General features: G+C 74.3%; 54 protein-coding genes and 2 pseudogenes (2 of these 56 only partly in view). 28 read left to right on the forward strand and 28 right to left on the reverse strand.

What is annotated here, in order from left to right; genetic code table 11:
• Window positions 1–155 carry the 5' portion of a cytochrome P450 gene (locus ABZ576_RS09455; RefSeq protein ID WP_360737955.1) on the reverse strand. It extends 1,066 nt beyond the left edge of the window, so the window shows 155 of its 1,221 coding nt (coding positions 1–155); it begins with the start codon at window positions 153–155; its stop codon lies off the left edge, out of view.
• 260 nt (window positions 156–415) lie between these two features.
• On the opposite strand from ABZ576_RS09455, the gene ABZ576_RS09460 reads away from it, so the two are divergent.
• The gene (locus ABZ576_RS09460; protein WP_360737957.1) at window positions 416–865 is read left to right on the forward strand and encodes a nitroreductase family deazaflavin-dependent oxidoreductase; all 450 of its coding nucleotides are present in this window, start codon (window positions 416–418) and stop codon (window positions 863–865) included.
• A gap of 141 nt (window positions 866–1,006) precedes the next feature.
• Here ABZ576_RS09460 and ABZ576_RS09465 read toward each other — a convergent pair whose 3' ends face one another.
• On the reverse strand, window positions 1,007–2,002 hold the full coding sequence (locus tag ABZ576_RS09465) for a cation diffusion facilitator family transporter (RefSeq protein WP_360738402.1): 996 nt from the start codon (window positions 2,000–2,002) through the stop codon (window positions 1,007–1,009).
• A gap of 351 nt (window positions 2,003–2,353) precedes the next feature.
• Here ABZ576_RS09465 and ABZ576_RS09470 point away from each other — a divergent pair, with 351 nt between their 5' ends.
• Complete coding sequence (locus tag ABZ576_RS09470; RefSeq protein ID WP_360737959.1) at window positions 2,354–3,370, forward strand: glutathione S-transferase C-terminal domain-containing protein; 1,017 nt, start codon at window positions 2,354–2,356, stop codon at window positions 3,368–3,370.
• Window positions 3,371–3,398: 28 nt separating this feature from the next.
• Window positions 3,399–3,701 (forward strand): DUF4235 domain-containing protein, encoded by a 303-nt coding sequence (locus ABZ576_RS09475; protein ID WP_360737961.1) that lies wholly within the window; start codon window positions 3,399–3,401, stop codon window positions 3,699–3,701.
• Between the two features lie 248 nt (window positions 3,702–3,949).
• On the opposite strand, the gene ABZ576_RS09480 is transcribed toward ABZ576_RS09475, so the two are convergent.
• The gene (locus tag ABZ576_RS09480) at window positions 3,950–4,342 is read right to left on the reverse strand and encodes a VOC family protein (protein WP_360737963.1); all 393 of its coding nucleotides are present in this window, start codon (window positions 4,340–4,342) and stop codon (window positions 3,950–3,952) included.
• A 51-nt stretch (window positions 4,343–4,393) separates the two neighbouring features.
• A complete protein-coding gene (locus tag ABZ576_RS09485) occupies window positions 4,394–4,858 on the reverse strand; it encodes a pyridoxamine 5'-phosphate oxidase family protein (RefSeq protein ID WP_360737965.1) in 465 nt (154 codons plus the stop codon).
• Window positions 4,859–5,122: 264 nt separating this feature from the next.
• Between ABZ576_RS09485 and ABZ576_RS09490 the strand changes: the two genes are divergently transcribed.
• On the forward strand, window positions 5,123–6,748 hold the full coding sequence (locus ABZ576_RS09490; RefSeq protein ID WP_360737967.1) for an amidohydrolase: 1,626 nt from the start codon (window positions 5,123–5,125) through the stop codon (window positions 6,746–6,748).
• A 185-nt stretch (window positions 6,749–6,933) separates the two neighbouring features.
• Here the strand turns inward: ABZ576_RS09490 and ABZ576_RS09495 are convergent, their stop codons facing one another.
• Complete coding sequence (locus ABZ576_RS09495) at window positions 6,934–7,902, reverse strand: helix-turn-helix domain-containing protein (protein WP_360737969.1); 969 nt, start codon at window positions 7,900–7,902, stop codon at window positions 6,934–6,936.
• 71 nt (window positions 7,903–7,973) lie between these two features.
• On the opposite strand from ABZ576_RS09495, the gene ABZ576_RS09500 reads away from it, so the two are divergent.
• From ABZ576_RS09500 to ABZ576_RS09510, 3 genes are all read left to right on the forward strand, one after another.
• On the forward strand, window positions 7,974–8,924 hold the full coding sequence (locus tag ABZ576_RS09500; RefSeq protein ID WP_360737973.1) for an NADP-dependent oxidoreductase: 951 nt from the start codon (window positions 7,974–7,976) through the stop codon (window positions 8,922–8,924).
• A gap of 168 nt (window positions 8,925–9,092) precedes the next feature.
• Window positions 9,093–9,473 (forward strand): anti-sigma factor antagonist, encoded by a 381-nt coding sequence (locus ABZ576_RS09505; RefSeq protein ID WP_360737976.1) that lies wholly within the window; start codon window positions 9,093–9,095, stop codon window positions 9,471–9,473.
• Window positions 9,474–9,595: 122 nt separating this feature from the next.
• The gene (locus ABZ576_RS09510) at window positions 9,596–10,246 is read left to right on the forward strand and encodes a DUF4230 domain-containing protein (RefSeq protein WP_360737978.1); all 651 of its coding nucleotides are present in this window, start codon (window positions 9,596–9,598) and stop codon (window positions 10,244–10,246) included.
• Here the strand turns inward: ABZ576_RS09510 and ABZ576_RS09515 are convergent, their stop codons facing one another.
• The 6 genes and pseudogenes from ABZ576_RS09515 to ABZ576_RS09540 form a co-directional block, all read right to left on the reverse strand.
• Window positions 10,247–12,013: a complex I subunit 5 family protein gene (locus ABZ576_RS09515; RefSeq protein ID WP_360737980.1), complete on the reverse strand. Its 1,767-nt coding sequence runs from the start codon at window positions 12,011–12,013 to the stop codon at window positions 10,247–10,249. It lies immediately after the preceding gene.
• A complete protein-coding gene (locus tag ABZ576_RS09520; protein ID WP_360738404.1) occupies window positions 12,013–12,360 on the reverse strand; it encodes a sodium:proton antiporter in 348 nt (115 codons plus the stop codon). Before ABZ576_RS09520 ends, ABZ576_RS09515 begins: the two co-directional genes overlap by 1 nt.
• 55 nt (window positions 12,361–12,415) lie before the next feature.
• A complete protein-coding gene (locus ABZ576_RS09525) occupies window positions 12,416–13,153 on the reverse strand; it encodes an MnhB domain-containing protein (protein WP_360737983.1) in 738 nt (245 codons plus the stop codon).
• Window positions 13,150–13,410 carry a hydrogenase subunit MbhD domain-containing protein gene (locus ABZ576_RS09530; RefSeq protein WP_360737985.1) on the reverse strand — a complete coding sequence of 87 codons (261 nt, stop codon included), beginning with the start codon at window positions 13,408–13,410 and terminating at the stop codon, window positions 13,150–13,152. Before ABZ576_RS09530 ends, ABZ576_RS09525 begins: the two co-directional genes overlap by 4 nt.
• Window positions 13,411–13,476: 66 nt before the next feature.
• Window positions 13,477–13,930 (reverse strand): annotated as a pseudogene (locus ABZ576_RS09535) (MrpF/PhaF family protein).
• A complete protein-coding gene (locus ABZ576_RS09540) occupies window positions 13,927–14,121 on the reverse strand; it encodes a hypothetical protein (protein WP_360737989.1) in 195 nt (64 codons plus the stop codon). The pseudogene ABZ576_RS09535 and the gene ABZ576_RS09540 overlap by 4 nt, the downstream one beginning before the upstream one ends.
• A 245-nt stretch (window positions 14,122–14,366) precedes the next feature.
• On the opposite strand from ABZ576_RS09540, the gene ABZ576_RS09545 reads away from it, so the two are divergent.
• Window positions 14,367–14,924: a VanZ family protein gene (locus tag ABZ576_RS09545; RefSeq protein WP_360737992.1), complete on the forward strand. Its 558-nt coding sequence runs from the start codon at window positions 14,367–14,369 to the stop codon at window positions 14,922–14,924.
• Window positions 14,925–15,017: 93 nt separating this feature from the next.
• Window positions 15,018–16,259 carry an RICIN domain-containing protein gene (locus ABZ576_RS09550; protein WP_360737995.1) on the forward strand — a complete coding sequence of 414 codons (1,242 nt, stop codon included), beginning with the start codon at window positions 15,018–15,020 and terminating at the stop codon, window positions 16,257–16,259.
• Window positions 16,260–16,268: 9 nt separating this feature from the next.
• Here ABZ576_RS09550 and ABZ576_RS09555 read toward each other — a convergent pair whose 3' ends face one another.
• Genes ABZ576_RS09555 through ABZ576_RS09565 form a run of 3 tightly spaced genes read right to left on the reverse strand, consistent with a single transcriptional unit; the run spans window position 16,269 to window position 18,389 of the window.
• On the reverse strand, window positions 16,269–16,520 hold the full coding sequence (locus tag ABZ576_RS09555) for a hypothetical protein (RefSeq protein WP_360737998.1): 252 nt from the start codon (window positions 16,518–16,520) through the stop codon (window positions 16,269–16,271).
• A 35-nt stretch (window positions 16,521–16,555) separates the two neighbouring features.
• On the reverse strand, window positions 16,556–17,581 hold the full coding sequence (locus ABZ576_RS09560) for a DNA topoisomerase IB (RefSeq protein ID WP_360738407.1): 1,026 nt from the start codon (window positions 17,579–17,581) through the stop codon (window positions 16,556–16,558).
• A gap of 4 nt (window positions 17,582–17,585) precedes the next feature.
• Window positions 17,586–18,389 carry an SDR family oxidoreductase gene (locus ABZ576_RS09565; RefSeq protein ID WP_360738000.1) on the reverse strand — a complete coding sequence of 268 codons (804 nt, stop codon included), beginning with the start codon at window positions 18,387–18,389 and terminating at the stop codon, window positions 17,586–17,588.
• A 207-nt stretch (window positions 18,390–18,596) separates the two neighbouring features.
• On the opposite strand from ABZ576_RS09565, the gene ABZ576_RS09570 reads away from it, so the two are divergent.
• The 4 genes from ABZ576_RS09570 (at window position 18,597) to ABZ576_RS09585 (ending at window position 22,075) form a co-directional block, all read left to right on the forward strand.
• Complete coding sequence (locus ABZ576_RS09570) at window positions 18,597–19,664, forward strand: PHP domain-containing protein (RefSeq protein ID WP_360738002.1); 1,068 nt, start codon at window positions 18,597–18,599, stop codon at window positions 19,662–19,664.
• An 85-nt stretch (window positions 19,665–19,749) separates the two neighbouring features.
• Window positions 19,750–20,406 (forward strand): HAD family hydrolase, encoded by a 657-nt coding sequence (locus ABZ576_RS09575; protein WP_360738005.1) that lies wholly within the window; start codon window positions 19,750–19,752, stop codon window positions 20,404–20,406.
• 327 nt (window positions 20,407–20,733) lie between these two features.
• Window positions 20,734–21,765 (forward strand): SDR family oxidoreductase, encoded by a 1,032-nt coding sequence (locus ABZ576_RS09580; RefSeq protein ID WP_360738007.1) that lies wholly within the window; start codon window positions 20,734–20,736, stop codon window positions 21,763–21,765.
• A gap of 67 nt (window positions 21,766–21,832) precedes the next feature.
• Complete coding sequence (locus ABZ576_RS09585) at window positions 21,833–22,075, forward strand: hypothetical protein (protein WP_360738409.1); 243 nt, start codon at window positions 21,833–21,835, stop codon at window positions 22,073–22,075.
• 55 nt (window positions 22,076–22,130) lie between these two features.
• Here the strand turns inward: ABZ576_RS09585 and ABZ576_RS09590 are convergent, their stop codons facing one another.
• Window positions 22,131–23,420 (reverse strand): ROK family transcriptional regulator, encoded by a 1,290-nt coding sequence (locus ABZ576_RS09590; RefSeq protein ID WP_360738010.1) that lies wholly within the window; start codon window positions 23,418–23,420, stop codon window positions 22,131–22,133.
• A 174-nt stretch (window positions 23,421–23,594) separates the two neighbouring features.
• Complete coding sequence (locus tag ABZ576_RS09595; RefSeq protein WP_360738012.1) at window positions 23,595–26,798, reverse strand: cytochrome P450; 3,204 nt, start codon at window positions 26,796–26,798, stop codon at window positions 23,595–23,597.
• Between the two features lie 217 nt (window positions 26,799–27,015).
• Between ABZ576_RS09595 and ABZ576_RS09600 the strand changes: the two genes are divergently transcribed.
• The 5 genes from ABZ576_RS09600 (at window position 27,016) to ABZ576_RS09620 (ending at window position 32,181) form a co-directional block, all read left to right on the forward strand.
• Window positions 27,016–27,666: a PAS domain-containing protein gene (locus tag ABZ576_RS09600; protein ID WP_360738015.1), complete on the forward strand. Its 651-nt coding sequence runs from the start codon at window positions 27,016–27,018 to the stop codon at window positions 27,664–27,666.
• Between the two features lie 163 nt (window positions 27,667–27,829).
• Window positions 27,830–28,324 (forward strand): FBP domain-containing protein, encoded by a 495-nt coding sequence (locus ABZ576_RS09605; RefSeq protein ID WP_360738017.1) that lies wholly within the window; start codon window positions 27,830–27,832, stop codon window positions 28,322–28,324.
• A 76-nt stretch (window positions 28,325–28,400) separates the two neighbouring features.
• Window positions 28,401–29,654 carry an aromatic acid exporter family protein gene (locus tag ABZ576_RS09610; RefSeq protein ID WP_360738018.1) on the forward strand — a complete coding sequence of 418 codons (1,254 nt, stop codon included), beginning with the start codon at window positions 28,401–28,403 and terminating at the stop codon, window positions 29,652–29,654.
• A gap of 45 nt (window positions 29,655–29,699) precedes the next feature.
• On the forward strand, window positions 29,700–30,785 hold the full coding sequence (locus tag ABZ576_RS09615; protein WP_360738022.1) for a hypothetical protein: 1,086 nt from the start codon (window positions 29,700–29,702) through the stop codon (window positions 30,783–30,785).
• A 163-nt stretch (window positions 30,786–30,948) separates the two neighbouring features.
• A complete protein-coding gene (locus ABZ576_RS09620) occupies window positions 30,949–32,181 on the forward strand; it encodes a lactonase family protein (RefSeq protein ID WP_360738412.1) in 1,233 nt (410 codons plus the stop codon).
• Here ABZ576_RS09620 and ABZ576_RS09625 read toward each other — a convergent pair.
• Both ABZ576_RS09625 and ABZ576_RS09630 read right to left on the reverse strand, forming a co-directional pair.
• A complete protein-coding gene (locus ABZ576_RS09625) occupies window positions 32,149–32,874 on the reverse strand; it encodes a DUF2470 domain-containing protein (RefSeq protein WP_360738025.1) in 726 nt (241 codons plus the stop codon). The genes ABZ576_RS09620 and ABZ576_RS09625 overlap by 33 nt on opposite strands.
• 81 nt (window positions 32,875–32,955) lie before the next feature.
• On the reverse strand, window positions 32,956–33,564 hold the full coding sequence (locus ABZ576_RS09630; protein ID WP_360738027.1) for a TetR/AcrR family transcriptional regulator: 609 nt from the start codon (window positions 33,562–33,564) through the stop codon (window positions 32,956–32,958).
• A 121-nt stretch (window positions 33,565–33,685) separates the two neighbouring features.
• Here ABZ576_RS09630 and ABZ576_RS09635 point away from each other — a divergent pair, with 121 nt between their 5' ends.
• On the forward strand, window positions 33,686–35,212 hold the full coding sequence (locus tag ABZ576_RS09635; RefSeq protein WP_360738029.1) for a cytochrome P450: 1,527 nt from the start codon (window positions 33,686–33,688) through the stop codon (window positions 35,210–35,212).
• On the opposite strand, the gene ABZ576_RS09640 is transcribed toward ABZ576_RS09635, so the two are convergent.
• The 6 genes and pseudogenes from ABZ576_RS09640 to ABZ576_RS09665 form a co-directional block, all read right to left on the reverse strand.
• Window positions 35,183–36,094 carry a pentapeptide repeat-containing protein gene (locus ABZ576_RS09640; protein ID WP_360738032.1) on the reverse strand — a complete coding sequence of 304 codons (912 nt, stop codon included), beginning with the start codon at window positions 36,092–36,094 and terminating at the stop codon, window positions 35,183–35,185. The genes ABZ576_RS09635 and ABZ576_RS09640 overlap by 30 nt on opposite strands.
• Window positions 36,095–36,157: 63 nt before the next feature.
• Window positions 36,158–37,459: an alpha/beta fold hydrolase gene (locus ABZ576_RS09645; protein ID WP_360738034.1), complete on the reverse strand. Its 1,302-nt coding sequence runs from the start codon at window positions 37,457–37,459 to the stop codon at window positions 36,158–36,160.
• Between the two features lie 97 nt (window positions 37,460–37,556).
• Window positions 37,557–38,582, reverse strand: coding sequence for a LacI family DNA-binding transcriptional regulator (locus ABZ576_RS09650; protein ID WP_360738037.1), 1,026 nt, complete (start codon window positions 38,580–38,582; stop codon window positions 37,557–37,559).
• 55 nt (window positions 38,583–38,637) lie between these two features.
• Window positions 38,638–40,032 carry a BNR repeat-containing protein gene (locus ABZ576_RS09655; RefSeq protein ID WP_360738039.1) on the reverse strand — a complete coding sequence of 465 codons (1,395 nt, stop codon included), beginning with the start codon at window positions 40,030–40,032 and terminating at the stop codon, window positions 38,638–38,640.
• A 16-nt stretch (window positions 40,033–40,048) separates the two neighbouring features.
• Window positions 40,049–40,369 (reverse strand): L-rhamnose mutarotase, encoded by a 321-nt coding sequence (locus tag ABZ576_RS09660; protein WP_360738041.1) that lies wholly within the window; start codon window positions 40,367–40,369, stop codon window positions 40,049–40,051.
• Window positions 40,345–40,909, reverse strand: a pseudogene (locus tag ABZ576_RS09665) (substrate-binding domain-containing protein); the annotation flags it as partial. The pseudogene ABZ576_RS09665 and the gene ABZ576_RS09660, both read right to left, overlap by 25 nt.
• A 281-nt stretch (window positions 40,910–41,190) precedes the next feature.
• Here ABZ576_RS09665 and rhaI point away from each other — a divergent pair.
• From rhaI to ABZ576_RS09700, 7 genes are all read left to right on the forward strand, one after another.
• Complete coding sequence (gene rhaI, locus ABZ576_RS09670; protein WP_360738043.1) at window positions 41,191–42,351, forward strand: L-rhamnose isomerase; 1,161 nt, start codon at window positions 41,191–41,193, stop codon at window positions 42,349–42,351.
• Between the two features lie 142 nt (window positions 42,352–42,493).
• Window positions 42,494–44,533, forward strand: coding sequence for a bifunctional aldolase/short-chain dehydrogenase (locus ABZ576_RS09675; RefSeq protein WP_360738045.1), 2,040 nt, complete (start codon window positions 42,494–42,496; stop codon window positions 44,531–44,533).
• Window positions 44,530–45,978, forward strand: a complete 1,449-nt coding sequence (locus ABZ576_RS09680) for a rhamnulokinase family protein (protein WP_360738047.1) — start codon at window positions 44,530–44,532, stop codon at window positions 45,976–45,978. The genes ABZ576_RS09675 and ABZ576_RS09680 overlap by 4 nt, the downstream gene beginning before the upstream one ends.
• A 72-nt stretch (window positions 45,979–46,050) precedes the next feature.
• The gene (locus ABZ576_RS09685) at window positions 46,051–46,803 is read left to right on the forward strand and encodes a (Fe-S)-binding protein (protein ID WP_360738049.1); all 753 of its coding nucleotides are present in this window, start codon (window positions 46,051–46,053) and stop codon (window positions 46,801–46,803) included.
• Window positions 46,800–48,278 carry a LutB/LldF family L-lactate oxidation iron-sulfur protein gene (locus ABZ576_RS09690; RefSeq protein WP_360738051.1) on the forward strand — a complete coding sequence of 493 codons (1,479 nt, stop codon included), beginning with the start codon at window positions 46,800–46,802 and terminating at the stop codon, window positions 48,276–48,278. The genes ABZ576_RS09685 and ABZ576_RS09690 overlap by 4 nt, the downstream gene beginning before the upstream one ends.
• Window positions 48,275–48,916, forward strand: coding sequence for a lactate utilization protein C (locus ABZ576_RS09695; RefSeq protein ID WP_360738054.1), 642 nt, complete (start codon window positions 48,275–48,277; stop codon window positions 48,914–48,916). The genes ABZ576_RS09690 and ABZ576_RS09695 overlap by 4 nt, the downstream gene beginning before the upstream one ends.
• Before the next feature lie 114 nt (window positions 48,917–49,030).
• Window positions 49,031–50,185 (forward strand): betaine/proline/choline family ABC transporter ATP-binding protein, encoded by a 1,155-nt coding sequence (locus ABZ576_RS09700; RefSeq protein ID WP_360738056.1) that lies wholly within the window; start codon window positions 49,031–49,033, stop codon window positions 50,183–50,185.
• 6 nt (window positions 50,186–50,191) lie between these two features.
• Here the strand turns inward: ABZ576_RS09700 and ABZ576_RS09705 are convergent, their stop codons facing one another.
• The 4 genes from ABZ576_RS09705 to ABZ576_RS09720 all read right to left on the reverse strand — a co-directional run bounded on the left by ABZ576_RS09705 (window position 50,192) and on the right by ABZ576_RS09720 (window position 53,219).
• Window positions 50,192–51,133: an ABC transporter substrate-binding protein gene (locus tag ABZ576_RS09705; RefSeq protein WP_360738059.1), complete on the reverse strand. Its 942-nt coding sequence runs from the start codon at window positions 51,131–51,133 to the stop codon at window positions 50,192–50,194.
• On the reverse strand, window positions 51,130–51,801 hold the full coding sequence (locus ABZ576_RS09710; protein WP_360738061.1) for an ABC transporter permease subunit: 672 nt from the start codon (window positions 51,799–51,801) through the stop codon (window positions 51,130–51,132). Before ABZ576_RS09710 ends, ABZ576_RS09705 begins: the two co-directional genes overlap by 4 nt.
• Window positions 51,798–52,478 carry an ABC transporter permease gene (locus ABZ576_RS09715; RefSeq protein WP_360738063.1) on the reverse strand — a complete coding sequence of 227 codons (681 nt, stop codon included), beginning with the start codon at window positions 52,476–52,478 and terminating at the stop codon, window positions 51,798–51,800. Before ABZ576_RS09715 ends, ABZ576_RS09710 begins: the two co-directional genes overlap by 4 nt.
• Window positions 52,479–52,646: 168 nt before the next feature.
• Window positions 52,647–53,219, reverse strand: a complete 573-nt coding sequence (locus tag ABZ576_RS09720) for a TetR/AcrR family transcriptional regulator (protein ID WP_360738065.1) — start codon at window positions 53,217–53,219, stop codon at window positions 52,647–52,649.
• A gap of 119 nt (window positions 53,220–53,338) precedes the next feature.
• On the opposite strand from ABZ576_RS09720, the gene ABZ576_RS09725 reads away from it, so the two are divergent.
• The gene (locus tag ABZ576_RS09725) at window positions 53,339–54,196 is read left to right on the forward strand and encodes a MoxR family ATPase (protein WP_360738067.1); all 858 of its coding nucleotides are present in this window, start codon (window positions 53,339–53,341) and stop codon (window positions 54,194–54,196) included.
• Window positions 54,193–55,064: the 5' portion of a VWA domain-containing protein gene (locus ABZ576_RS09730; protein WP_360738070.1), read on the forward strand. Its footprint extends 481 nt past the window's final position; 872 of the gene's 1,353 nt are visible here — the first part of the coding sequence; it begins with the start codon at window positions 54,193–54,195; its stop codon lies off the right edge, out of view. The genes ABZ576_RS09725 and ABZ576_RS09730 overlap by 4 nt, the downstream gene beginning before the upstream one ends.

A 55,064-nucleotide genomic window follows, 5' to 3' on the forward strand; every position in this document is an offset into this window, starting at 1 on the left:
GTCCAGACCTCGCGGCCGTCGAAGAGGGTGACCCGGGACAGGGGGCGCCCGTCGCGCAGCGGCTCGTATCCGGTGGGCGGGTGGTAGGGGCAGGTGCGGTCCTGGGGGAAGGCCACGGGGACGGCCGGGCCGGTGACGTCCGTCAGTTCCGTCATGGAAAGACCTCGCAGACGAAGGAAGTGCGTGGTGCCGATCTTCATTAGATGCCCCAGGCACCTATGGGTCGACGTCAAGTTCGGCCACTTCAGTGTCATCTCGTGATGTGGCCGAGGCATCTCGGGTCGGAGGGGCGGGAACCGGCCGCCGGCCGTCACCGCGTCGGCAGGGGCCGCGCGCGGTAGGGATGAAGGAGACGGCCACCGGTGTTCCACAGGTGACGGAGAGCAGTCGGACCGACGAAGGGGACGGAGAGAACATGCCTCTGGAGGGTGAGTACGAGCCCAGCCCGACGCAGTGGGTGCGCGAGCAGGTCGAGCTGTACGAGAGCTCCGGCGGGACCGAGGGGACGACGCTGCGCGACACCGGCCTGCCGGTGATCGTGCTGACCACCCTGGGCGCGAAGAGCGGGAAGATCCGCAAGACGCCGTTGATGCGTGTGGAGCACGAGGGGCGGTACGCGGCGGTGGCCTCCGTCGGCGGTGCGCCCAAGCACCCGGTCTGGTACTTCAACGTGAAGTCCGAACCGCGGGTCGAGCTCCAGGACGGCCCGGTGAAGCGGGAGATGCGGGCCCGTGAGGTCACCGGGGCGGAGAAGGCCGAGTGGTGGGAGCGGGCGGTGGCCGCGTACCCGCCGTACGCCGACTACCAGCGCAAGACCACCCGGGAGATCCCGGTCTTCGTGCTGGAGCCGCTGGACGGGAGCTGATCCTGTGGGATCGACCCGGCGGGGGCCGGACCCGCGGGGAAGCGGGTCCGGCGGGAGCTGATTCAGGCCGGGAACCGGTCGCTTTTCAGAAAAATCTGTTTCGAGGGCGTGTGAACCGTCTTCGGGGCGGGCACTCGTGCGTCAGGCCCCGCCGCGTTCCCCCGTCGCGGCGGGGCCCTTTTGTGCCTCGCCGGCCCGCCGGTCGGTGACGTCGAGGAAGACCTGGTCGGTGTCGGGGAACATCCGGGCGATGGACCGCTTGATGCGTACGGCGACCTCCTCCACCCGTTCACTGTCCAGGCCCGGCACCAGGTCGACGCGGGCCGCGACCAGGGTGGAGTCGAGGCCCATCTTCATGGTGTACAGCGCCTCCACGCTGTCGATCTCGGGCTGGGCCCCGAGCACCGCCCGGATCCTGCCGCTCAGCTCCGGGTCCACGGCCTCCCCGATCAGCTGGTCACGGGCGTCCCGGCCGAGGCGGTAGGCGACGTAGACGAGCAGCACGCCGATCGCCAGCGAGGCCGAGGCCTCCCAGACCACCTGCCCGGTCGCCATGTGCAGGGCCATCCCGATCAGCGCGAGGGTCACGCCGAGCACCGCCGTGCCGTCCTCGGCGACCACCGTGCGCAGCGCGGGGTCGCGCAGCCCGCCGAGGCCGCCGCCCTGCCGGCGCACCTGGTGCAGGGCGCGCAGCAGCGACAGGCCCTCGGCGACCAGGGCCACGCCCAGCACGATCAGGCCCGCCACATAGCCGCTGAACTTCTCCTCGGCGCCGCCGCGCAGGGCCTCGAAGCCCTGGAAGAAGGAGAAGCAGCCGCCCATGACGAAGATGCCCACGGCGGCGAGCAGCGACCAGAAGAAGCGCTCCTTGCCGTAGCCGAAGGGGTGCCGGGAGTCCGCCGGGCGGCGGCTGCGGCGCAGCGCGGCCAGCAGGAAGACCTCGTTGAGGCTGTCGGCGACCGAGTGCGCGGCCTCGGACAGGAGTGCGGGCGAGCCCGCGAGGACACCGCCGACCGCCTTCGCCACGGCGATCACCAGGTTGGCGACGAGCGCCACGAGGACGGTGACCCTGGTCTGCCGGTCGGCCTTGGCGTCGGCGCGGGTGCCGGCCCCGCCACCGGAGCGCCCGCCGTCCACGGCGCGGTCCGGTGCCGTCCGCGGCTCCGCGGGGGGTGCCGGCGGTGTGCCCTCGGCCGTGGCGCCCGCCAGGGACACCTGGGGGTCCGCGGGGGGTGCCGGCGGTGTGCCGTCGGGCGCGGGGCCCGCCGGTGAGGCTTCCGGCCCCCTGGCGCGTGCGGGCGGCCCTCCGTCCCGCGCCAGGCGCCCCTGTGGTGTCTGCCTGCCCTCGGCCGTGCGTGCGGCCGTCTCCCGTTCCGAGGATGTCCCACTCATCTCTCGCCGGTTGCCCGCGCGCGGACGGCTCACACCGTGCGGTCCGCCCGAAACGGGGAACGCGTCGGCCAGGAGAAGCGGCGGCGAGGAGGAGACATGGGCGGCGACGGCAACAGTTCCTACGGCCACCGGGCGTTCACCCGGTCCCGTAGCCACTTCCGCGACCGGATCACCGCCGACGGCCGGGACGGCTGGCCGGTGGAGGCGGGCCGCTACCGGCTGGCGGTCTCCCGGGCCTGTCCCTGGGCGAGCCGGGCGGTGATCTCGCGCCGGCTGCTGGGCCTGGAGGACGCGCTGTCGATGGCGGTCGCGGACCCGGTCCAGGACGACCGCAGCTGGCGCTTCACGCTGGACCCGGACGGCCGGGACCCGGTGCTCGGGATCCGCTTCCTGAGCGAGGCGTACGAGCGGCGGGAACCCGGCCACCCGGGCGGCGTGAGCGTGCCGGCCGTGGTGGACGTCCCCAGCGGACGCCTGGTCACCAACGACTACCAGCAGCTCACCCTGGACCTGGCCACCGAGTGGACGGCCCTGCACCGCCCCGGCGCGCCGGACCTGTACCCGGCCGGGCGCCGGGAGGAGATCGACGAGGTGATGGCCGAGGTCTACCGGGACGTCAACAACGGTGTGTACCGGGCCGGGTTCGCCACCCGCCAGGAGGAGTACGAGGAGGCGTGCGCCGGGGTGTTCCGGCGGCTGGAACTGCTCGGCGAGCGGCTGTCCGGACAGCGGTATCTGGTCGGCGACACCCTGACGGAGGCCGACATCCGGCTGTTCACCACGCTCGTCCGGTTCGACGCCGTCTACCACGGCCACTTCAAGTGCAACCGGTGGAAGCTCGCGGAGCATCCGGTGCTGTGGGCGTACGCCCGGGACCTGTTCCAGACGCCGGGCTTCGGTGACACGGTCGACTTCGACCACATCAAGCGGCACTACTACCAGGTGCACACCGGCATCAATCCCACCGGGATCGTGCCGCTCGGTCCGGATCTCGCGGGCTGGCTGGGTCCGCACCACCGCGAGGAGCTGGGCGGACGGCCCTTCGGGGACGGGACGCCGCCGGGGCCGGTGCCCCCGGGCGAACGGGTGGCCCCCGAAGGACGGCCTGCATGAGGCCCTCCTGACGAGGAAGTAGTCACACATGGCCAAGAACAAGAAGAAGAAGCTCCCTCTCGTCTACCAGCCGGTCGGATTCGTGCTCAGCTGGGCGGGCGGCGCGCTGGCCGGTATGGCCTTCCGCAAGGCATGGATGGCCATCCGGCACGAGGAGGACGCACCCGACGCCCTGGACCCGGACCGTGGCTGGGGCGAGATCCTGCTGGCCGCGGCCGTGCAGGGCGCGATCTTCGCGGTGGTCCGCAGCGCCGTGGACCGCGGCGGGGCGAAGGTCATCGCCCGGTCGACGGGTGTGTGGCCGGCGACCGACAAGGGCGGTCGCGACTGAGCGGGCCGGACCGTTCCAGGAGCCGGGCCGGGCGGGCACCCCTCACGCCCACCGGCCCGGCTCCACCACCGGCGCCCATGCTCCCGGCACCGGGGCCGGACCCCGGTGCCGATCACCACGGCAGCTCCGGTCTTCACGGCCGACGACAGCCGCGATCACCACGGCCGGCGCCGGCCCGGGTGTCCTCCGTTCCTTCGGTGCCCTCCATGCCGGCCCTCCGTGCCGTGCCCTCCGTGCCGTGCCCGCCGTCAGCCCTGCTTCGGGGCCGTGGCCGGCAGGAGTCGCAGGGTGAAGGAATGGCCGGCGGGGTCGGCGTAGCCGCGTTCCTCGTACGGTCCCGCCGCGTCCTTCGTCTCCAGCGGGCGGCCGCCCAGGGCCACCACCCGCCGCTCGGCCTCGTCCAGGTCCTCGACCAGGAAGTCGAGGTGGGCCTGGAGGGAGTTCTCGGGGCGCGGCCAGCTGGGCGGGGTGGCGTTGACGTCCCGCCGGCAGGCCAGCCGGACCCCGTCGGCGCCCCGGACCTCCACGATGTTCGCGGAGGCGTGGGTTCGCTCCCCTTCCAGCAACTCCCTGTAGAACTCGGCGAGTTTTTCGGGTTCGGCGCAGTCGAGCACCACCACGCCCGCCTTCACCAGTGCCATGGATCCTCCCGGGATGTGTCCTCCTGCAGCGGATATCCCGGGCCGCCGGATTCAGTCGGCGAGCAGCCACCGCCCGTCGCGCATCAGTTCCCGCCCGCTCAGCTCGTTCGCCTCGCGCCAGGCCTGGATCCGCTGCGGCAGGACGATGAAGTACAGGTGGCGGGTGGCCAGCCGGCGGGGGTCGAAGCCGGTCTTGCCGGCGAATACCTCGGCGTCCTCCTCGGGCAGGTCCTCGGGTGTCACCGCCCGGACGGTGCCCTCGACGAGGACGACGTCACGCGTGGGCCCGATCCCCAGACGCGCCCTGCCGGTGGCCACGAGGTTGCGGCCGGTGGGGCTGTCGGCCGGGGTGGCGAGCAGCAGCGAGGTGCCGTCCCACACGAACGACAGCGGTACCAGGTACGGGGCGCCGCCGTCGGGCGCGGCGGTGGCGACCCACGCGTCGACGTCGTTCTCCAGCCGGTGGAGGGTGTCCTGCTTGCGCTGCTCCGCGGTGCGGGCGGGGGGCGGGGTCATGTCGTACGGCCTCCTCTGGTGATCACTGCGCTCAGTGTGGCCGGGCCTGCCCGGTCCGCGCACGGAGTCGCCGCGGGTGTGTCCGGGCGGCGCGCGGAAAGGGGCGGGGCGGCCGGAGAGGGCCGGCACGCGGGGGAGCCGGGGTGCGCGGGGCGGGCGCCGCGGCACGGGGAACCGGGGCTTATGACAACACCGTTGACCCGTCGGGCGTCCGGGGCGTTTCATGTCCGGTCACTGCCGATCGAACCGACCAGGAAAGGCACCATGCGCGCTGATCTGCTGTTCACCGGCGGCCCCGTCCTGACCCCCGGGGGCCGTACCGCGACCGCCGTCGCCGTCGCCGCGGGCCGTGTCCTCGCGGTCGGCGGCGAGGAGCTGCGCGACCTGGCCGGGCCGGGCACGGACGTGGTGGACCTGGACGGGCGGCTGCTGCTGCCCGGCTTCCAGGACGCGCACGTCCATCCGGTGCCGGCCGGGCTGGAGATGACCCGGTGCGATCTGACCGGCACGGCGACGGCCGAGGAGACCGTGGCCGCCGTACGGGCGTACGCCGACGCGCACCCGGAGCAGGAGTGGATCCTCGGCGGCGGCTGGTCGATGGAGGCGTTCGCGGGCGGAACGCCGGCCAGGGAGCTGCTGGACGCGGTCGTCCCGGACCGGCCGGTGTACCTGCCCAACCGCGACCACCACGGCGCGTGGGTCAACAGCCGGGCGCTGGAGCTGGCCGGGATCGGCCGGGACACGCCCGACCCGGCCGACGGCCGGATCGAGCGGGACGCCTCCGGTGCGCCGGGCGGCACGCTGCAGGAGGGTGCGATGCAGCTGGTCGGCCGGCTCACCCCGCCCGCCACCCCCGCCGAGCGGCTGGCGGCGCTGCTGCACGCCCAGCGGCACCTGCACGCCCTCGGCATCACCGCCTGGCAGGACGCCCTGGTCGGCGACTTCCTCGGGATGGACGACCCGGCCCAGGCGTACCTCACCGCGGCGCGGGACGGTTCGCTCACCGCGCGGGTCACGGGTGCGCTGTGGTGGGACCGGGAGCGCGGGGCCGAGCAGATCCCCGAACTCGTCGAGAAGCGGGCCGCGTCGGGCGTGGGGCGGTTCCGGGCGGGCACGGTGAAGCTGATGCTGGACGGTGTCGCCGAGAACCACACGGCCGCGCTGCTCGAACCGTACCTGGACCGGTGCGGCTGCGTGACGGCCAACCGCGGCACGAGCTTCATCGACCCCCGTCGGCTGCCCGCGTACGTCACCGAGCTGGACGCGCTCGGCTTCCAGTGCCACTTCCACGCGCTGGGCGACCGGGCCGTACGGGACGCGCTGGACGCGGTCGAGGCGGCCCGGGCGGCCAACGGGCCGGGCGACACCCGCCCGCACCTCGCCCACCTGCAGGTCGTGCACCCGGACGACGTGCCCCGGTTCGCCCGGCTCGGTGCCACTGCGAACATCCAGCCGCTGTGGGCCGCGCACGAGCCGCAGATGGACGAGCTGACGATCCCGTTCCTCGGACCCGACCGGGCCGCGCGGCAGTATCCGTTCGGCGCGCTGCTGCGCTCCGGGGCCCGGCTCGCGGCGGGCAGTGACTGGCCGGTGAGCAGCCCCGACCCGCTCCAGGGCGTGCACGTCGCGGTGAACCGGGTGGAGCCGGGCGGCACCGGGCCGGTGTTCCTGCCGGAGGAACGGCTGGACCTCGCCGACGCGCTGACGGCGTACACGGCCGGGTCGGCGTACGTGAACCACCTGGACGACACCGGCCGGATCGCGGCCGGCGCGCTCGCCGACCTGGTGGTGCTGGACCGTGACCCGTTCGCCGGTCCGCCTCAGGCGATCTCGGACACCCGGGTGGCGCTCACCTACGTGGGGGGTGAGCTGGTGTACGCCGCCGGCTGAACCGCCGGCCCGGTGCTCCGCGCCGGGCGAGCCGCCGAGCCGGCTCGCCGGGACCCTCCTGCCCCGGCGGTCCGTCCGGATCTCCCGGTGCGTGCCGGCCGTGCGGCTCTCGGGCGGCTCGGCCGGGTCGCGGGAGGCGGTGGTCTCCGTTACCGGCCGCCCTCCCGTCCCGGCCGCCACGACGTTCAGCGGGTCTGCTGGAAGGTGCGCCGGTAGGCCTGGGGGGAGACGCCGATCGCCGCGTGCAGGTGCTGGCGCAGGGAGGCGCCGGTGGCGAAGCCGACCTCGGCGGCGATCCGGTCCACCGGCAGGTCGCTGGCCTCCAGCAGGTGCCGGGCGCGGACCACCCGCTGCTGGATCAGCCAGCGGCCGGGACTGAGGCCGACCTCCTCGTTGAAGCGGCGGGCGAAGGTGCGCAGGCTCATCCGCGCGTGCCCGGCGAGGTCCGCGAGCGTGAGCGGCTCGCCGAGGCGCTCCAGGGCCCAGGCCCGGGTGGCCGCCGTGCCGGCGGCGCCGCTCTCGGGGACCGGCTGCTCGATGTACTGGGCCTGGCCGCCGTCCCGGAACGGGGGTACGACACAGCGGCGGGCGACGGCGTTCGCCAGTTCGCTGCCGTGGTCGGTGCGGACGATGTGCAGGCAGATGTCGACACCGGAAGCCGCTCCGGCGGAGGTGAGCACGCGGCCGTCGGCGACGAAGAGGACGTCCGGGTCGAGGTCCACCCGGGGGTAGCGGCGGCGGAACGCGTCGGCCACCTGCCAGTGGGTGGTCGCCCGGCGGCCGTCGAGCAGTCCGGCCTCGGCCAGGACGAACGCGGCCGTGCAGATGGAGACGATCCGGGCGTCCGGGCGGATCCGGCCGAGCGCGGCGGACAGCTCGTCGGACAGTCCGGCGGGGATGTGGGCGGGTGCCATGGAGGCGACGACCACCGTGTCGGCCGTCGCGAGGATCTCGGGGCCGTGGGCGACCGAGACGCCGAAGTCGGCGTTGGTGCGCACCGGCAGGCCGTCGACCGAGCAGGTGAGGACCTCGTAGTGGCCGTCGGCCGCGCCGAAGATGCGGCTGGGGATGCCCAGCTCGAAGGGGTAGACACCGTCGAGTGCCAGGACGACGACCCGTTCGGGGCGGCGGGGGCTCAGCTGGAGGCCGGTCATGGCACGATCCTATCGAAGGTTGGCAATCGTGCCATTTTCCGGCCGGGCGGACTCCGGCAGGCTGGTGGACCATGAACGATGTGAACACGATGCGAGCCATCAGCCAGGACGTCCTCGGCGGTCCCGAGGTCCTGAGGGAAGTACGGGTCGAGCGGCCGAAGCCGGGGCCCAACCAGGTGCTGGTCCGGGTGCGGGCCGCCGGGGTGAACCCCACCGACTGGAAGCACCGGGCCACCGGCGGGTTCCTGGGCGAGCCGCCGTTCGTCCTGGGCTGGGACGTCTCCGGCGAGGTCGTCGAGACCGGGATCGGCGCGGCCGCGTTCCGGCCCGGCGACGAGGTCTTCGGCATGCTGCCCTACCCCTACGGCCACGGCTCGCACGCGGAGTACGTGATCGCCCCCGTGCGCGCCCTGGTGCGCAAGCCCGCCGCCTTGGACCACGTCCAGGCCGGAGCGCTGCCGCTGGTGTCGCTGACCGCCTGGCAGGCGCTGACCGAGCACGCGGACGTCCGGCCGGGACAGCGGGTGCTGATCCACGCGGCGGCCGGCGGCGTCGGCCATGTGGCCGTGCAGATCGCCAAGGCGCGCGGGGCGTACGTGATCGGAACGGCGAGCGCCGGCAAGCACGACTTCCTGCGGGAGATCGGCGTGGACGAGCCGGTCGACTACCACTCCACCGACGTCACGGAGGCCGTGCGGGACGTCGACGTCGTCCTGGACACGCTCGGCGGGGAGACGTCCGTGCGCTCCCTGCGCGTGCTGCGGCCGGGCGGTGTCGTGGTGTCGATCCTGCCGGTGGGCTCCGAGGAGTTCTACGCGGAGGCCGAGCGGCTCGGCGTGCGGGCGGTGCGCATGCTGGTGGACGCCGACCGGTCCGGGATGCAGACCGTCGCGGAGCTGGCGGAGTCCGGGAAGCTGAAGGCGACGATCGCCGGGACGTTCCCGTTGGCCGACGCCGCGAAGGCGCACGAGCTGGGCGACACCGGCCGGACGACCGGCAAGCTGGTGCTGCTGGCGGACTGACGACCGTCCGGAGCCGGGCGGGCGGCGCGGGCCGGATCACCGGCCCGCGCCGCACTGTGCTCTCAACTCGAAGACATATGTCAATCGAACATGCTCAAATTCCTTCCATCGGGGGTAACTTGACGATCGGGAAGCGACGTCCGGGCGCGGGTGGGAGGTGGTGCCGAGGTGCGACGCGAGCCCTTACCCTCCACCCGGCAGCTGGGCGTGTACGCGTTCCGGGGGCACACGGTGCTGGAGTTCCGGGGTGAGATCGACATCGTCGCGGCGACCGAGATCGGCCCCCTCCTGGACCGGGTCACCGGCCGGCCCGGCGCGAGCGTGGTCATCGACCTGCGGCCGGTGGAGTTCTTCGACTGCTCGGGGCTGCGGCTGCTGTACCGGGCACGCGTCCGGGTGCTGGAGCGCGGGGGCCGGCTGGGCCTGGTGTGCACCCACCCGCTGACCCTGCGCGTCCTGCGCGTCACCGGACTGGCCCGGTTGCTGCCCCCGCACCCGGACCTGGACGCGGCACTGGCCGGCTCCGCGGCCGCGTCCGGCCCGCTGTGAGGCCGGCCGCCGGTCCGCGGTGCAGGACGGCCGCCGGTCCGCGGTGCGGCCCGCTCCCCTGACGCACCGGCCTGTTCCGGCCGCCCGGGGGCACCCGGTGGGCAGGAAGGAGGACCGTCGCGATGACGACTTCCGTCAGACGCCTGCCGGGCTGGGCCAAGGCCCTGGCGGCACTCGTAGTGGTGCTCGCCGTACTGTTCGCCGGCATCCGGCTGGCCGTACTGCCGGGCATCAAGGACCTGTTCGGCACCGAGACCCACGACCGTTCCGGGCCCGTCCTGCTCAAGTCCATCCAGGACATCAGCCGTTACGACGCGGCCTCGGGCAACTTCCAGGTCGTCGTGGACCTGGACAAGGACGCGAAGTTCCTGCCCGACACCATCCGCGGCACCCGCACCCTGTACGTCGGCGCGGGCACCGTGGACGCCTACGTCGACCTGGGCCGGGTCGGCGGGAAGGACGTGCGGGTCAACGGCGACCGGACGTCCGCCACCATCCGCCTGCCGCACGCGCGGCTCGGCAAGCCGGCCCTGGACCCCGACCACTCCTACGCCGTCTCCAAGCAGCGCGGGCTGCTGGACCGGTTCGGCGACCTCTTCTCGGACAACCCCAACAGCGAGCAGGCCGTGCAGCGGCTCGCCGTCCGGCACATCGGTGAGGCGGCGCGGCGCAGCGGGCTGACCGCGAAGGCCGAGAGCAACACCACCGACATGCTCCAGGGCCTGCTGCGCTCCCTCGGATTCCGGGAGGTGAAGGTCGAGTACGGTCCCTGATCAGCCTCCCAGCACAGCCGGCAGGGCCAGCGCCCCGAGGACGGTCGCGCCCACCAGCAGCCAGGCCACGTAGTCGCCGACGTGCCCGGACTGCAGGCGCCTCAGGGGCGCGGCCCGGTCCGGGGCGGCCGCCCAGCGCGGCCGGGTGACGGCGAGGCCGGCGAGCGCCACGGCCAGTACGGTGGAGACCACGCCCAGCAGGGCGCCGTGCGCGGTCCAGTGCACGGAGGCGTGCGCACCGCCCGAACCGGCCTCGTTGACGGAGCGGGCCACCAGGGCGCCGAAGCCGGGGACCACCCCGACGGCGAGGGCGGCGGCGAGCAGCACGGCGGGCACGCTCGTCATGGTGTCCGGGACGCGGCGCAGCAGACCGGACGTCTCGGGTTCCTCGTCGGAGCCGCTGGTCTCGTACCCGGTGTCCCGCGGGCGCGGCCCGAGCCCGAGGAAGACGCGGGCGGTGACCCGCAGCACGGCTCCGGCGGTGATCGCGGAGGCGCCCACGAACACCACGGTCAGCGGGCCGCCGACGGCCTCCTCGGTGACCGCCTTGCCCAGCGCCGTGCCGAACGGCGGCAGGCCGGCGAGGGCGAGGGCCCCGACGGCGAACATGACCGCGGTGGCGCGCAGCCGCCGCGCCCGGCCGTGCAGCGCGTGCTCGTCGACGCTGCCGAACCGGTCCAGGAGGGCGCCCGCGCAGGCGAACAGCGCGGCCTTCACCCCGGCGTGCCCGAGGAGGTACAGGGCGACCCCGTCGTCGCCCTCGGGGGTGAGCACGCCGAGCCCGACGAGGAACAGTCCGGTGTGGGCGACGGTGGAGTAGGCGAGGAGCCGTTTGATGTGCCGCTGGTACCAGCACATGACGGCGCCGGTCGCGGCCGTGAGGGCGCCGAGCGTCACCAGGGCCCGGGTCAGGTCGGCGGCGGGGATGCCGCCGGGACCGGAGAAGACCGTGCCGTACACCCGCCAGACGCCGTAGGCGCCCAGTTCCACCATGGCCCCGGACAGGAGCATGCAGACCGGGGTCGGGGCGACGGCGTGCGCGTCCGGGAGCCAGAAGTGGAAGGGTACGGCGGCCGACTTCACCAGCAGTCCGGTGAGGACCAGCACGAAGGAGGCGAGGACGAGGGCGTCCGGTCCGCCGGGCCCGGCCGCCGTGTCGAGCCCGCGGCCGATCTCCGTCATGGCCAGCTCGCCGGTACGGGCGTACAGCAGGGCGATGCCCATCAGCATGGCGTAGGCGCCCAGGGAGGTGACGACGCCGAAGGTCAGGGCGCCCTGCACCGCCTTGGCGTCGTCGATGCGGTAGCCGGTGAGCGCGTAGGCCGTGACGCTCATCAGCTCGAAGAACACGAAGGCGTTGAACAGGTCGCCGGCCAGGGCGAATCCGCACATGGCGCCCTGGAAGACCAGCACCAGCGCGGTGAACGCGCCGGTGTGGCCGTGCGCGGGCGCCGCGAAGTAGCGCCAGGAGTAGGCCAGCGCCGCCAGGGTCAGCAGGGAGGCCAGTGCGGCGAAGCCCAGCGCCGGGCCGTCCCCGACGACCAGGATGCCGACGCTCTCGCCGCCGGCCGGCAGCCAGCCGCCGACCCATTCGGTCAGCGGCGGCGTGGAGTGGAGCAGCAGCACGACGGCGAGGGCGCCGGTACCACCGGAGACCACGCATCCGGTGACCTCGGTGGCGATCCGGGGCAGACGGCGGCCCGCGGCCACCAGCAGGGCGGCGCCGAGCAGCGGGACGGCGACGAGCAGCGGGAGCAGGTGGTGCATCAGCCGCGCAGCTCCCGGAGTTCGTCGGGGTCGACCGTGCCGTGCCGCTTGGCGATCTGGAGGACGAGGGCGAGCAGCAGCGCGGTGACGGTGGCGCCGACCACGACGTCGGTGAGGGTGAGGGCCTGCACCACCGGGTCGACGACGGGCCGGGAGCCGGGTTCGACGTCGGAGAAGACGGGCGCGGTGGCGCCGTCGCGGTAGCCGACCGCCAGCAGCAGCACGTAGGTCGCGGACTGGCAGACCGCGAGGCAGCCGACGGCGTGGATGAGGTTCCGGCTGGTGGCCAGGCCGTAGCAGCCGGTCAGGAACACGTAGGCGGCGACCAGGTACGGCAGGACGTGCATCGCGGTGTTCACCTCCCCCGCCCCCTCCGTGCTCGGTTGTGGTGCGCGACGGTGTTCACGTCGGGCCGGCCTCCTCGATCTCGACGGCCTGGTCGAGGAAGTGGGCGAGCAGGACGACGACCGCGCTCGCCACCTCCATGCCGATGGCCGCGTTCAGCAGCGGGACGGTGCCACCGGAGGACAGGGTGTTGAAGGTGCCGTACGGCAGCAGGGTGTTGGCGAGGAACGCGGTGCCGGCCAGGATGCCGGCGAGGCCCAGCACGAGGTAGGCGCAGACGGCGACCGCGTCGGCGGTCTCGTGGACGCCGAGCGGGCGGACACGTTCCAGCGCGCGGTAGTCGGCGCCGAGGTAGAGCAGGTGAACGGCGGTCGCGGCGACGACCCCGCCCTGGAAGCCGCCGCCCGGGCTGAGCTGGCCGTGGGCGACCACGTACAGGCCGGTGACCAGGGCGACGGGCAGCACGAGCAGGGCGTAGCGGCGGACCGGCCGGGCCACCTCGGCGGGTTCGGGCGGGGCCCGGCGCTCGTCGCGGGCCTGGCGCAGCAGCACCACGCAGCCGAGGACGGCGGCGAACAGGATGCTCATCTCGCCGAGGGTGTCGTAGGCGCGTTGGTCGAAGTTGACGGAGGCCACGGTGTTGGCGGTGTGCCGGCCGAGCGAGGCGTGCACGGCCCGGTCGCCGTAGGGGTGCCGTCGTCCGCCGAAGGAGGGCAGGCCGAGGCAGGCGGCGACCAGCAGGGCGGCCAGGCCCGCGCCGCCGGTGGCCAGCAGCCACAGCCGCAGCCGGTTCACCGGGTGCCGTCCCTCGTCCGGCCGCGGCGGCGGACCTTGCGCACGCAGAGCATGATCAGCAGCGGGGTGAGGGCGGAGCCGACGGCCAGCTGCGACAGGCCCACGTCCGGGGCCTGCACCGCGGTGAACAGCGCGGCGAGGACGACCCCGAGCACGGACAGCACCAGCGCCTGGCGGGCGGGGTCGCGCTGGGCGACGGCCGAGGTGGCGCAGGCGGCCACCAGCAGCAGGGCGACGGCGATCACCGCGTCGTCCACGGCCCACCCGCCCTCCGGCACCCCGCGGCGGCGGCGCACCGGGCACCGGCCCGGCCCGGCATCCCCTCAGCCACCCCGCACCCCCCGGAAGCCGCCCGCCAGCGCCCGTGCGGCGATCACGTTGCCGCCGATCAGCAGGGCACCGGTCACCAGCAGTTTCACCATCGCCCGGCCGGGCCCGGCGGCCACGCAGAGGGCGAGCACGACCACCGCCGCGAGCCCGGCCGCCGTCCAGGTCAGCCCCCAGGCGCCGGGCCGGTCGCCGGCCAGGTCGTCGGAGAGCAGCCGGGCGAAGACGAGGGTGCCGACCGGGCCGAGCAGGGCGAGCAGCAGGGCGACATCGACGTAGGAGGGGCGGCCGTAGCCGTGGGCGAGGAGCAGCAGGACCGGGCAGACGGCGGTCGTGGCCAGGTTCTGGGCGATCAGCCGGCGGGCCGGCGGCCCGGTTGCTCACGCCCCACAGCGCGGCCGCCCCTGCGCCGCCCAGTCCGACCGTCGCCGCGAGGAGCCAGCCGTTCACCGCCAGGTCACCGCCCGCCGGCCGGCCCGGGCCAGAACCGCGCCCGCGGCGGCGCAGGCCCCGCCGACGATCCGTTCCAGGGTGTCGACCGTCGTGACGAACACCAGCCAGAGCAGTGCCAGCGCGGCCCACCAGGCCAGGAGTTCACCGACGGCGAGGAGGACGGCACGCGGGGCCGTACGGCGGGTCATCCAGCACCTCCTCGGTCCGCTCCGCACGGGTGTGCGGCGAGATGTCCGCCAGTGCCGCCGGGGGTCATCCAAGCACCGCCCGGCCCGCGCGGCGGTGGCGGCACGCGGGTCCGCCGCGGGAGTGCCCCGGGAGCGTGAACGGAACCCGCCGGTGTGCGCCCGGCCGCGCCGCCTCGGTGGCATCCCGGACCGCGATGCGGGTAACCGGCGGGGAACGGTGGGAAGTTGACGACCCGGAGGACCGCATGGCCCGTACCGCACCACGCCTGCCCGAGGTGCTGCGTGCCGCCCGCAAGCGGCGGCCGGCCGAGCAGGGCCCGCCCCGCGCGGCGCGGCACGCCCTGCCGCTCCCCGTCCGGCTGCTGGCGATCGCGCTGGCCTTCGGGTGCATGGTGGCGTTCGCCGTCGTCCTGGCCCGGATCACGCTCCAGCCGTCGCCCGCCTCGGCGCCCCTGACGCACAGCAACCTGCATCCGGGCCGCTCGCTGCGGGCCTATGTCGAACAGGCGTCGGCGCGGGACGCGCTCCGGCAGATCGGTGGGAACCTGCTGCTCGGTGTGCCGTTCGGGGTGCTGGTGCCGGTCCTGGCGCCGCGCGCCCGGGGGCTGCTCCAGGTGGCGGCGCTCACCGCCCTGGTGATGCTGATGGTGGAACTGGTGCAGGGGGCGCTGGTCACCGGGCGCGCCTTCGACATCGACGACGTCATCCTCAACACGGCCGGGGCGCTGGTGGGTTGGCTGCTGCTGGGGCGGCGGCTCGGGCGGGGTGTGCACCGCCGGGTGCGCGAGCCGTCCGCCGAGTGATCGTCGGCAGCAGGTCCGTACCAAGCTCTTGACGCCCTCTTATCTCACGCCTTGAATCAAGAGCTGTCATACCCCCCACCGGAACGGAGAGCCATGTCCCCCCGACGCCTGCTCCGCAGATGTCTCCTCGCCGCCCTGTCCGCGGCCCTGGTCGGCTCCGCCGCCGTCGGACCGGCGCGGGCCGAGACCGCGCCCCCGGCGGCAGCGGCCGTCGCCACCTTCTCCGACACCTTCGACGGACCCGCGGGCGCCGCGGTCGACGGCTCGAAGTGGACCCTGGAGACCGGCGACAACGTCAACAACCACGAGCGGCAGTACTACACCTCGGGCACCAGGAACGCGGCCCTGGACGGCCAGGGCCACCTGGTGATCACGGCCCGCAAGGAGAACCCGGCCGGCTACCAGTGCTGGTACGGCGGCTGCCAGTACACCTCCGCCCGGCTGAACACGGCCGGGAAGTTCAACGCCCAGTACGGGCACGTCGAGGCGCGTATGAAGATTCCGCGCGGGCAGGGCATGTGGCCCGCGTTCTGGATGCTCGGCAGCGACCTCGGCCAGGTCGGCTGGCCGAACTCGGGCGAGATCGACGTGATGGAGAACGTCGGCTTCGAGCCCTCGGCCGTGCACGGCACCATCCACGGCCCCGGCTACTCCGGCTCGGGCGGGATAGGCGCCGGCTACACCCTGCCGAACGGGCAGGTCTTCGCCGACGCCTTCCACACCTTCGCCGTCGACTGGGCGCCCGACTCGATCACCTGGTCGGTGGACGGGAACGTCTACCAGCGCCGGACCCCGGCCGACCTGGGCGGCAAGAGCTGGGTGTTCAACAAGCCGTTCTTCCTGATCCTCAACCTCGCGGTCGGCGGCTACTGGCCCGGCGACCCCGACGGCTCCACCCAGTTCCCGCAGACCCTGCTGGTGGACTCGGTCTCGGTGACGACGAGCGGCGGCGCGGCCGGTGTCCCGATCCGGGGGCTCGCGGGCAAGTGCGTGGACGTGGCCGGCGCGAACTCCGCGAACGGCACCCCGGTCCAGCTCTACGACTGCAACGGCACGGGCGCGCAGGCGTGGACCGTCGGCTCGGACGGCACCCTGCGGGCGCTCGGCAAGTGCCTGGACGTCACCGGCAACGGCACGGCCGACGGCACGACCGTCCAGCTGTGGGACTGCACCGGCGGACCCAACCAGAAGTGGACGGTGACCGGGGCGCACGACATCGTCAACCCGCAGGCGGACAAGTGCCTCGACGTCACCGGCAACAGCTCGGCCAACGGGACCAGGCTCCAGATCTGGACCTGCACGGGCGGCGCCAACCAGAAGTGGACGGTCGGCTGAGCCGTCGGCTCAGTGCGGGCGCGGCGTCCAGGTGTACTTGTCCCCGCCCACGAAGCGGACCACGTCCGGGTCGTCCAGGTCGTGGATGGTGATGCCGAAGGCGGCGGCCGCCTCCAGCACGTCGGTGACGGTCCTGGCCTCACCGACCACCTGACCGTCGATCTCCATGATCCGGAACGGCGGCTCGCCCGGCTTGCCCGGGCACACGCCGTGGACCAGGACCCGCGGATGGGAGATGTGCGGAGCTGCTTGTTCGGTCATGCCATCGAGGGTAGAACGCGAGCCGCCCCGACGGGTCATCCACCGGAGCCGTCCAGGAGATCGAGAACGGCCGCCTCGACGGCTCCTTGCGTCGCGGGACGGCCGAAGTCCCCGTGTTCGCCCAGCCGGGTGAGCACGGGGGCGACGGTCACCCCCTGCTCGAACAGCTCGAACACCTTCGGGTCGATGTAGGACGACCGGCACACCGCGGGCGTGTTGCCCAGGTAGTGGCTCACCTCGCGGACGGCCCGGGCGATCTGCCGGCGCCGGGCGGCCTCGGTGTCCCGGGCGCCCCCGGTGGCCACCGAGAGCGCCACGGCGGCCAGTACGGTGGCGTGCCAGGTGCGGAAGTCCTTGGCGGTGACATCGGTGCCGGACAGCCGGCGCAGCGCCTCGTTCAGGTCGTCGCCGTGCAGGTCGTGCCAGGCGCGGCGGTCCCAGTAGGCGAGGAAGCGGTCCCCGCCGCGCGGGCGGCTCAGCAGGGCGCGGGCCACCGCGTGGGCCTGCTCGTCGACCAGCGCCCGGACCATCTCGGTGCCGCCCTTGGCCGGGTAGCTGAACATGATCTCGCCGCGCCCGCACACGACGTGCTCGCGGAGCATGGTCGTCAGGCCGTACGTCTCGCTGGTGCGGGTGTGCCGGTCGCTGCCGATGCGGAAGAAGCCGAGGTCGAGCAGGCGGACCGCGCAGGCGGTGACCCGCGGCCGGCTCAGCCCGCGCCCGTCCAGGTCGGCGGCCACTTTCGCGCGCAGCTCCGGCAGCGTCCGGGCGACCTGCCGCACGTGCTGGTGCTTGGCCAGCTCCTGCTGGGCCCGGAACCGCTCGTGGTACAGGTACTGGCGGCGTCCGGCGTCGTCGGTGCCGACGGCCTGGAGATGGCCGTTGGGCCAGGGGCAGATCCACACGTCCCGCCAGGCGGGCGGGATGGTCAGGGCGCGGATCCGGGCGAGCTGCTCGGCGTCGGTGAGGGGCTCGCCGCCGACGTCGACGTAGCGGAAGCCCCGGCCGGACCGGATGCGCCGGAAGCCGGGGCGGTCGCAGGAACTGGTCCGCAGCCGCACGGACTCAGGGCCGGCGCCAGTCATCGCTGGTCAGGTGGGAGCCGGCCTGCGGGCCCATGCGGAGCATGCCGCCGTCGACGGTCCAGGAGGCACCGGTGACGTACGAGGCGTCCGGGCTCGCCAGGAAGGCGATCACGGCGGCCACCTCGCGGGCGTCGCCGGGCCGCCCGAGCGGCACGCCGGGCCGGTGCTCGGTGTGCACGTCGGTGTCCTCCTGGCCGGTCATCGGGGTGGCGATCTCGCCCGGCGCGACCGCGTTCACCGTGATGCCGTGCTCGGCCAGCTCCAGGGCCATCACCTGGGTGAGCAGCCCCAGCCCGCCCTTGGCCGCGCAGTAGGGGGCCGCACCGACCCGGGGCTGGTGCTCGTGCACGGAGGTGACGTTGACGATCCGGCCGCCGTCGCCCTGCGCGATCATGCGCCGCGCGGCCCGCTGCCCGCACAGGAAGGGACCGACGAGGTCGACGTCCAGGACCCGGCGCACGTCCGCCAGGGTCAGGTCGAGGTAGGGGGTCATGGTGCCCGTACCGGCGTTGTTCACGAACACGTCGATCCGGCCCAGTGCGGCGCAGAGCTTGTCCACGGTGTCGGCGGCCTCGGGCAGCCGGGTCAGGTCCAGCCGCGCCACCTCGGCCCGGCGGCCGTGGGCGCGGACCTCCGCCGCCGTCTTTTCCGCGCCCTTCTCGTCGGAGTGCCAGGTGATGCCGACGTCGAGGCCCGCCTCGGCCAGCCGTACGGCTGTGGCGCGGCCGATGCCGGAGTCCGCGCCGGTGACCAACGCCGTTCGTCGCGCTGCTGGGTCGGGCATCGCGTACCTCCTCACGCTGCGTACGTGGACGATGCACCGCAGTACCCGTGGGTGGTGGCGGCAAACCGGGTGGCGCCGTCCCGCGGGCCGCGGGGCGGGGGCCGTCGCGCGGTTCCCCGCGCCTGCGGGGGCCCGTGCGGGCGGGGCGGGAGCCGGGCGCGTGGTTCCCCGCGCCTTTCCGGGGCGCCCGGTGTGAACCTTGAGTGCATGGAACCCGTCGCCGCCCTGGAGCGGATCGCCTTTCTGCTGGAGCGGGCGCTCGCGCCCACCTACCGGGTACGGGCCTTCCGGACCGCCGCCCGGGTGCTCGGCTCGCTGCCCGAGGGGGAGATCGCCGAGCGTGCCGCCGCCGGGACGCTGGAGTCGCTCAAGGGGGTCGGACCCCGCACCGCCCAGGTCGTGTGCGAGGCCCTCGCCGGTGAGGAGCCCGGGTACCTGCGCAAGCTGGAGGCGGAGGCCGACGCGTCCGGCGGCCCCGAGGGGCCCGGCGCCGGGCTGCGGGCACTGATCCGCGGGGACTGCCACACGCACTCGGACTGGTCCGACGGGGGCAGCCCGATCGAGGAGATGGGGCGGGCGGCGGCCGAGCTGGGCCACGAGTGGACGGTGCTCACCGACCACTCCCCGCGGCTGACCGTGGCCCGCGGGCTGTCCCCCGCGCGGCTGCGCGAGCAGCTCGCGGTGGTGGCGGACCTGAACGCGCGGTGGGCGCCGTTCCGGCTGCTCACCGGCATCGAGTGCGACATCCTGGAGGACGGCTCGCTGGACCAGGAACCGGAGCTGCTGGAGCAGCTCGACGTGGTCGTGGTGTCGGTCCACTCCAAGCTGCGGATGGACGCGCGGTCCATGACCCGCCGGATGGTGGCCGCGGTGCGCGATCCGCACGCCGACGTCCTCGGGCACTGCACCGGGCGCCTGGTGACGGGCCGGGGGCGCCCGGAATCGCTGTTCGACGCGGACGAGGTGTTCGCCGCGTGCGCCGAGTCGGGCACGGCGGTGGAGATCAACAGCCGGCCCGAGCGGCTGGACCCGCCCCGGCGGCTGCTGCGGGCGGCCGTGGCGGCCGGGGTGCTGTTCTCGATCGACACCGACGCGCACGCTCCGGGCCAGCTGGACTGGCAGATCCTCGGCTGTGCCCGCGCGGAGGAGTGCGGGGTGCCCGCCGAGCGGGTGGTGACCACGTGGTCGGCCGACGAGCTGCTGGCGTGGACGCGGGAGGGGCGTGTGCCGGCACGCGTGGCGGGAACGGGGCGTGGTACCCGGCCCGGGCGGTGAGGCGGGAGAGGCCGGGGCATGGCGTGAGCAGGGCGCGGACCCGGGTGGTGCCGGGGGCCCTCGGATACGGGAGAAGGGATCGCGGATGGACCGTGCCGCCGTCTTCGACGTCGACGGAACGCTCGTCGACACCAATCACCTGCACGTCGTGACCTGGTGGGAGGCGTTCCGCCAGGCGGGTCACGACGTGCCCATGCACGCCGTCCACCGGGCCGTCGGCCTCGGCTCCACGGACCTGATCGCGCACCTGCTGGGCGAGGACCGCGACCCGGAGCAGGACGCCGGGCTGAGCGACGCGCACACGACGCTGTACGGCCAGTACTTCGACCGGCTGCCCGCCCTGCCGGGCGCCGGGGAACTGCTGCGCCGGCTGCGCCGGGACGGCTGGACCGTGGTGCTGGCCACCTCGGCGAGCGGCGCCGAGCTGGGCGCGCTGCGCCGGGCCATCGACGCGGACGACGCGATCACGGACACGGCCAGCGCCGACGACGTGCGGGAGGGCAAGCCCGCCCCGGAGCCCGTGCAGCACGCCCTGGAGCTGGCCGGGGTCCCGGCGTCGCGTGCCGTGTTCGTCGGGGACACCGTGTGGGACATGCAGGCGGGCAGCAAGGCCGGGGTGCGCTGTGTCGGCCTGCTGTGCGGCGGGATACCGCGGGCCGATCTGGCGGAGGCCGGGGCGGAAGCGGTCTACGCCGACCCCGCCGACCTGCTGGAACGGCTCTCCGGGAGCCCGCTGGCCTGAGCGTCACCGAGGTGTCGCAGGTCACAGGGCACACCGGAACACCCCTGAGTGGTTGCCAGTTGAACTAACCGTGGGTGCGGACGGGACAGTGTCCCCGGGCCTCACATCCAGCCCTCAGGGACGATCGTTCGGCTGAAGCCCTGTGGAGCCTTTCGCCGCGAGGCGGCCGCCGTCCGCGCCCACCATCCGACCGCCCCGGCCGTGAGTCCCCCGTCACGGCCGGGGCTTTCCCGTGCCGCGGGCGGCGGTGCCGGCGCGTGTGCCGGCTCGGGCCCCGGGTACCCGGCCGGTCGCAGCCTCCGCGGCGAGGACCGGAAGGAGCCGAAGGTGAGCAGCTCAGCGGGCAGCAGGGTCGTCGTGACAGGCGCCACCGGCAATGTCGGGACGAGCGTGGTGCGTCTGCTCTCGGAGGACCCCGGGATCAAGTCGGTACGGGGACTGGCCCGGCGGACGCCCGAGTGGGCGCCGCCGAAGACCGAGTGGTCCGCGGTCGACCTGGCCTCGGACCAGGCGAACCTCGCCGAGCGGTTCGAGGGAGCCGACGCCGTGATCCATCTGGCCTGGGCGTTCCAGCCGACGCACGATCCGGCCACCACCTGGCGGACCAACGTGCTCGGCTCCATCCGGGTCTTCGAGGCGGTCGCCGCGGCACGGGTACCGGTGCTGGTGCACGCCTCCTCCGTCGGGGCGTACTCGCCGGGACCCAAGGACCGCCCGGTCGACGAGTCCTGGCCGACGCACGGCTGGCCCGACGCCGCCTACTGCCGGGAGAAGGCCTACCTGGAGCGCACGCTGGACGTGTTCGAGCGCGACCACCCCGAGGTGCGGGTCGTCCGCATGCGGCCGGCGTTCCTGTTCAAGTGGGAGTCGGCGAGCGAGCAGCGGCGGATCTTCGGCGGGCGCTTCCTGCCCGGTCCGCTGGCCCGGCCGGAGCTGCTGCCGTTCCTGCCGGACATCCCGGGACTGCGGGTGCAGGCGCTGCACACCGACGACGCCGCCGAGGCCTACCGGCTCGCCCTGTACGCGGATTCCACCCGGGGTGCCTTCAACCTGACCGCCGATCCCCCGCTCGACGCCGGTGTGCTCGCCGAACTGCTCGGCGCCCGGCCGGTGAGGCTGCCGCGGGCGGCGGCCCGGTCGGCGATCGCCGCCGCCTGGGGGCTGCACCTGCTGCCCGCCTCCCCGCACCTGTTCGACGCCGTGCTGCGGCTGCCGCTGATGGACAGCGGGCGGGCCCGTGCCGAGCTGGGCTGGCAGCCCCGGCGCACGGCGACCGAGGTCTTCAAGGAGTTCCTGGACGGCATGCAGAAGGGCGGCGGGATGGAGACCGAGCCCATGCGGGGCCGCAAGGTCGGCTGATCGGCCGAGTGGTCCGGCGGCCGGCCGAGCGGGCCGGCCGGGAACATACGAGGAGCGGAGAAGCATGATGGCCGAGCGCCACCAGGACGAACCCGGCCCCGAGGAGCGGCCGGTACCGAGGGACCTGCCCGACCAGCAGGCCGGTGCCGGGGACGACCGCTGGGACGTCACGCCCGGTTCCGCGCCCGACGACGAGGCGGACGAGGACACCACCCCGGACACCGACGAGTCCGGCACCGGCCCCCGCGGCGCCCCGCGCTCCGGCACGGTCCACCCCGGACACCCGGCCCCGGACGAGCCGTCGGCCTGATACCGGGCCCCGGGGGGCGACGCCGACGGCACGGCCCAAGCCGGCCCGGTGACGTCTAGTGCGGGGTCCGTTCCTCGAGGGCCGTCCGCCAGGCCGGCAGGGGGTCCTGGGCGGCCGGTTCGGGGCGGCGGCCGCCGCTGGCGAAGAAGTCGGCCAGCGGCAGGATGGCGGCGCCGACGGTGACCGCGTCCGGGCCGAGCCGGCCGAGGTCGATGGTCACCTTGTCGGCCGGGTGGCGCAGGGCGTACGTCGCCGCGTGCCGGCGTACCGCGGGCAGGAAGCGCGTGCCGAGCTGGAGCCCTGCCCAGCCGCCGATGAGGATGCGCTCCGGCTGGAAGAGGTTGATCAGGTCGGAGAGGCCGGCGCCGAGGTACTCGGCGGTCTCCTCCAAGACCGCCAGCGCCACCGGGTCGGGCGCCCCGCCGTCGGCCGGGTAGGCGGCGGCCAGCATCGCGGTGAGCGCGGTCTCCTCGTCGGCGTCCTCGGGCGGCCGCCCGCCCTCCTCGCGCCAGCGCGCCAGCAGCGACTCTGCCCCCGCGTACGCCTCCAGGCAGCCGGGGGCACCGCAGCGGCAGCGCCGCCCGCGCACCCGTACCGTCAGGTGGCCCCACTCGACGGCCCGCCCGTGCTCCACCTCGGGGGTGACGAGGCAGGCGCCGACACCGGAGCCGAAGAGCACGACCACCGCGTTGCGGGCACCGCGCCCGGCGCCGAACCACATCTCGGCCTGACCGAGCGTCTTGGCGCCGTTGTCGATGAGGTACGGCACCTCCTCGGGGAGGCGGGAGGAGGAGCGCAGCAGCCGCTCCAGCGGGACCGCGTCCCAGCCGATCGTCTGCCCGTGGACGACGGCCCCGCGGTCCGGGGTGTGCTCGACGATGCCGGGGACGCCGACACCGACGCCCAGCAGCCGGCCGGGCGCGGCGGCCTCGGCGGTGAGGACCTCGGCGACGCCCTCACGGATATGGCCCGCGATGACCTCGGCGTCGTAGCCCCGCGGGGTCAGCGGGCGCTCCACGCGCGCGAGTTCGGTGAGGGCGAGGTCGAACAGCTCGACGCGGACCCGGGTCTCGCCGACGTCGACGCCGATCATCTGGCCGCTGTGCGGGGCGACCCGCAGCAGGGTGCGGGGCCGGCCGCCGTCGGAGTCGACGCTTCCGGCCTCCTCGACCAGTCCGTCGGCGATGAGATCCGCGACGACGTTGCTGACCGAGCCGGAGCTGAGCCCGGTGGCCGGGCCCAGCTCGAACCGGCTGAGCGGACCGTCGAAGTACAGCCGCTGGAGCACCGCCGTGCGGTTGCCCCGTCTCAGGTCGCGAACCGTGCGACCGTTGCGCCCCGCCATGTGGCTCCCTTCACGAACCATGCCCGACCTGCAACATACCCCTTCGGGCAGTCGGCGCGCGAGATTCCCCAAGCCTTAGTTCACGCTCTGAGCTAAGCGGAACCGCCGCTCGCGGCCGGCGGCGCGGCGGGGCCGCTTGCGTCGCGTGCCCCACCGCGCCCCCTCCCCGGCGGCTCAGCCCGCCGCGTACACGTCCTCCACGTAACGCCCGTCCGCCACCAGCGCGTCGAGCCACCGCTCGGCCGCGGCCTCGTCGGCGCCGGGGGTGCGGTCCCGGTACAGGGTACGGAAGGCCGCGCGGACCCCGGGGGCCATGCGGGTGCCGTCACCGCAGACGTACACCCGGGCGCCGGCGGTCAGCAGCCGCCACACCTCGTCGGCCTCGGCGGCGATGCGGTGCTGGACGAAGGCGGCCCCGTTCTCGGGCGCGGCGCTGAAGGCCGGGCGCAGCGACACCGCTCCGGCCCGCTCGGCGGCCCGCAACTCCTCGGCGTGCAGGAAGTCGGCGTCGGGGGCGTCGCAGCCGAAGTAGAGCAGTCCGGGCGGGAGGTGCGCGCCCGCGCGGCGGGCGGCGAGGCGGTCGGCGACGGCCCCCCGGAACGGGGCCAGCCCGGTGCCCGCGGCGACCATCACGACCGGTGCCGAGCCGTCGATCCGGAAGACCTCGCGGCAGGGCTGGACGCGGGCGTACACGGTGTCGCCGGGACGGAGGGAGGCGAGGTGGCCCGAGCCGGTGCCCCGGTAGCGGCCCCGGCCGGAGCGGGCGGGCGCGTCGAGCACCGAGACCATGAGGTCCGCGTGGCGCGGGTCCGCGGCCGGCGAGGAGGACAGGGAGTAGTGGCGGGGCCGCAGCGGGGTCAGCAGGTCGAGCAGGAGCGGCCAGTCGAGGGCGCCGCGCAGGGCGGGGTGGTCCTCGGCCAGCTCCACCAGGGTCCGCGGGTCGTCACCGGGCAGGGCGGCGAGGGCGGCGCGTTCGGGCGGGCACGGGTTGGCGTCGGCGAGCAGGGCCAGCTGCCGGGCCGTGGGCCGCTCCTGCAGTTCGACGTGCCGCGTCAGCAACCGGCGTACGGTCAGCGGCCGGTCCACCGCGAGGCCGTCACGGCGCGGGCGGGTGGCGCGGATGTCCAGGAGTGCGTCGGCGTCGAGACCGAACGCGGCGACGGCACGGTCCACGAGCTCCGGGGCGTTGGCGGGCAGCACGGTCAGGTGGTCGGCGGTGCGGTAGGTGACGCCCTCGGGCAGCGCGATGCGCAGGAACCGCTTGGTGCGCGGGTGGTCCGGCGCGGTCAGGTCGTACGCCTCGGTGACCGTCATCGGGACGAGGCCGTACCGTTCGGCGGCGGCGTCCAGCGGGCCGCCGGTCAGCGTGCGGACCTCGTAGGCACGGCCGGGTCCGGCCGCGGTGCGGGGCGTGGCATCCGTGGCGTCGGCGTCCGTGGCGTCCGGGTCGCCGTACTGCGTCAGCAGCGCGGTGCGCAGCCGGGTCGTGAACTCCCCCACGGCACCGGTGAGATCGCCGGAGGCGTCGGCGGCGGCGCGGCCGGTGAGGCGGGTGGCGCCGAGCTCGGCGAGGCGGGCGTCGACGCGGGTGGGGACCTGCTGGTAGGTGGCGGCCCAGTTGCGGTCGCCGACGCCCAGGACGGCGTAGGTCACGCCGGTCAGGTCGGGGGTGCCGTCCAGCCAGGCGGAGAAGGCGACGGCGTCGTCGGTGGGGCGGCCGTTGTAGGAGGCGGCGGTGATGACGACGGGACGGTCGGTGGGCAGGCCGGCCGCGTAGGCGTCCAGGGCGGCGACCTCGGTGGCGCAGCCGACGGCGGCCGCCTCGTCGGCGAGCCGGGCGGCGAACTCCCGGCAGGTGCCGTAGTTGCTGCCGTGCAGGAAGAGGGCGCGGGTGCCGGGGCGGACCCGGGCCGGCAGGGCGTCCGGCGCCGGGGTCCCCGCGGCCGGGGCGGGGACGGTGCCGGGCAGCGGGGCGTGCACGCGGTCGGCGGGGGTGCGCGGGGTCAGCGTGAGGGTGAACCCCTCCGGCTTGAGGGTGAGGGTCTCCTTGACGGTCAGCCGGTAGCCGGCGTGGTCGTGCAGCCGGTAGCGGTGCACCAGCAGGGCGAGCAGCATGGTCGCCTCGTGCAGGGCGAACTGCCGTCCGATGCAGGCACGTTCACCGGTGCCGAAAGGCTTGAAGGCGTGTACCGGGCGGGCCGCCTCGGCCTCGGGGGTGAACCTCTCGGGGTCGAACAGCTCCGGGTTGTCGCCCCACACGGGCTGCCGGTGCAGCATCGGCGCGAGCACGGTGACGGCCTGGCCGGCGCGCAGCGGGATCCGGCCGCCGAGCACGGTGTCCTCGCGGGCGTGCCTGCTGAAGGCGGCCGCCGTCGGCCACAGCCGCAGCGCCTCGTTGAGTACCTGCCGGGTGTAGGTGAGACGGCCGATGTCGCCGTACGCCGGCTCGGGGTCGGGGGTGTCGCCCCACAGCGCGTCGGTCTCGCGCTGCACGAGCCGGAGTACGGCGGGGTGCTTGGCGAGGTAGTACAGCGCGAAGGACATCGCGCCGGAGGTGGTCTCGTGGCCGGCGATCAGGAAGGTGATGACCTGGTTGCGGATGTTGGCCGGGTCCAGGGTGGTGCCGTCGGCGGGGTGCTCGGCGCCGAGCATCAGCCCGAGCAGGTCCTCGGCGGCGCTCTGGTCGGTGCCCGTGCGGGCGGCGATGACGTCGTCGACGACCCCGGCCAGGTAGCCGGCGTCCCGCCGGAAGGCCGCGTCGGCCGCCGCGTGGTCCTCGCCGGGATCACGGGCCAGGCGGGTCATGCTCCACTCCAGGCAGCGGACCATCGCCTCCACGAAGGGATGCGGCTCCTCGCGCGCGAAGGAGCCGAAGTCGTAGCCGAATCCGGCCAGTCCGATGGTGTCGAGCGTCATGCGGGTCATGTCGCCGGGCACGTCGACGGGGTGTCCGGTCCGCGCCGCGCGGTCCCAGGCGTCGATGAGCCGCCGGGCCACCTTCAGCATCACGGGGTGGTAGGTGCGCATCGAGCCGAGCGCGAAGGCGGGCATCAGGATGTCGTGCGCCTTCGCCCAGTTGGGCTCGTCGTTGTACGCGGTGAACAGGCCGTCGGCGGCGAACTCCCGTACGTTCTCCAGGGCGGGTCCGACGTGTTTGGCGAACCGGTCCTCGTCGGCCAGGTCGGCGACCAGGTCCGCGTCGGCGACGAACATCGCCTCGCGGCCGTGCAGCCGGCGCACCAGTACGGGGCCGTGAGCCCGCATCAGCTCCATGACCTGCTGGATGGGGGTCTGTCCTGGACCGGTGGCGGTGATGTCGACGACGGGGACGCCGGGCAGGGTGCCGGCCGGCTCGGGGTGCAGTGCGGTGGGGGGCATGACGCGAGAACTGCCTTTCGCGGTAGCGGACTACTGCGTTCCAGGGTGGTCGACGGCCGGCGCGGCCCCGCGCCGCCGCACTACACGATCGTGCAGTGGAAAGTGCGCGGCGGGACTTGCGTCGCCGGCGTCCGCGGGTGCCGGCCGGGCCGTACGCCTCGAAGTTGCCGCTGACCTGCTTCTTCCTCTTGGATGGCGGAGGGGGCCGGGAGGTGTGATGGAAGCGGAGCGGGCCGACGCGGTGGTGTGGCGCAACCGTGCGCTCACCTTGTTCGACCGGGTGTCGGTGCCGGTGGCGGTGTGCGATGTGCACGGGGAGGTGGTGCTGGCCAACCCGGCCATGGCCGCGGAGTGCGGTACGACCCCGGGACGGCTGCGCGGCCGGCAGGTGCTGGAGCTGTTCCGGCCGCAGGAGGCCACCCAGGTGGAGCGCATCGCCGAGGCGCTGCGGCTGCGGCACCGCTCCCGCTACCAGGTGTCGGTGTGCTGGCGGGCGCCCGGCGGGGCCGAGCGGTACGGGGAGCTGACCGCGGATCCGGTGAGCGACAGCGTGGGGGCGACCCCGGCGCTGCTGGTCATGCTGCGGCTGCTGGGCGAGCGGCCGGGGCCGGGGCCGGAGCCCGCGCCGGAGCCGGTGCGGACCACCGAGGTGGAGCGGCGGGTACTGGCCCTGCTGGCCGGCGGCGCCACCACCGCCCGCGCCGCCCGTGAACTGGGTCTCAGCCAGGACGGCGTCACCTACCACCTGCGGCGCCTGACGGCCCGCTGGGGCGCGGCCAACCGCACCGAACTGATCGCCCGTGCGTACGTCCTGGGCGTCCTGACCCCGGGCGTGTGGCCCCCGCGTCCGAGTCCGGCCGAGGGGTAGCGGCGGCACGGGCGGCGGGCCCTGCGCCGACGCAAGCCCCTGACCGGGCGTGCTCCGCTGCAGGAAAATCCGTTGACCCCTCCCCCATCTTGCTAATTACGCTAGCCGGACACCTAGACCCTCTAGGCTCGCTCGACTCGTCGTACCCGGAAGGACCCCTCCCATGAGACCGCTCACCGAGCAGGACATCCGCGCCTCCTTCGTCAACTGCTCCAAGGGCGAGGCCAAGCGGCTCGCGGTCCCCCGGGACCTGGGTGAGCGCCCGTGGGACGATCTGGACTTCCTCGGCTGGCGGGATCCGGGGGCCCCGGACCGCAGTTATCTGGTCACCGAACGCGAGGGCCGGCTCGCCGGTGTCGCCCTGCGCTTCCCGGCCTCGCAGCGCGGTTTCCTGCACCGCAGCATGTGCTCGGTCTGCCTGACCACGCACCCCGGTGGCGGGGTCTCGCTGATGACCGCGCGCAAGGCGGGGGCGGCGGGCCGCGAGGGGAACTCGGTCGGGCTGTACATGTGCACGGACCTGGCGTGTTCGCTGTACGTGCGCGGCAAGAAGGTCCCGGAGTCCGGTGGCCGGTTCGAGGAGAGCCTGACCCTGGAGGAGCAGATCACCCGTACGAGGGGCAACCTGGCTGCCTTCATCGACAAGCTCTACGAGTAGTCCGGACAGAAACGGCCAGAAACCGTCCACGCTTGGTCACGTTCGACGTACCCGAGGAGCGGGAACAGGCCAAGGGATGCTCGACGTACAGAAGTGGTCCATGGGGCTCCGGCGCCTGGCGGCGCGCCGCCGGCAGCCCGTTGTCGTCCAGACGCTGCGCTCGGCCGCGGCCGCGACGGTCGCCTATGTCATCGCGCTCCGGCTGAGTCCCGAACCCGCCCCTCTCACCGCGCCGCTGACCGCGCTCCTGGTCGTCCAGGTGACCTTCTACGCCACGCTCACCAACGGCATCCGCCGGGTGAACTCGGTGGTCGCGGGGGTGCTGGTCGCCATCGCGTTCAGCGTGCTGGTGGGCCTGACCTGGTGGAGCCTGGCGCTGCTGATCGTCGCCTCGCTGGCCGTCGGGCACCTGGTGCGCGTCGACGAGTACGTGGCCGAGGTGGCGATCAGCGCGATGCTGGTGCTCGGTGTCACCACGGTCGGGTTCACCGCGTGGGCGCGGATCGTGGAGACGCTGATCGGCGCGGTCGTCGGGACCGCGTGCAACCTGCTGCTCCCGCCGCCGGTGTGGGTGGACGAGGCCGGCCGGTCGATCGAGGACCTGGCCCGGCGGGTGCGGCAGCTGATGCTGCGGATGGGTGAGGAGGCCGCCGGCCGGATCCCGTGGGAACGGGCGGCCGAGCGGCTGCACGAGGCGCGCCGGCTCGACCACGACATCGTGCAGGTGGACGCGGCGCTGCGGCAGGCCGAGGACAGCCTGCGGCTCAATCCGCGGGTCAAGGAGGGGCTGCTGCACCGGGTGGTGCTGCGCACCGGCCTGGACACGCTGGAGATCTGCACGGTGGTGCTGCGGGTGCTGGCCCGCTCCTTCACGGACCTGGCGAAGGCCCGTGGGTCCGAGGAGCTGTTCCCGCCCCGGGTGGGGGCGACCGTGGAGCAGCTGCTGTCGGAGATCGCCGACGCCATCGTCAGTTTCGGCGTGCTGGTGACCACCCACCTGAGCGAGAACGCCGAGTCCGCCGAGGCCCGGCTGACCGCCGAGCTGCACACGGCGGCCGGCACCCGGGACCGGCTGGCCGAACTGCTGCGCGAGGAGGTCCGCAAGGACTGGACGCACTGGCAGTTGCTCGGGGCCGTCCTGACCGAGACGACCAGGATCATCGACGAGCTGAACACCGAGCACCGCGCCCGCCGGCTGCTGGAGGAGCTGGACCGGGTCTCCCGCGGGCAGCGGACCAGGCGGCCCCGGCTGGCCCGGCTGCGCGACCGCCTCGGCGTCCAGGAGGAGCTGTGGCGGAACCACGCGGGGTTCGGCGGGCGTTATCGGTGACGGGAGCCGCCGGGTCGGCCGGCGCGGGAGCGAGGGGGCGGGCGGATGACCGGCACCGGGGTCCGGATCGACGGCAACACACTGCGGCTGCCGGGCGGGGTGGCGGTGCGGTTCGTGCGCACGCTGCGGCTGCCGGAGAGCGGCACGCACCCGCTGCCGCCCGGACTGGGCGAGTTCCCGGTCCGCCGGGTGGCCGATCACGCCGACCGGGTGCCGGAGCAGTGGCGGGCGCGCGGCGGCGTCATGCTGCCGGTGTACCTGCGCGAGGCGATGTGGCTGAGTTTCGCCGGTACGGCGGAGCCGGCCGCGCTCCAGGTCGGCGTGGGCAAGGTGTGCGCGGTGTCCGGCGAGCCGTGGCGCGACCGGCTGTCCCGCCGCCCGCAGAACTATGTGGTGCTGCCCCGCCAGCCGTGGCTGGACGGCATCAACTCGGGCAAGGGCACGGTCCGCCAGTTCGTGGCCGTACCGCTGGGGCTGGGCGCGACCGTGGAGGGGCAGGTCACCGGCGAGGAGGTGTGGGGCGGGGTCCAGCTCCAGTCGTTCCCGCTGAAGGAGGACGTCCTGGCCGGGTGGCGGCGCCGGGAGCGGGAGCGCCGGCGAGCGCGGCAGCCCGGGCCGGCCGGCGCGTTCGGCGGCTACGGCGCACCGCCGCCGCCGGCCGCCGCGGCCCCCGGCGGTCCGCCGCCGGCGGCGGCCCCGCCCGCCGCCTTCGGCGCTTCCCCGCCCCCGGCTGCCGCCCCACGGCGAGCGGCGGCCATGGGACTGGGTGTGGGCGGTTCGATGCGGCAGGAGGTGTACCGGGACGACCGGCCGCTCGGGGACTGGGCCGAGCAGCCGGCCGGGCGCGTGTTCGTGCACCTGGTCACGCCTCCCGAGTGGCGCCGGATCACCGGCGAGGCGCCCCCGCCGTCACCGGTGGACCGGGCGGCGTACACCCGGGCGGGCCTGCCCTGGTACGACTACTACGACGCGGACGCCGACGACCTCGCCCCCACGGACACCCTGGAGGCGGTCCAGCCGGCCGGCCAGTGGCTCGGGGACGACCTGGACCCGTGGCAGCCGCCGGCCCCCGGCCAGGTGACACCGCTGAAGGACGCGCCGGGCGAGCCGGTGGAGGACGGTGAATGGTGAGCCTCCTGCCGCCTTCTCCGCGCCGCCCCCGGCGCCCCGGCCCCGGGCCCCTGGCCGTTGCACGCTGCGCAACCTCCGTTGCCCGGCTTGCCCTTGGCGGTGTGCGCGCGCCAAGGTGACTGTCACGACCGGCGCGACCGACGACCTGGGGTGCGGCATGGACATGGAGGCAGGGGCGGCGGGGCGGGGCTCGGCCCGGCCCCGGGGCGGCCGGGAGCCTGGGGGCGGCTGGACCAGGCGCCGCTTCGTCGGGGCCGTGGCCGGTACGGCGGCGGTGGTGGCGGTGCCGTCGCCGGCTGCCCCGCCGGCCGGGGCCGGCGCCCCGCGGAGCCGGCCGCAGGCGCCCGCCGTCCCGCCCCGGGAGCCCTCCGGACCGCGCCCGCTGTACGTGGGCACCTACACCTCCGCCGACGGCGGCGGCACCGGCATCGGCCTCGCCGGGTACGACCCGCGGACGGGCCGGATCACGGGGTCGGGCACGCTCCTTGGGGTCCCCGACCCGTCGTACCTCGCCGTGCACCCGGACGGCCGCACGCTGTACGCGGTGGACGAGCGGCAGGACGGCGGGGTGACGGCCGTCCGCCTCGCGGACCGGCGGGTCCTCGGCACCCGGAGCACCGGCGGCGCGGCCCCCTGCCACCTGTCGGTGCATCCCGGCGGACGCTGGCTGCTCAGCGCGAACTACGGCTCGGGCAGTGTCGCCGTGCACCCGGTCGGTGCCTCGGGCGCCCTGGGCGAGCGGACCGACCTGGTCACGCACACCTCCCCGGGCCCCGGCCCCGGTCAGCAGGGCCCGCACGCCCACCAGGTCGTCACGAGTCCGGACGGCGGGCACGTCCTCGCCGTGGACCTCGGCACCGACACCGTCTACACCTACCGCCTCGACCAGGCGAAGGGCACGCTCACGGAGGTGGCGCGGGCGCACACCCGGCCGGGCGCCGGACCGCGCCACCTGACCTTCCATCCGGGCGGCCGGTACGCGTACCTCGCCAACGAGGTGGACGACACGGTGGCCGTCTGCGCCTACGACCCGGACTCCGGCCGGCTGAGCGTCGGCGAGCCGCAGCCGACGGGGGCGAGCGGCACGAACTATCCGGCGCAGATCCTGGTGACGGCGAACGGCCGGTTCGCCTTCCTCGCCAACCGGGGCCACGACAGCCTGGCGCGGTACGCCGTCGAGGCCGACGGGGCCCGGCTGCGGCTGCTCGGCACGGTGCCGGTGGGCGGGGAATTCCCCCGGCAGATCGCGTTCTCGCCGGACGGCCGGCTGCTGTTCGCGGCCAACCAGCGCTCCGGCACGGTCACCGTCTTCCACGTCGACGCGGACCGGGGCGAACTGCGGCCCACGGGCGAGCCGTTCGCGTCACCCGTCGCCGTCTGCGCGCTGCCGCTGTAGCGCCCGGGGGCAGGCGGCGGCACTGGCCTGCGCCAGCAGGACGTGCATGCGCTCGGTGAGCTGGGCGACGTCGTCGGCGGGAGTGTGGAAGGGCAGCCGTACGTCACCGTGGGCGCGGCTGCGTTCGATGCGCAGGGTGAGTCCGTGCCGGTCGACGGCGAGCGGCGCCACCCGGGTCGCGGCGTGCAGGCTCTCGGGCCGCACCAGGCGGGTCAGCCGCTCGACGGCGTCCGGGTGGGCGTCGGCGAGGTGGGTGAGCAGCCGGGACTCGGCGCCGGCGAGCGGGTCGGGCCGGGCGGCGGTGAACTCGTCGAGGTCGACGACCACGGGCCCGGAGGACTGCCGGAGCACCACCCGGGTGGGCCGGAGGACCAGGGCGCCCGCGGACGGGGCGAACCAGCCGGAGAGCCAGAGGCGGGCCCGGATGCGGTTGCGCACCGGTACGGGGGCGACGTCGGCGAACTCCAGCAGGGCGGAGGGCTCCTGGCGCGGGGCGCACAGGGCCGCCGCGAGCAGGCCGCTGTCGTCGGGCACCGTCAGCCGGACCTCGCCGTCCTCGGTCACCGAGTGGGCGCCGACGTACTCCTCGCGCACGCCGTCCGCGGTCACCGCGCACGACCACGCGGCGGCCAGCACCGAGCGTGCCCGTTCCGCCGCGCCGGGTACGGCCGTCCAGTCCTGCGTGTCACCCATCCCGAGACCTCCTTAGGTAAGCCTTGCCTAACCTATCGGAGATCGGGGCGCACGCCAACCACGCCACACCGGTGGACGCAGTTACGCGAGGACACCCAGGAGGGCGCGGGCACACAGGTCACGCACCTGTTCCCGGGTCGGCTCCCCCTCGCCGCGCAGCCATTCGAGACAGACGGCGGTGGTGAAGGCGAGCCAGCCGCGCACGGCCAGGCGCACCTCGGGAGCCGCCCCGAAGACCGGTCCGAACTCGGGGTCGGCCGCGAGCGCGGCCAGGATCTGCCGCTCCTGCGCGGCCAGGGCCTGCCGGTAGACCCGGCGCACGGCCTGGTCGCCGGCCGCGTCGGCGCGGTGGAAGGCCCGGAAGCCGTGGGCGTGGGCCTCGACGTAACCGAGGTAGGTGTCGAGGCCCGCGGTGAGCTGCTCGCGCACCGGCACCCCGGGGACGGCGGCCGTCATGCGCAGCATGCGCGCGCTCTCCCGCTCCACGACGGCGGCGAAGAAGTCCCGCTTGGTCGGGAAGTAGTGGTACAGCAGCCCCCGCGAGACCCCGGCGATCTCGGCGACCTGCTCGATCCACACGTCGTCGTAGGGGCTCTCCGAGAACAGCTTCGCGCCGACCGACAGCAACTGCTCACGGCGTTCCCCGGTGCTCAGTCTGCGCCGGGCGCGTTCCCCCTGGTTCGCGGGCATGGCGTCACTTTACTTGACGCGGATTCAACAACGGGACCACACTGGAACACCTTATTGAACCCACGTACAACATGCGCGCGTCACAGCTTCAACCAGCCGCTGGATCAAGGGAGATCGCGTCATGGCGGAGACGACGGGGACCACGGGGTCCGGGCTGCCGAAGGGTTTCAGGAGCGCCGAGCAGGGCTGGCCCGAGCTGCACCGCATCCCGCATCCGCCGCGCCGGCTGCCGCTGCTCGGCGATGTGCTCGGCGCCGACCGGCACACCCCGCTCCAGGACTCGATGCGCTTCGCGCGCGAGCTGGGTCCGATCTTCCGGCGCCGGGCCTTCGGCAAGGAATTCGTGTTCGTGTGGGGGGCACGGCTCGTCGCCGACCTCGCCGACGAGGCCCGGTTCGCCAAGCACGTCGGACTGGGCGTGGCCAACCTGCGGCCGGTGGCCGGGGACGGCCTGTTCACCGCCTACAACCACGAGCCCAACTGGCAGCTGGCGCACGACGTCCTGGCCCCCGGATTCAGCCGGGAGGCCATGGAGGGTTACCACGGGATGATGCTGGACGTCGCCGGCCGGCTCACCGACCACTGGGACCGCCGGCAGGCGGCCGGGCGGACGGTGGACGTGCCCGGCGACATGACCCGGCTGACCCTGGAGACTATTGCGCGGACCGGATTCGGGCACGACTTCGGCTCCTTCGAGCGGGAACGGCCGCACCCCTTCGTCACGGCGATGGTCGGCACCCTGACCTACGCGCAGCGGCTGAACAGCGTGCCCGGTCCACTGGCCCCGCTGCTGCTGCGCGCCGCCGCCCGGCGCAACGCGGCCGACATGGCCTGCCTGAACCACACGGTCGACGCCCTGGTCGCGGCCCGGCGCGAGTCCGGCGGCGGCGAGGGTGACCTGCTGGACCGCATGCTGGCCACGGCACACCCGGAGACCGGGGAGAAGCTGTCCGCGGAGAACGTCCGCAAGCAGGTGATCACGTTCCTGGTGGCCGGGCACGAAACCACCTCGGGCGCGCTGTCCTTCGCCCTGTACCACCTCGCCCGGCACCCGGAGATCGCCGCCCGGGCCCGCGCCGAGGTGGACCGCGTCTGGGGCGGCACCCCGCGGCCCGGCTACGAACAGATAGCCAGGCTGCGCCTCGTCCGCCGCGTGCTGGACGAGTCACTGCGGCTGTGGCCGACCGCGCCCGCCTTCGCCCGGGAGGCCCGGCGGGACACGGTGCTCGCCGGTGAGCACCCCATGCGCCGGGGCGCGTGGGCGCTGGTGCTGACGCCGATGCTGCACCGCGAGCCGGAGGTGTGGGGCGAGGACGCCGAGCGGTTCGACCCGGACCGCTTCACCGCGGCGGCCGTACGGGCCCGGCCGCCGCACACCTTCAAGCCGTTCGGCACCGGCGCGCGGGCCTGCATCGGCCGCCAGTTCGCCCTGCACGAGGCGACCCTGGTCCTCGGCCTGCTGCTGCGCCGCTACGAGCTGCACACCGACCCCGGCTACCGCCTGAGGGTCGCCGAACGCCTGACACTGATGCCGGAGGGGCTGCGGCTGCGACTGGAACGACGGCCGGCACCGCCGGACACCGCCGGCGGTGCGGGCGCGCGCCCGGCGAGACACCCCCTAGGGGGTGTCACGTCGCGCCCGGCTTGACCGGGGAGACAGCGCCTGAGCGCCGGCTGTCCAGTGCGCCGGCCGGGTGACCGACTCCGGCAGCCTGGTGCCGGCGCTGCCCCGCGCGGCGGTCAGCTGCGGCTGGGTGAGGAAGAACGCGCCGGTGAGGTCCGCGTCGGTCAGATCGGTGTCGCGCAGGTCGGCGCCGATCAGGTCCGCACCGCGCAGATCGGCACCGGTGAGGTCGGCGGCGATGAGGCAGGCACCGCGCAGGCTCGCCCCGCGCAAGTCGGCGCCCCTCAGCCGGGCGCCGATGAGATCAGCGCCCCGGCGGTCCTTGCCCTTGCCCTTCCCCTTGCCCTTGCCCTTCCCCCCGCCCTCGCCGCCCGCACCGGCCCGGACCAGCTCGCTGGTGCGCAGCAGGAGCACGTTGACCTCCTGCCGGTGCGCGGCCACGTCCAGGCCGGCCAGTTCCTCGGGCGTCTGCCGGGTGAGCCGCTCGGTCCGCTCCAGCGCCTGCCGCAGCTCGGGGTGGACCGGCCGGGCGGCGGGCAGCCCCAGCGCCTCCGTCAGGTACCACAGCAGCTCGTGCAGCTGCCGGACGACGGGGAACACGTCGAACATCCGGCGGGCGTGCTCCTTGGGGCCGGTCCGCCAGTCCTGCCCGCCGAAGGTGAGCTGCGAGACCTTCTGCCCGGCGCCGAAGCAGTCGTAGACCGTGCAGCCGGTGAACCCGCTGGTGCGCAGGTCGGCGTGGATGCCGCAGCGGTGGTCGCCGCCGAGGTTCGGGCAGGGCCGGCCCGCGGGCTTGTCCAGGGCGAAGTCGGCGGAGCGGGCGAAGGGCAGGGCGACACAGCACAGCCCGAAGCACTGGGCGCAGTCACCGCGCAGGTCGGCGAGGTCGGTTATCTGGTCCGGCATGGTCCAACCCTACTGACCTGCCCAGTCGGCCCCGCACGCCGTGCGGCCACGGCGCCGCGCGCCTCACACCTCGTCACGCGCCATCGCCAGCAGCCGGTCCAGGACGCGGGGCGCGCCGGCGCGCAGGCCGTCGTGCTCGAACTCGTCGGTGACCCAGGTGCGCAGGCCGCGGACGGCGCGCGCGGTGTCCAGGGAGTGGGCGGCGTCGACGTACATGTCGTCGTGGTAGACCGCCGCGACGACGGGGACCTCGTTGGCGGCGAGGCGGGCCGGGTCGTACAGCGGGCCCCAGTCGGTGCGGGCGGCGAGCAGCTCGGCCGTCTCGCGCAGGGGCCGCAGGGCCGGGTCGGTGTCGAACATCCACGGGTGGACGGTCTCCCCGGTGAAGAGCACGGGACCGTCACCGGTGAGCGCCTTGGCCGCGTCGAACTGCGGGAACTCGGCGCGGACGCGTTCGGCGGCCCAGGCCGTGGGACGGGCGTCCTGGCCGTAGATCGCCTCGTGCACCACGGCGTAGAGGGGGTGGCCGGCGTACGACAGCAGGGCCTGCGCCTGCTCCTGGAAGGCGTCCGACAGTTCGGTGCCGCCGGGCGTGCGGACGAAGGCGTCCTCCAGCAGGTGGTGCAGGCGGTGGCTGCCGTCGCTCGTGCCGAGCATCTGGCCCAGGGACTGGAAGGCCTCCACCGTGAAGCGGTAGCCGTTGGGCAGGACCACGTCGTGGGTGAGGAGGTGGTCGGCGATCCGGCGGGCCCGCTCCACGTCCTGCGGGTAGCGGGCGTAGTGCGCGGCGACCTTGCGCTCGATGCGCGGGTAGGCGGCCCGGTAGACGTCGTCGGCGTGGGCGTGCAGGGAGGGCAGGCCGCCGGTGATGACCGCGGTGTCGATGCCCTCGGGCGCGAGGGAGAGGTACGACACCGTGCAGAAGCCGCCGAAGCTCTGGCCGAGCACCGTCCACGGGGCGCCGCCGGTGACCTGGGGGCGGATGGCCTCGCAGTCGCGGACGATCGAGTCGGCCCGGAAGCGGGTGAGGTAGTCGGCCTGTGCGGCGGGGCCGCCGCGCAGCGGGAGCGTCTGCCGGGTGGCGGGGGTGGAGCGGCCGGTGCCGCGCTGGTCGAGCAGGAGGACGCGGTAGTCGTTCAGCGCCCGGTCGAGCCATGCCTGACGTCCGACGAAACGATTCGCTCCGAATCCGGGCCCGCCCTGGAGGTACACCAGCCAGGGCAGGTCCTGCCCGGCCTTCTCGCTCGCCACCACCTCGCGCGCGTACAGCTCGACGCTCTCGCCTCCCGGGTCGGCGTGGTCGAGGGGCACGGTGAAGTGGCGGTCGGTGAGGACGACGCCGGGCTGGCGGTAGCTGAGGCTCAACGGGTCTCCCGTGACGACGGTACGGACGCGTCCCAGTTCAGCACATGACCGGACGCCTGCCGAGCCCCGGGATCATGGTTTCTTACTGAACTCCCGGTCAGCGCGCGACCAGGCTGGAGCGGCGCACCACCAGCTCCGGCTGGAGCACCACCCGCCGGTGCTCGTGGGCCTGCTTCCGCTCGTCCCGCTCGGTCTCCTCCAGGAGCAGTTCGGCGGCGAGGGTGCCCAGGGTGACGGCGGGCTGGCGCACGGAGGTGAGGGGTACGGCGGCCGCGGCGGCGAACTCGATGTCGTCGTAGCCGACGATCGCCAGCTCGTCCGGGACGGTCACGCCCGCCGCGTACATGGCCTGGAGGACGCCGAGGGCGAGCGGGTCGTTGGCGCAGAAGACGGCGGTGGGGCGGTCGGCCAGGCCGAGCAGGCGGGCGCCCGCGTCCCGGCCGGCGGCCACGTCGAGGCGTTCGGTGGGCAGCTCGCGCAGCGCCTCGGGGCCGAGCCCGGCCTCGGCGAGCGCGGTCAGCGCGCCGGTGCGCCGGTCGCGGACCTGGTTGAGGCCGGGCGGGCCGCTGACGTAGGCGATCGAGCGGTGCCCGGCGTCCACCAGGTGGCGCACGGCGAGGGCGCCGCCCGCGACGTCGTCCACGGAGACGGAACACTCGGTGGTGCCCTCGGCGACCCGGTCGACCAGCACGAACGGGATGCCGTGCCGGCGGAAGGCCGCGATGTTGCGGCCGGTGGCGTCGGCCGGGGTGAGCAGCACACCGCGCACCCGCTGCTCGGCGAAGAGCGACAGGTACTCCGCCTCCTCGGACGCGTCCTGCGCGCTGTTGCAGACCATCACGCCGAGCCCCGCCTCCCGCGCCGCCCGTTCGGCGCCGCGCGCGACGTCCACGAAGAACGGGTTGCCCATGTCGAGCACGAGCAGCCCCATGATCCGGCTGCGGCCCGCGCGCAGCTGGCGCGCGGACTCGCTGCGGACGTAGCCGAGCCGGTCGATGGCGGACAGCACCCGGGCGCGGGTCTCGCCGGCGACGGTGTCCGGGCGGTTGATGACGTTGGAGACCGTGCCCACGGACACTCCGGCGGCACGGGCTACATCCTTGATACCCACCGACTGGGCCATCGGGTTTCGGACCTCCAGAACACGGCGATGCGGCGGGACGACCTTCACATTACCGTCACGCCGGCAGGGCGAAGTCGGCCACGTGCAGCGCCGAGGGCGTGGTGCCGGTGGATTTCTCCTGGTACAGGAACGACAGGACGTTGTCCGCCCGGATCCGGGTCTCGTCGACCACCACCTCCCCGAAGGCGTGCAGTCCGCCGCCGTCGGACAGGAGCGTCCAGTCGGTGTGGCCGGACTCCCGTGAGGCCGCGGCGATCCGGCCGAACGGGAGGACGGCGTAGGCGTTGTCGTACCGGTCCAGGACCAGCTTGGTGCGCCGGCTGGTGCCGAGGGGGACGGGAATCTCGGTCTTCCGCCAGCCGCCGGAGGCGGTCTTGCGCAGGTGGAAGGCGCGGGCGTGGGCGGTGCGGTCGGCGACGTGGTCCGTGGTGCACCGGCCGGAGCGGCCGGGGACGTAGCTGATGACCGCGTGCGGGAGGCCGGCGGAGTCGGTGCACTGGCTCTCCTGGTTCATCAGGGAGTGGCCCGGGGCCAGCGGGTCCACGACGAGCCCGCCGTCGCCGACGGACACCTTGTCGGGGCTTCCGGTGGTGCCGACGACGGTGCCCGCGTCGTTGCGCCAGGTCCGGCCCCGGTCGTCGGACCAGACGTAGCCGGTGTCGTGGTTGGTGAGGCCGCCGGCGCCGCGGATGACGGCCGGGTCCCGCTCCCGCCAGGTGAACATGGCGTGCAGCCGGCCCCGCGTGTCGTAGTCGATGCCGTGCAGGTACATGTTCCGGGCGGTGCTGGAGCCGTGCGCGCTGGTGTAGGTGCCGCTCGCGGAGGTCCACTCCCCCAGCGCGGTCCAGTGCGAACCGTCGTACTCGGCGAGGCCGTTGCGGCCGTCACCGGAGACGCCGGCGCGGTAGCCGAGCTGGAGCCGGCCCTCGGGGGTGACGAGGAACTGCGGGTAGGTGAACCGCTCGGTGAGCGCCAGTCCGTCGAGCGTCGTCCGTACGGGGCCGAACGCGGAGGGGGTCCACGCCGTGCCGGCCGGGTCGGCCAGGAGAGCGGCGGCCGACTTGACGTAGAAGAAGCCGTCGCTGTGGGAGTCCATGATCAGGTGGAGGCGGCCGTCGGCCGGGGAGACGCCCATGCAGACGACGTTGTGGGAGTCGTCGGCCTTGAGCCGGTGCGGCAGGGTGACCGTCGACCAGGTGGCGGCGCCGAGGGCCCGGCGGGCGACGACCGCGTGGCGGCTGGCGGTGTACCAGGCGGCGTACTGGTGGCCCTGGTGGGTCAGCAGGCCGTTCTTCTGGAAGGAGTTGGTGTTGACCAGGCCGTCGTAGGAGACGAAGTAGAGGGCCCGCGGGTCGAGTGGCGTGGTCCCCCTGCTCGTGACCGACGGGCCCGGGACGGCCGCGCGGGCGGTACCGGCGGGGGCGCCGGCCGGCTGGGTGTGTCGTCTCATGTCCGGCTCCGCGTGATCAGGCGAGGTGGAACACTTCGGTGAGCGGCCGCATGGCCTCGTCGGGCCGGGTGCCGTCCAGGGACTCGAAGAACGGCGCCATCTCCTCCTGCCAGCGGGCGTTGACCTCGGTGGCCTCCATGCCCGCCCGGGCGGCGGCGAAGTCCTCCGTCTCCAGGTAGCCGACCAGCAGGCCGTCCTCCCGCAGGAACAGCGAGTAGTTGTGCCAGCCGGTCGCCTTCAGGGCGTCCCGCATCTCCGGCCAGACGTCGGAGTGCCGCTCACGGTACTCGGCGAGCCGGTCGGCCCGTACCTTCAGCAGAAAACACACGCGTTGCACCGGTGATCCCCTTCGTCCGTCGCCTGGAAGGCGAACTCGTCGATGTTCCGGGCGTCGAACACCGTCGGCTTGCCCAGGGTGACAACGCCGTCCTCGCCGAGGGTGTACGTCGTGGCGCCGGCTTCGAAGGCCTCGCCCCTCTTGCCGCTGATCTGCCCGGAGGCCGGCGCGACCGCGGCGCGGGCGGCCAGGCCGCCGAGTTTCGCCGGGTCCCACAGCCCGAAGGCCTCGACGGTGCCGTTCTCGACGTACCTGCGCATGTCGTTCGGCCTGCCGAGCCCGGTGAGCTTGACCCTGCCCTTGTACTTCGAGCCCGGCAGGTACTGGGCGGCGGCCTTGATGCCGACGGTGGTCGGGGAGATGATCCCCCCGCAGGTCCGGGTGTTCCCGGAGCAGGCCCTGGGTCTGCCGGAAGGACTGCTGGGCGTCGTCGTTGCCGTAGGCGACCTCGACGAGTTTCACGTCCTCGTACCGGGGGCCCTTCAGCTCGTCCTCCATGTAGCCGATCCAGGTGTTCTGGTTGGTCGCGGTCTGCGCGGCCCGTGCGTCATGAGGGCTCCTCAGCGACATCGAACGGCAGGGCCGCGGGCCGCGCCGATGTCGTGAAAGGTTTCAAGTGGATGGCCGGGACGGTAGGCACCGCAGTCATGTCACGTCAATGGGTGCGTATCGAGAAACGTGCGATCGACGAGTTTCGGCGCGGGGCGACGGAAAGATGAGCCGGCCGGACCGCTTGACACCCTTTCAGGCGGCCCCTAGCTTGCCGTTCTGAATCGTTTCACATGCTCAGTCGTTCCGGCCGACACCACAGGAGCCCTGCAGTGACCGACCTCGCCGCGGTGAAGGCCGCGCTCAAGACCCAGGCCGTCGAGACGCCGTCGTGGGCGTACGGGAACTCCGGCACCCGCTTCAAGGTCTTCGCGCAGCCCGGGGTGCCGCGCTCACCGTGGGAGAAGCTCCAGGACGCGGCGCAGGTGCACGCCTTCACCGGCATCGCGCCAACGGTCGCCCTGCACATCCCCTGGGACACGGTGGACGACTACGGCGCGCTCGCGAAGTACGCCGAGGAGCGGGGTGTGCGGCTCGGTGCCGTCAACTCCAACACCTTCCAGGACGACGCCTACAAGCTGGGCAGCGTCTGCCACCCGGACGCCGCGGTGCGCCGCAAGGCCGTCGACCACCTGCTGCGGTGCGTCGACATCATGGACGCCACCGGGTCCCGGGACCTGAAACTGTGGTTCGCCGACGGTACGAACTACCCGGGGCAGGACGACGTCCGCGCCCGGCAGGACCGGCTGGCGGAGGGACTGGCCGAAGTGTACGAACGGCTCGGCGACGGGCAGCGGATGCTGCTGGAGTACAAGTTCTTCGAGCCGGCGTTCTACACCACCGACGTCCCGGACTGGGGAACCGCCTACGCCCACTGCCTCAAGCTCGGCGACAAGGCCCGGGTGGTCGTCGACACCGGGCACCACGCGCCGGGCACCAACATCGAGTTCATCGTGGCGACCCTGCTGCGGGAGGGGAAGCTCGGGGGGTTCGACTTCAACTCGCGGTTCTACGCCGACGACGACCTGATGGTGGGGGCGGCGGATCCGTTCCAGCTGTTCCGGATCATGTACGAGGTGATCCGGGGCGGCGGGTTCGGCTCCGGGACCGCCTTCATGCTCGACCAGTGCCACAACATCGAGCCGAAGATCCCGGCGGTCATCCGCTCGGTGATGAACGTCCAGGAGGCCACGGCGAAGGCTCTGCTGGTCGACCGTGAGGCGCTGGCCGCGGCCCAGAGTGCGGAGGACGTGCTGGGAGCCAACGCGGTGCTGATGGACGCGTACAACACCGACGTGCGGGGGCTTCTGGCGGAGATACGCGAAGAGCTGGGGCTGGATCCCGATCCGATGGCCGCGTACGCCCGGTCCGGGTGGGCGGAGAGGATCGCCGCCGAGCGGGTCGGCGGGGAGCAGGCCGGCTGGGGGGCGTGAGCGTCCGCCGGGTTCCCGTTCCGTCGCGGGGTGCGGGCCCTCTTCGGCCGGCGCACGTGCCCGCGCCAGGCCCTGTCCGGCCGGTCGCGCGAATCCCCGCGCCCCTCCACCACGTCCCCCTCTCCCGGAAAGAACGGCAGTCATGACCACCCATCCCGAAGTCGCCGCGCTCCTCGACCGCTCCCACCGGCTCGGCTCCGATCCCCGCAACACCAACTACGCCGGCGGGAACGCCTCCGCCAAAGGCACCGCCACCGACCCGGTCACCGGCGGGGAGGTGGAGCTGATGTGGGTGAAGGGGTCCGGTGGTGACCTCGGCACGCTCACCGAGGGCGGGCTGGCCGTGCTGCGGCTGGACCGGCTGCGGGCGCTCGTGGACGTCTACCCGGGGGTCGAGCGCGAGGACGAGATGGCCGCCGCGTTCGCGTACTGCCTGCACGGCAGCGGCGGGGCCGCGCCGTCCATCGACACCGCCATGCACGGGCTGGTGGGCGCCCCCCACGTGGATCACCTGCACCCGGACTCCGGTATCGCGCTCGCCTGCGCGGCCGACGGGGAGGAGCTGACCGCCGAGTGCTTCGGGGACAGGGTGGTGTGGGTGCCGTGGCGGCGGCCCGGGTTCCAGCTGGGGCTGGACATCGCCGCGGTCAGGGAGGCCCATCCGCGGGCCGTGGGGTGCGTGCTGGGCGGGCACGGGATCACCGCCTGGGGCGACTCGTCCGAGGAGTGCGAGCGGAACTCGCTGTACATCATCCGCACCGCCGAGGAGTTCCTCGCGGAGAAGGGGAAGGCGGAGCCCTTCGGGCCGGTCGTCGAGGGGTACGCGGCCCTGCCCGAGGCCGAGCGCAGGGAGCGGGCGGCGGCCCTCGCGCCGTACGTGCGGGCGCTGGCGTCCCAGGACCGGCCGCAGGTCGGGCACTTCACCGACTCCGACGTCGTCCTCGACTTCCTCGCCCGCGCCGCACACCCCCGGCTGGCCGCCCTGGGCACCTCCTGCCCCGACCACTTCCTGCGCACGAAGGTACGGCCGCTCGTCCTGGACCTGCCGCCGGCCGCACCGCTGGAGGAGGCCGTCGCCCGGCTGAGGGAACTGCACGCCGCCTACCGCGAGGAGTACGCCGCCTACTACCGGCGGCACGCGCGGCCCGACTCCCCCGCCATGCGCGGCGCCGACCCGGCCGTGGTGCTCGTCCCCGGCGTCGGCATGTTCAGCTTCGGCAAGGACAAGCAGACCGCCCGGGTGGCGGGCGAGTTCTACGTCAACGCCGTCAACGTCATGCGCGGGGCCGAGGCGGTGTCGTCGTACGCGCCGATCGAGGAGGCCGAGAAGTTCCGCATCGAGTACTGGTCGCTGGAGGAGGCCAAGCTCCGGCGGATGCCCGGCCCGAAGCCGCTCGCCGCACGGGTGGCGTTCGTGACGGGCGCCGGCAGCGGTATCGGCAGGGCCATCGCGCACCGCCTGGCGGCGGAGGGGGCGTGTGTCGTCGTCGCCGACGTGAACGCCGAGGGCGCCGCGGCGGTCGCCGAGGAGCTGGGCGGGCCGGACACGGCCGTCGCCGTCACGGTCGACGTCACGTCCGAGGAGCAGATCGCCGCCGCGTTCGAATCGGCCGTGCTCGCCTTCGGCGGGGTCGACCTCGTCGTCAACAACGCCGGGATCTCCCTGTCCAGGCCGCTGCTGGAGACGTCGGCCGAGGACTGGGACCTCCAGCACGACATCATGGCCCGCGGGTCCTTCCTCGTCTCGCGTGAGGCCGCCCGGGTGATGACCGCCCAGGGGCTGGGCGGCGACATCGTGTACGTCGCCTCGAAGAACGCCGTCTTCGCCGGCCCGAACAACATCGCCTACTCCGCGGCCAAGGCCGACCAGGCCCACCAGGTACGGCTCCTGGCGGCCGAGTTGGGCGAGCACGGCATCCGGGTCAACGGCGTCAACCCGGACGGGGTGGTACGCGGCTCCGGTATCTTCGCCGGCGGCTGGGGGGCGCGCAGGGCCGCGGTGTACGGGGTCCCGGAGGAGAAACTGGGCGAGTTCTACGCGCAGCGGACCCTCCTCAAGCGGGAGGTGCTGCCCGAGCACGTGGCGAACGCGGTGTTCGCGCTGACCGGCGGGGACCTCACGCACACCACCGGGCTGCACGTCCCGGTCGACGCGGGTGTGGCGGCCGCCTTCCTGCGATGAGCGCCGGTGTGAAGTCGTACGCCGCGGTCGACCTCGGGGCCTCCAGCGGGCGGGTGATGGTGGGGCGGGTGAGCGCGGACTCGGTGGAGCTGAGCGAGGCGCACCGCTTCCCGAACCGGCCGGTGCGGGTGCCGGAGGGACTGCGCTGGGACATCCTCGCGCTGTACGGCGGTGTCCTGGACGGGCTGCGGGCGGCGGGCCGGGTGGACTCCGTGGGCATCGACGGCTGGGCCGTCGACTTCGGCCTGCTGGACGCCGACGGGGCCCTGCTCGGCAACCCGGTGCACTACCGCGACGCCCGCACCGACGACGTCGCCGAGAAGGTGTGGGCGACCGTGCCGGCGGCCGAGCTGTACGCCGCGACGGGCATCCAGCACGCGCCGTTCAACACCCTCCACCAGCTCACGGCCGCCCGCTCGACCGCGCAGTTCGCGCATGCCGTACGGGTGTTGCTCGTCCCGGACCTGCTGACGTACTGGCTCACCGGCGAACAGGGCACCGAGCTGACCAACGCCTCCACCACCCAGCTCCTCGATCCCCGGACGCGGACCTGGTCGTACGGGGTCGCCGAGCGGCTGGGCATCGACCTGGACCTGTTCGCACCGCTGCGGCAGCCGGGGGACCCGGCCGGCCTGCTGCGACCGGAGGTGCTGGCGGAGACGGGCCTGACGGGTCCGGTGCCGGTGACGGCCGTCGCCTCGCACGACACCGCCTCGGCGGTGGCCGCCGTCCCGGCGACCGGCGGGCGCTTCGCCTACATCTGCACCGGCACCTGGTCGCTGGCCGGCCTGGAACTGTCCGCGCCGGTGCTCGGCGAGGAGAGCCGGGCCGCGAACTTCACCAACGAGCTGGGCCTGGACGGGACCGTCCGCTACCTGCGCAACATCATGGGGCTGTGGCTGCTCCAGGAGTGCGTACGGGCCTGGGGCGAGCCGGACCTGGGGCTGCTGCTGCGGGAGGCGGCCGGCGTGCCGACGCTGCGGTCGGTGGTGGACGCCGGGGACGGGACGTTCCTGGCGCCGGGGCGGATGCCTGAGCGGATCGCGCAGGCGTGCCGGGCGTCGGGGCAGCCGGTGCCGGAGACGCGGGCCGAGATCACCCGGTGCATCCTCGACTCGCTGGCCCTCGCCCACCGGCGGGCCGTCGCGGACGCGCAGCGGCTGGCCGACCATCCGGTGGACGTGGTGCACCTCGTCGGCGGCGGCACCCGCAACGCGCTGCTGTGCCAGCTGACGGCGGACGCCTGCGGCCTGCCGGTGGTGGCCGGCCCGACCGAGGCGGCGGCGCTCGGCAACGTCCTCGTGCAGGCCCGGGCGCACGGACTCGCCGGCGATCTCCCCGCCCTGCGCCGGCTGCTGACCCGCACCCAGCCGCTCACCCGGTACACGCCCCGGGGCGACACCGCCCGGTGGCGCGCGGCCCAGGACCGGCTCGCCGCGCGGTGAGCCGGGCTCTGCCCGCGGCCGGGACGGCCGACTACCCTGCACTCGTCCGATGACCCACACCGAGGAGCCGCGATGCGTGTCGCCCTGTTCCTGACCTGCGTCAACGACACGCTGTATCCGGACACCGGCAGGGCGGTGGTGAAGCTGCTGACGCGGCTGGGCGTCGAGGTCGACTTCCCGATGGCGCAGACCTGTTGCGGGCAGGCGCACTACAACACCGGCTACCGCCGTCAGGCGGAGCCGCTGGCCCGGCACTTCTCCGACGTCTTCGGCGCGTACGAGGCGATCGTGACCCCGTCCGGGTCGTGCGGGGCGATGGTGCGGGAGCTGTATCCGCGGATGGGGGAACGGGCGCGGGCCGAGGGGCGCGGGGACACCCTCGCCCGGACGCTGGCGCCGGTGGTGCCGAAGACGTACGAGCTGACGGAGTTCCTGGTGGACGTGCTCGGGGTGACCGACGTCGGCGCCTGCTACCCGCACCGGGTCACCTATCACCCGACCTGCCACGGGCTGCGCGGTCTCCGTCTCGGCGACCGGCCGCGCCGGCTGCTCGAAGCGGTCAGGGGGCTGGAACTCGTGGAGCTGCCGGGCGCGGAGGAGTGCTGCGGGTTCGGCGGCACGTTCGCGCTGAAGAACGCCGAGGTGTCGGCGGCGATGGGCGCGGACAAGGTGCGCAACGCGGAGTCGACCGGCGCCGAGGTGCTGTGCGCGGCCGACAACTCCTGCCTGCTGCACATCGGCGGCACCCTGACCCGGCTCGCGGTGGACATGCGGCCGGTGCACATCGCGGAGATCCTGGCGAGCACGGAGGAGGAGGCGGCGTGAGCGGAACGTTCGTCGGCATGCCGGCCTTCCCGCGGGCGGCGCACGACGCCGTCCACAACCCCACCCTGCGCGGCAATCTGCGCCACGCCACGCACACCATCCGCGCCAAACGGGCGAAAGCGGTGGGCGAGTTGTCCGACTGGGCGGCGCTGCGGGAGGCGGGCCGCCGGATCAAGGACCACACCCTGCGCCATCTCGACCGGTACCTGGTGCGGTTGGAGGAGTCGGTCACCGCGGCCGGCGGCACGGTGCACTGGGCCGCCGACGCCGACGAGGCCAACCGGATCGTGACCCGGCTGGTCAAGGAGACCGGCGAGTCGGAGGTCGTGAAGGTCAAGTCGATGGCCACGCAGGAGATCGGCCTCAACGAGGCCCTGGAGGCGGAGGGCATCCGCGCCTACGAGACCGACCTCGCCGAGCTGATCGTGCAGTTGGGCGGGGACCGGCCCTCGCACATCCTCGTCCCGGCCATCCACCGCAACCGGGGCGAGATCCGGGACATCTTCCGCACCGAGATGGGCGCGTGGGGCCGCCCGGCCCCGGAGGGGCTCTCGGACACGCCCGCCGAACTCGCCGAGGCGGCCCGGCTGCACCTGCGGGAGAAGTTCCTGCGCGCCAGGGTCGGGATCTCCGGCGCCAACTTCATGGTCGCCGAGACCGGCACCCTGGTCGTCGTCGAGTCCGAGGGCAACGGCCGGATGTGCCTGACCCTGCCCGAGACGCTCATCTCGGTCGTCGGCATCGAGAAGGTGGTGCCGACCTGGCGGGACCTGGAGGTCTTCCTCCAGACCCTGCCCCGCTCCTCCACGGCCGAGCGGATGAACCCGTACACCAGCATGTGGACGGGCACCACGGACGAGGACGGGCCGCGCGCCTTCCACCTGGTGCTGCTCGACAACGGCCGTACCGACACCCTCGCCGACCGGGTCGGCCGGCAGGCGCTGCGCTGCATCCGCTGCTCGGCCTGTCTGAACGTGTGCCCGGTGTACGAGCGGGCGGGCGGGCACGCCTACGGCTCGGTCTACCCGGGCCCGATCGGTGCCATCCTCAGTCCCCAGCTGCGGGGTACGGACAGCGAGATCGACGCCTCGCTGCCGTACGCCTCCAGTCTGTGCGGGGCCTGCTACGAGGTCTGCCCGGTCGCCATCGACATCCCGGAGGTGCTGGTGCACCTGCGCGAGCGGGTGGCCGAGGGCGGTCCGGCGGTGCGGCAGGGCAACAAGGTGGTGCTCCGGCCGGCCAAGGGGCACGCGGCCGAGCGGGCGGCCATGCGGGCGGCGCGCTGGGCGTTCACGCACCCGGGTGCCCTGCGGGCGGGCCAGCGGCTGGCTTCCCGGACCCGCCGGCTGCACCCCCGTACCCTGCCGGGTCCGGGCCGGGCGTGGAGCGGGAGCCGGGACCTGCCTGCCGTGCCGCCGGAGCCCTTCCGGGACTGGTGGCGGCGCACGCGGGGCGGGAAGGACGGCGGTCGGTGAACGGCAGGGAACGGGTGCTGGGGCGGGTGCGGCGCGCGCTCGCCGACGTCACGCCGGACGAGCGGCCCTACGAGGAGGCGGTGCCGCGGGACTACCTGCGCGCACACGGCGAGCGGACCGCCGGGCAGACGGTGGAGCTGCTGGCGGAGAACCTGGCCGACTACCGGGCGGTCGTGCACCGCGCCGACGCGGCGGAGCTGCCGCCGCTCGTCATGCGGCTGCTGGCCGCGCGCGGCGCCCGGGAGGTGCTGGTCCCGCCGGGACTGCCGCCGTGGTGGCTGTCGGCCGCCGGTCCGGTGCGGATCCAGGACCGGGCGGCGGACACCGCCCGGCGGCTGGACCGGGTCGACAGCGTGGTGACGGGCTGCGCCGTGGCGATCGCCGAGACCGGCACCATCGTTCTCGACGGCTCCCCGGACCAGGGCCGCCGCCGTATCTCGCTCGTCCCGGACCACCACATCTGTGTCGTCCGCGTCCCCGACCAGGTCGTCCCGTCGGTCCCCGAGGCCCTGGAACGCCTCGACCCGGCTCGCCCGTCGACCTGGATCTCGGGGCCGTCGGCCACGAGCGACATCGAACTGGACCGGGTGGAGGGCGTGCACGGCCCCCGCACCCTGGAGGTGATCCTGCTCGGCTGACCCCGCGGGGACGTCGTGGCGGCCGCCGTCGCCCGGGTGGCGGCTCCCCGGCGGCGTCCGCCGGTCGGGGCACGGCGGGATGAGGCGCGCGGTGTCCTGCCGTAGCGTGGGGGAATGATCCGGTTCGAGCAGGTCACCAAGCGGTATCCGGACGGTACGACGGCCGTGGACGACCTCTCCTTCGAGGTGGCGGAGGGGGAACTGGTCACGCTGGTGGGGCCGTCCGGGTGCGGCAAGACGACGACCATGATGATGGTGAACCGGCTCATCGAGCCCACCTCCGGCCGGATCCTGCTGGGCGGTGAGGACATCGCGGCCGTCGACCCGGTGCGGCTGCGCCGCCGGATCGGCTACGTCATCCAGCAGGTGGGGCTCTTCCCGCACCGCACCGTCCTGGACAACACCGCGACCGTGCCCGCGCTGCTCGGCTGGAAACGGGCGCGGGCGCGGGCCAGGGCGGCCGAGCTGCTGGAGATGGTGGGCCTCGATCCGAGGACGTACGGGCCGCGCTATCCGCAGCAGTTGTCCGGCGGGCAGCGGCAGCGGGTCGGGGTGGCGCGGGCGCTGGCCGCGGATCCGCCGGTGCTGCTGATGGACGAGCCGTTCGGCGCGGTCGACCCGGTGGTGCGCGAGCAGCTGCAGGACGAGTTCCTGCGGATGCAGGCCGCCGTGCGCAAGACGGTGCTGCTGGTCACGCACGACATCGAGGAGGCCGTCCGGCTCGGCGACCGCATCGCCGTGTACGGGCAGGGCCGCGTCGAGCAGTTCGACACGCCCGGCGCGGTGCTCGGGGCGCCCGCGACGCCGTACGTCGCCTCCTTCGTGGGCGCCGACCGCGGGCTGAAGCGGCTGTCGGTCACCGCGATCGAGCCGGAGGACCTGGAGCAGCCGCCCGTGGCCCGGCCGGACGAACCGGCCGAACGGGCCGCCGGGCGGCTGCGGGCCGAGGGCGCGCGGTGGGCGGTGGTGCTGGACGCGGACGGTGACCTGCACGGCTGGGTCGGCGTCGGGGAGCTGGCGGCCGGCCGCACGGTCGGGGACCTCGCCCACCGGATGACCGCGTGGGTGCCGGTCGGCGCGCCGCTGAAGCAGGCGTTCGGGGTGATGCTGCAGCACGACGCCGGGTGGGTCGCCGTGCTGGACGGGGCGCGGTTCCTGGGGGTGCTGACCCCGGCGAAGCTGCACGAGGCGCTGCGCCGCTCGGTGGACGCGGACGCCCGCGGTGTGTCGCGGGGGCAGGTGGTGTTCGACTCGGTGTCGGACGCCTGAGGCGGGCTACGCCAGCAGGCCCTTGTCCCGCAGGTAGGCGCGGGCCACGTCGGCCGGGAGCCGGCGCCAGCTGTCGACCTGGCGGTTCATCGCGGCCAGGTCGCCGGTGGTGAGGACGTCGCCGAGCCTGCCGAGCGCCTCGGCCACACCGGCGCCGCCGGCGCGGGCGCGGTTGACGACGGGCACGACGTGGTCGGCGTTCTGGAGACGCCGGTCGTCGGCCAGCAGGACCAGGCCGAAGGAGTCGAGGGTGGCGTCGGTCGTGGTGGTCAGCACCATCTGGTCCCGGCCCTCCTGAACGGCCCGTTTGGCCTGGGTGGTGCCGACGCCCTTGGGATCGATGCCGGTGATGTCGATGCCGTACACCTTCCGCAGGCCCGGTGCGCAGTACGGCCGCCGAACGCACTCGTCGCCCGCCGCGAGCCGCACCTTCAGTCCTGCGGCACCGAGGTCGCTGAGGGTGCGCAGGCCGTGCCGGCGGGCGTAGGCGGTGCTCACCGCGAAGGCGTTCTGGTCGACGGCCCGGCCCGGCGGCAGCACGGTGAGGCCGCGGGGTGCGGCGAGGGCGCGCAGGGCCCGCATGGTGGCGGTGAGGTCGGGCGAGCCGGCCGGGGGCGCGTCGGCGCCGTGGGTCTTGGCGGCGAGCCAGTCGGCGAAGGTGGCCGCGTACTCCGGTACGACGTCGATCTGCCCGGATTCCAGTGCCGGTTCGTACAGTTCCCGGTTGGCGACCGTGAGGATGGACGTGCGGTAGCCGGCGTGGTCGAGGAGCTGGGCGTAGAGGTGGGCGAGCAGGTCGCTCTCGGTGAAGCCGGCCGAGCCGATGGTCAGCCGGTGGCGGTCGCCGCGCGGTGCGGTGACCTGGCCGCGGTCTTCCAGGGACGGGCCGGTGGAGCAGGCGCCGAGCGCGAGGAGCACGACCGCCACGAGTGCCGTACGGCCGCTCATCGGCCACCTCGGACCCAGGCCGGGGCCAGCCGCTCGGCGGCCTCGAAGAGGCCCTCGACCAGCAGGGCGAGGACCGCGACGAGCAGCGCGCCCGCGACCACCTGGGGGGTGCTCGCGAGGTTGAAGCCCGCCGTGATGATCCGGCCGAGGCCGCCGCCGCCCGCGAGCGCGGCGATGGTGGCGGTGGCGACGAGCTGGACGGCGGCGATCCGCACCCCGTTCAGCAGCAGCGGGAGCGACAGGGGCAGTTCCACGCGGAACAGCAGCTGCCGGCCGGTCATCCCCATGCCCCGGGCGGCCTGGACGACGCCGCGGTCGACCTCGCGCATGCCGACGTAGGCGTTGGTGAGCAGCGGTGGCACGGCGAACAGCACCAGGGCGACCACCGTGGGGCCCTCGCCCCAGGTCCCGACCGGGGTCAGCAGGAGCAGGACGAGCACGGCGAAGGTGGGCACGGCCCGGCCGACGTTGGAGATGTTCACGGCGAGCGCACCGCCCTTGCCGAGGTGCCCGAGGACGAGGGCCACGGGCAGGGCGATCAGACAGCTGACGAGCAGGCAGACGACGGTGAGGGCCAGGTGCTGGAGCAGCCGGTGCCGGACGCCGTCCTCGCCGGACCAGTGCGCGGGGTCGGCGAGCCAGTCCCAGGCGGCGGTGAGGGTGCTCATGTGCCGGTCGCCCTGGTCCAGGGGGTGATGAGCCGCTGCACGCCCAGCAGGAGCAGGTCGGCGGCGACGGCGATCAGCACGCACAGCACGGAGGCGGTGAGCACCTGGGCCTTGAAGTAGGTGTTCATGCCCGCGTAGATGAGGTTGCCGAGGCCCCCGTGTCCGACGATCGCGCCGACCGTGACCAGGGAGACCGCCGAGACGGTGGCGATCCGCAGGCCGGCCATCGCGGCGGGCAGGGCGAGGGGCAGTTCGACGGCGAGGAGCAGGCGGACGGGGCCGTAGCCGAGGCCGCGCGCGGCCTGCCGGGTCTCCTCCGGGACCGCTCGCAGCCCCGCGAGGATGTTGCGCACCAGCAGGGTGAGCGAGTACAGCACGAGTCCGGCCACGACCAGGGTGGCCGAGAGGCCGTAGAGGGGCAGGAGCAGGGAGAACATCGCCAGCGACGGGATGGTGTAGAGGACCGTGGTCACGGCGAGGACCGGACCGGCCGCCCAGCCCCAGCGGCGGGCCGCCACCGCCAGCGGCAGGGCGATCACCAGGCCGATCAGCACCGACAGCAGGGTCAGCTGGAGATGCTGGAGGACCGCGTCGAGCAGGATCTGGCGGCGGGTGCTCAGGTAGGCGCCGCAGATCCATTCGTTGCGTGCGAGGCAGTCGTCCGGGGGCGCGGTCACGGCTCCATTGCACCGGGCGGGCGGTCGTCCCGGCACGCCGGGATGACCCGTACGGGGTGTTCCCCGGGATGGCGCGCGGGGGCGGGGAGACGCCAGGGCGGCGGGCGTGCCGCGGGGACGGGGACACCGCGATGGCGGTCGCGGGGGCCGCCCGCGCTCTCGGGGGCGTCAGCGCATGCCCGCCGCGTCCAGCAGGGTGGTCACCATGGCCGTGGCGAGTCCGTCGTCGAGGCGTTCCACCCCGGCGCCGGCCCGGGCGCTGGCGCCGTCGAAGACCAGCAGGAGCTGGCGGGCGAGCAGTTCGGGGTCGCGGGCGCCGCCCTGTTCGGCGTCGGCGCGGAAGTGGGCGGCGAGCCGCTCCTTGACCCCGCGGGCGACCGCGCTCGCGGGGTGCTCGGGGTCCTTCAGTTCGACCAGCACGGCCAGGTAGGGGCAGCCGTGGTAGTCGGCGTCCAGGGAGGCCCGTGCCAGCCGCTCGAAGACGTGCAGGATGCGCTCGCGCGGAGTCGCGGTCTCCGGGTGGGGGTGCGCCAGCTGGGCCTCGTACCACGGGATGCTCCGCTCCAGGCTCGCGGCGAGCATCGCGTCCTTGCCGTCGAACAGCTGGTACATCGACCGCTTCGAGACGCCCGCCGCCCGGCACAGCGCCTCGATGCCGACGGAGACGCCGTCGCGGTAGGCGAGCCTGGCGGTGGCGTCGAGGAGCCGGTCGCGGGGGGACGCCTTCTCGGTGGTGGCCATACGGCGAGACTACCGCGCCGCCGCCCGGCAGAAACCGATCGGTGTATACGATGGCGCGGAGGGTGAACAAGCGCTTAGATAGGACCCCGGTACCTGCTCCCGACCCGCCGGAGGCCCCGTTGTTCACATCCGTCGACGACGTCTCCGCCCGCCTCGCCGAGACCGGCTACCTCGCCTCGCCCGCCGTCGCCACGACCGTCTTCCTGGCGGACCGGCTGGGCAAGCCGCTGCTGGTGGAGGGCCCCGCCGGGGTGGGCAAGACGGAACTGGCCAAGGCGGTCGCCGAGGTGGCCGGGGCCCGGCTGGTACGGCTCCAGTGCTACGAGGGCGTGGACGAGTCCCGGGCGCTGTACGAGTGGAACCACGCCAAGCAGCTACTGCGGATCAGCGCGGGCCGCGACGAGAGCTGGGACGAGACCCGCACCGACATCTTCGGTGAGGAGTTCCTGCTCCCCCGCCCGTTGCTCACCGCCATCCGCGGCGACGAGCCGACGGTGCTGCTCATCGACGAGACCGACAAGGCCGACATCGAGATGGAGGGCCTGCTGCTGGAGGTACTCAGCGACTTCCAGATCACGGTCCCGGAGCTGGGCACGGTCACCGCGACCCGCCGCCCGTTCGTCGTCCTCACCTCCAACGCCGGCCGCGAGCTGTCCGAGGCGCTGCGCCGCCGCTGCCTGTTCCTGCACATCGACTTCCCCGAGGAGGAACTGGAGCGGCGGATCGTACGGCTGAAGGTGCCGGGCCTCGGCGACGCGCTGGCCGAGTCGGTGGTCCGGGTGGCCGGCGCGCTGCGCGCGATGGACCTGCGCAAGGCGCCGTCCGTCGCGGAGACCATCGACTGGGCGCGCACCCTGCTGGCCCTGGGCGCCGGCACGCTGGACGAGACCGTCGTACGCGACACCCTCGGGGTGATCCTCAAGCACCAGGACGACATCCGGAAGGCGGCGGCCAAGCTGGACCTGGACGCGCTGTGACCGCCGTCGCCGACCGGATCACCGGCCTGGTCGGGGCGCTGCGCGCGCACGGCGTGCGGATCGGCACCGGCGAGACCGTGGACGCCGCCCGCGCCGTGGCGGCGCTGGGGCTCGCGGACCGGGAGCGGCTGCGCGAGGGACTGGCCGCGACGCTGCTGCACGGACCCGGCCAACGGGCCCTGTTCGACTCGGTCTTCGACCTCTACTTCCCGAGCGGTGTGGGCGGCCCGGAGAGTACGTCCCGGGACCGCGAGAGCCTGCGCGACCGGCTCGCCGAGGCGCTGGCCGCCGACGACCGGGCGCTGCTGGCCCGGTTGGCCGCCCAGGCGGTGGACGGCCTGGGCGGGTACGGGAGTTCACCGGGCTCGGACGGCTGGTCGGCGTACCAGACGCTGGACCGGCTGCGCCCGCAGACCCTGCTGGCCCGGGTGCGCGACGGCGTGCGGGCCCGGGACGGCGGCGGGCCGGCCTTCGCGGACCGGCTGCTGGACGACGAGATCCGGCGCCGCATCGAGGAGTTCCGGCGCATGGTGGGGGCGGAGGCCCGGCGCCGGGTCGCCGAGCGCCGCGGCCGGGACGAGATCGCGCGGCGGGGCGTACGGCCCACCGCCGACCGGGTGGACTTCCTGTTCGCCAACCGCGAGCAGCTGACCGAGCTGCGCAGGACGGTTCAGCCGCTCGCGCGCAAGCTCGCCACGCGGCTCGCCGCACGCCGCCGCCGGGCCGCGCGCGGCAGCGTCGACCTGCGCCGCACGCTGCGCTCCTCGCTGTCCACGGGCGGGGTGCCGATGCGGCCGGTGCTGCGCCGGCGCCGTCCGGTCCGCCCCGAACTGGTCCTGCTCTGCGATGTGTCCGGCTCGGTCTCGGG

The organism is Streptomyces sp. NPDC013455 (assembly GCF_040632975.1).
GTDB lineage: Bacteria > Actinomycetota > Actinomycetes > Streptomycetales > Streptomycetaceae > Streptomyces.

Coding starts and splice junctions, on each gene's coding strand:
- ABZ576_RS09610 (WP_360738018.1), top strand. CDS start 28,401: ATGCTCGACGTACAGAAGTGGTCCATGGGGCTCCGGCGCCTGGCGGCG.
- ABZ576_RS09500 (WP_360737973.1), top strand. CDS start 7,974: ATGAACGATGTGAACACGATGCGAGCCATCAGCCAGGACGTCCTCGGC.
- ABZ576_RS09575 (WP_360738005.1), top strand. CDS start 19,750: ATGGACCGTGCCGCCGTCTTCGACGTCGACGGAACGCTCGTCGACACC.
- ABZ576_RS09570 (WP_360738002.1), top strand. CDS start 18,597: ATGGAACCCGTCGCCGCCCTGGAGCGGATCGCCTTTCTGCTGGAGCGG.
- ABZ576_RS09615 (WP_360738022.1), top strand. CDS start 29,700: ATGACCGGCACCGGGGTCCGGATCGACGGCAACACACTGCGGCTGCCG.
- ABZ576_RS09640 (WP_360738032.1), bottom strand. CDS start 36,094: ATGCCGGACCAGATAACCGACCTCGCCGACCTGCGCGGTGACTGCGCC.
- ABZ576_RS09555 (WP_360737998.1), bottom strand. CDS start 16,520: ATGACCGAACAAGCAGCTCCGCACATCTCCCATCCGCGGGTCCTGGTC.
- ABZ576_RS09460 (WP_360737957.1), top strand. CDS start 416: ATGCCTCTGGAGGGTGAGTACGAGCCCAGCCCGACGCAGTGGGTGCGC.
- ABZ576_RS09605 (WP_360738017.1), top strand. CDS start 27,830: ATGAGACCGCTCACCGAGCAGGACATCCGCGCCTCCTTCGTCAACTGC.
- ABZ576_RS09625 (WP_360738025.1), bottom strand. CDS start 32,874: ATGGGTGACACGCAGGACTGGACGGCCGTACCCGGCGCGGCGGAACGG.
- ABZ576_RS09595 (WP_360738012.1), bottom strand. CDS start 26,798: ATGCCCCCCACCGCACTGCACCCCGAGCCGGCCGGCACCCTGCCCGGC.
- ABZ576_RS09550 (WP_360737995.1), top strand. CDS start 15,018: ATGTCCCCCCGACGCCTGCTCCGCAGATGTCTCCTCGCCGCCCTGTCC.
- ABZ576_RS09520 (WP_360738404.1), bottom strand. CDS start 12,360: ATGCACGTCCTGCCGTACCTGGTCGCCGCCTACGTGTTCCTGACCGGC.
- ABZ576_RS09510 (WP_360737978.1), top strand. CDS start 9,596: ATGACGACTTCCGTCAGACGCCTGCCGGGCTGGGCCAAGGCCCTGGCG.
- ABZ576_RS09470 (WP_360737959.1), top strand. CDS start 2,354: ATGGGCGGCGACGGCAACAGTTCCTACGGCCACCGGGCGTTCACCCGG.
- ABZ576_RS09705 (WP_360738059.1), bottom strand. CDS start 51,133: ATGAGCGGCCGTACGGCACTCGTGGCGGTCGTGCTCCTCGCGCTCGGC.
- ABZ576_RS09490 (WP_360737967.1), top strand. CDS start 5,123: ATGCGCGCTGATCTGCTGTTCACCGGCGGCCCCGTCCTGACCCCCGGG.
- ABZ576_RS09495 (WP_360737969.1), bottom strand. CDS start 7,902: ATGACCGGCCTCCAGCTGAGCCCCCGCCGCCCCGAACGGGTCGTCGTC.
- ABZ576_RS09540 (WP_360737989.1), bottom strand. CDS start 14,121: ATGACCCGCCGTACGGCCCCGCGTGCCGTCCTCCTCGCCGTCGGTGAA.
- ABZ576_RS09545 (WP_360737992.1), top strand. CDS start 14,367: ATGGCCCGTACCGCACCACGCCTGCCCGAGGTGCTGCGTGCCGCCCGC.
- ABZ576_RS09585 (WP_360738409.1), top strand. CDS start 21,833: ATGGCCGAGCGCCACCAGGACGAACCCGGCCCCGAGGAGCGGCCGGTA.
- ABZ576_RS09600 (WP_360738015.1), top strand. CDS start 27,016: ATGGAAGCGGAGCGGGCCGACGCGGTGGTGTGGCGCAACCGTGCGCTC.
- ABZ576_RS09475 (WP_360737961.1), top strand. CDS start 3,399: ATGGCCAAGAACAAGAAGAAGAAGCTCCCTCTCGTCTACCAGCCGGTC.
- ABZ576_RS09635 (WP_360738029.1), top strand. CDS start 33,686: ATGGCGGAGACGACGGGGACCACGGGGTCCGGGCTGCCGAAGGGTTTC.
- ABZ576_RS09675 (WP_360738045.1), top strand. CDS start 42,494: ATGACCACCCATCCCGAAGTCGCCGCGCTCCTCGACCGCTCCCACCGG.
- ABZ576_RS09590 (WP_360738010.1), bottom strand. CDS start 23,420: ATGGCGGGGCGCAACGGTCGCACGGTTCGCGACCTGAGACGGGGCAAC.
- ABZ576_RS09700 (WP_360738056.1), top strand. CDS start 49,031: ATGATCCGGTTCGAGCAGGTCACCAAGCGGTATCCGGACGGTACGACG.
- ABZ576_RS09680 (WP_360738047.1), top strand. CDS start 44,530: ATGAGCGCCGGTGTGAAGTCGTACGCCGCGGTCGACCTCGGGGCCTCC.
- ABZ576_RS09650 (WP_360738037.1), bottom strand. CDS start 38,582: ATGGCCCAGTCGGTGGGTATCAAGGATGTAGCCCGTGCCGCCGGAGTG.
- ABZ576_RS09480 (WP_360737963.1), bottom strand. CDS start 4,342: ATGGCACTGGTGAAGGCGGGCGTGGTGGTGCTCGACTGCGCCGAACCC.
- ABZ576_RS09720 (WP_360738065.1), bottom strand. CDS start 53,219: ATGGCCACCACCGAGAAGGCGTCCCCCCGCGACCGGCTCCTCGACGCC.
- ABZ576_RS09565 (WP_360738000.1), bottom strand. CDS start 18,389: ATGCCCGACCCAGCAGCGCGACGAACGGCGTTGGTCACCGGCGCGGAC.
- ABZ576_RS09485 (WP_360737965.1), bottom strand. CDS start 4,858: ATGACCCCGCCCCCCGCCCGCACCGCGGAGCAGCGCAAGCAGGACACC.
- ABZ576_RS09630 (WP_360738027.1), bottom strand. CDS start 33,564: ATGCCCGCGAACCAGGGGGAACGCGCCCGGCGCAGACTGAGCACCGGG.
- ABZ576_RS09515 (WP_360737980.1), bottom strand. CDS start 12,013: ATGCACCACCTGCTCCCGCTGCTCGTCGCCGTCCCGCTGCTCGGCGCC.
- ABZ576_RS09685 (WP_360738049.1), top strand. CDS start 46,051: ATGCGTGTCGCCCTGTTCCTGACCTGCGTCAACGACACGCTGTATCCG.
- ABZ576_RS09655 (WP_360738039.1), bottom strand. CDS start 40,032: ATGAGACGACACACCCAGCCGGCCGGCGCCCCCGCCGGTACCGCCCGC.
- ABZ576_RS09620 (WP_360738412.1), top strand. CDS start 30,949: ATGGAGGCAGGGGCGGCGGGGCGGGGCTCGGCCCGGCCCCGGGGCGGC.
- ABZ576_RS09710 (WP_360738061.1), bottom strand. CDS start 51,801: ATGAGCACCCTCACCGCCGCCTGGGACTGGCTCGCCGACCCCGCGCAC.